Annotated in this window: 45 protein-coding genes and 1 riboswitch (2 of these 46 running past the window's edge); of the genes, 28 read left to right on the forward strand and 17 right to left on the reverse strand. The window is 36.8% G+C overall.

Annotated features, from left to right (window positions below; translation table 11 throughout):
• From ACTJJF_RS11775 to ACTJJF_RS11785, 3 genes are all read left to right on the forward strand, one after another.
• Positions 1-105 carry the 3' portion of a hypothetical protein gene (locus ACTJJF_RS11775; protein ID WP_312300236.1) on the forward strand. 369 nt of this gene lie to the left of the window's left edge, so only the last 105 of its 474 coding nucleotides appear in the window; its start codon lies beyond the left edge, outside the window; its stop codon occupies positions 103-105.
• Between the two features lie 122 nt (positions 106-227).
• A complete protein-coding gene (locus ACTJJF_RS11780; RefSeq protein WP_440699777.1) occupies positions 228-7106 on the forward strand; it encodes an RHS repeat-associated core domain-containing protein in 6879 nt (2292 codons plus the stop codon).
• Between the two features lie 2 nt (positions 7107-7108).
• Entirely contained in the window at positions 7109-7531 is a 423-nt protein-coding gene (locus ACTJJF_RS11785; RefSeq protein WP_440699778.1) for a hypothetical protein, read from the forward strand.
• A 264-nt stretch (positions 7532-7795) separates the two neighbouring features.
• Here ACTJJF_RS11785 and ACTJJF_RS11790 read toward each other — a convergent pair whose 3' ends face one another.
• Both ACTJJF_RS11790 and ACTJJF_RS11795 read right to left on the reverse strand, forming a co-directional pair.
• Positions 7796-9289 carry a RagB/SusD family nutrient uptake outer membrane protein gene (locus tag ACTJJF_RS11790; RefSeq protein WP_440699779.1) on the reverse strand — a complete coding sequence of 498 codons (1494 nt, stop codon included), beginning with the start codon at positions 9287-9289 and terminating at the stop codon, positions 7796-7798.
• 18 nt (positions 9290-9307) lie between these two features.
• Positions 9308-12241 carry a SusC/RagA family TonB-linked outer membrane protein gene (locus tag ACTJJF_RS11795; RefSeq protein WP_440699780.1) on the reverse strand — a complete coding sequence of 978 codons (2934 nt, stop codon included), beginning with the start codon at positions 12239-12241 and terminating at the stop codon, positions 9308-9310.
• An 83-nt stretch (positions 12242-12324) separates the two neighbouring features.
• Positions 12325-12421, reverse strand: a riboswitch (SAM riboswitch).
• Between the two features lie 247 nt (positions 12422-12668).
• Between ACTJJF_RS11795 and ACTJJF_RS11800 the strand changes: the two genes are divergently transcribed.
• Positions 12669-13076, forward strand: coding sequence for a type II 3-dehydroquinate dehydratase (locus ACTJJF_RS11800; protein WP_312300246.1), 408 nt, complete (start codon positions 12669-12671; stop codon positions 13074-13076).
• Positions 13077-13236: 160 nt separating this feature from the next.
• Here the strand turns inward: ACTJJF_RS11800 and pckA are convergent, their stop codons facing one another.
• The 8 genes from pckA to ACTJJF_RS11840 form a co-directional block, all read right to left on the reverse strand.
• Positions 13237-14853 (reverse strand): phosphoenolpyruvate carboxykinase (ATP), encoded by a 1617-nt coding sequence (gene pckA, locus ACTJJF_RS11805; RefSeq protein ID WP_440699781.1) that lies wholly within the window; start codon positions 14851-14853, stop codon positions 13237-13239.
• Between the two features lie 127 nt (positions 14854-14980).
• Positions 14981-15886, reverse strand: a complete 906-nt coding sequence (locus tag ACTJJF_RS11810) for a GYDIA family GHMP kinase (RefSeq protein WP_440699782.1) — start codon at positions 15884-15886, stop codon at positions 14981-14983.
• A 12-nt stretch (positions 15887-15898) separates the two neighbouring features.
• On the reverse strand, positions 15899-16774 hold the full coding sequence (fabD, locus tag ACTJJF_RS11815; RefSeq protein WP_312300251.1) for an ACP S-malonyltransferase: 876 nt from the start codon (positions 16772-16774) through the stop codon (positions 15899-15901).
• Between the two features lie 70 nt (positions 16775-16844).
• A complete protein-coding gene (locus ACTJJF_RS11820) occupies positions 16845-18788 on the reverse strand; it encodes a LysM peptidoglycan-binding domain-containing protein (protein ID WP_440699783.1) in 1944 nt (647 codons plus the stop codon).
• 38 nt (positions 18789-18826) lie between these two features.
• On the reverse strand, positions 18827-20413 hold the full coding sequence (bshC, locus tag ACTJJF_RS11825) for a bacillithiol biosynthesis cysteine-adding enzyme BshC (RefSeq protein ID WP_312300255.1): 1587 nt from the start codon (positions 20411-20413) through the stop codon (positions 18827-18829).
• Between the two features lie 12 nt (positions 20414-20425).
• The gene (locus ACTJJF_RS11830) at positions 20426-22366 is read right to left on the reverse strand and encodes a putative porin (protein WP_440699784.1); all 1941 of its coding nucleotides are present in this window, start codon (positions 22364-22366) and stop codon (positions 20426-20428) included.
• A 90-nt stretch (positions 22367-22456) separates the two neighbouring features.
• Positions 22457-24136, reverse strand: coding sequence for a RagB/SusD family nutrient uptake outer membrane protein (locus ACTJJF_RS11835; protein WP_440699785.1), 1680 nt, complete (start codon positions 24134-24136; stop codon positions 22457-22459).
• A gap of 12 nt (positions 24137-24148) precedes the next feature.
• Entirely contained in the window at positions 24149-27013 is a 2865-nt protein-coding gene (locus tag ACTJJF_RS11840) for a SusC/RagA family TonB-linked outer membrane protein (protein ID WP_440699786.1), read from the reverse strand.
• Between the two features lie 433 nt (positions 27014-27446).
• Here ACTJJF_RS11840 and ACTJJF_RS11845 point away from each other — a divergent pair, with 433 nt between their 5' ends.
• Positions 27447-28127, forward strand: coding sequence for a hypothetical protein (locus ACTJJF_RS11845; RefSeq protein WP_312300263.1), 681 nt, complete (start codon positions 27447-27449; stop codon positions 28125-28127).
• Between the two features lie 86 nt (positions 28128-28213).
• On the opposite strand, the gene infB is transcribed toward ACTJJF_RS11845, so the two are convergent.
• The 3 genes from infB to rimP all read right to left on the reverse strand — a co-directional run bounded on the left by infB (position 28214) and on the right by rimP (position 32986).
• The gene (infB, locus tag ACTJJF_RS11850; protein ID WP_440699787.1) at positions 28214-31186 is read right to left on the reverse strand and encodes a translation initiation factor IF-2; all 2973 of its coding nucleotides are present in this window, start codon (positions 31184-31186) and stop codon (positions 28214-28216) included.
• A gap of 79 nt (positions 31187-31265) precedes the next feature.
• Positions 31266-32501, reverse strand: a complete 1236-nt coding sequence (gene nusA / locus ACTJJF_RS11855; protein WP_002982960.1) for a transcription termination factor NusA — start codon at positions 32499-32501, stop codon at positions 31266-31268.
• Between the two features lie 17 nt (positions 32502-32518).
• Positions 32519-32986 carry a ribosome assembly cofactor RimP gene (gene rimP, locus ACTJJF_RS11860; RefSeq protein WP_312300267.1) on the reverse strand — a complete coding sequence of 156 codons (468 nt, stop codon included), beginning with the start codon at positions 32984-32986 and terminating at the stop codon, positions 32519-32521.
• 213 nt (positions 32987-33199) lie between these two features.
• On the opposite strand from rimP, the gene ACTJJF_RS11865 reads away from it, so the two are divergent.
• From ACTJJF_RS11865 to ACTJJF_RS11955, 19 genes are all read left to right on the forward strand, one after another.
• On the forward strand, positions 33200-34513 hold the full coding sequence (locus tag ACTJJF_RS11865) for a UDP-glucose dehydrogenase family protein (RefSeq protein ID WP_440699788.1): 1314 nt from the start codon (positions 33200-33202) through the stop codon (positions 34511-34513).
• Positions 34514-34517: 4 nt separating this feature from the next.
• Positions 34518-35597 carry a dTDP-glucose 4,6-dehydratase gene (gene rfbB, locus ACTJJF_RS11870; RefSeq protein WP_440699789.1) on the forward strand — a complete coding sequence of 360 codons (1080 nt, stop codon included), beginning with the start codon at positions 34518-34520 and terminating at the stop codon, positions 35595-35597.
• Positions 35598-35719: 122 nt separating this feature from the next.
• Positions 35720-36586: a glucose-1-phosphate thymidylyltransferase RfbA gene (gene rfbA, locus ACTJJF_RS11875; protein WP_276160262.1), complete on the forward strand. Its 867-nt coding sequence runs from the start codon at positions 35720-35722 to the stop codon at positions 36584-36586.
• A gap of 170 nt (positions 36587-36756) precedes the next feature.
• The gene (locus tag ACTJJF_RS11880) at positions 36757-37605 is read left to right on the forward strand and encodes an ABC transporter permease (protein WP_276160261.1); all 849 of its coding nucleotides are present in this window, start codon (positions 36757-36759) and stop codon (positions 37603-37605) included.
• A gap of 33 nt (positions 37606-37638) precedes the next feature.
• Positions 37639-38898: an ABC transporter ATP-binding protein gene (locus ACTJJF_RS11885; RefSeq protein WP_276160259.1), complete on the forward strand. Its 1260-nt coding sequence runs from the start codon at positions 37639-37641 to the stop codon at positions 38896-38898.
• Positions 38895-39296 (forward strand): sugar 3,4-ketoisomerase, encoded by a 402-nt coding sequence (locus ACTJJF_RS11890; protein WP_276160258.1) that lies wholly within the window; start codon positions 38895-38897, stop codon positions 39294-39296. Before ACTJJF_RS11885 ends, ACTJJF_RS11890 begins: the two co-directional genes overlap by 4 nt.
• Positions 39286-39708 carry a sugar 3,4-ketoisomerase gene (locus tag ACTJJF_RS11895; protein WP_276160257.1) on the forward strand — a complete coding sequence of 141 codons (423 nt, stop codon included), beginning with the start codon at positions 39286-39288 and terminating at the stop codon, positions 39706-39708. The genes ACTJJF_RS11890 and ACTJJF_RS11895 overlap by 11 nt, the downstream gene beginning before the upstream one ends.
• On the forward strand, positions 39698-40249 hold the full coding sequence (locus ACTJJF_RS11900; protein WP_440699790.1) for an acyltransferase: 552 nt from the start codon (positions 39698-39700) through the stop codon (positions 40247-40249). Before ACTJJF_RS11895 ends, ACTJJF_RS11900 begins: the two co-directional genes overlap by 11 nt.
• Positions 40250-40271: 22 nt before the next feature.
• Positions 40272-41225 (forward strand): glycosyltransferase, encoded by a 954-nt coding sequence (locus ACTJJF_RS11905; protein ID WP_440699791.1) that lies wholly within the window; start codon positions 40272-40274, stop codon positions 41223-41225.
• 348 nt (positions 41226-41573) lie between these two features.
• The gene (locus tag ACTJJF_RS11910; protein ID WP_440699792.1) at positions 41574-42731 is read left to right on the forward strand and encodes a hypothetical protein; all 1158 of its coding nucleotides are present in this window, start codon (positions 41574-41576) and stop codon (positions 42729-42731) included.
• A 29-nt stretch (positions 42732-42760) separates the two neighbouring features.
• Complete coding sequence (locus ACTJJF_RS11915) at positions 42761-43867, forward strand: DegT/DnrJ/EryC1/StrS family aminotransferase (protein WP_440699793.1); 1107 nt, start codon at positions 42761-42763, stop codon at positions 43865-43867.
• A gap of 35 nt (positions 43868-43902) precedes the next feature.
• Positions 43903-44823, forward strand: coding sequence for a glycosyltransferase (locus ACTJJF_RS11920; protein WP_440699794.1), 921 nt, complete (start codon positions 43903-43905; stop codon positions 44821-44823).
• A 99-nt stretch (positions 44824-44922) separates the two neighbouring features.
• Positions 44923-46035: a glycosyltransferase WbsX family protein gene (locus ACTJJF_RS11925; protein WP_440699795.1), complete on the forward strand. Its 1113-nt coding sequence runs from the start codon at positions 44923-44925 to the stop codon at positions 46033-46035.
• A complete protein-coding gene (locus ACTJJF_RS11930) occupies positions 46032-47153 on the forward strand; it encodes a glycosyltransferase WbsX family protein (RefSeq protein ID WP_440699796.1) in 1122 nt (373 codons plus the stop codon). Before ACTJJF_RS11925 ends, ACTJJF_RS11930 begins: the two co-directional genes overlap by 4 nt.
• Positions 47146-47991 (forward strand): glycosyltransferase family 2 protein, encoded by an 846-nt coding sequence (locus ACTJJF_RS11935; RefSeq protein ID WP_440699797.1) that lies wholly within the window; start codon positions 47146-47148, stop codon positions 47989-47991. The genes ACTJJF_RS11930 and ACTJJF_RS11935 overlap by 8 nt, the downstream gene beginning before the upstream one ends.
• Positions 47992-48020: 29 nt before the next feature.
• A complete protein-coding gene (locus tag ACTJJF_RS11940; protein ID WP_440699798.1) occupies positions 48021-48689 on the forward strand; it encodes an NAD-dependent epimerase/dehydratase family protein in 669 nt (222 codons plus the stop codon).
• A 17-nt stretch (positions 48690-48706) separates the two neighbouring features.
• Complete coding sequence (locus ACTJJF_RS11945) at positions 48707-49528, forward strand: glycosyltransferase family 2 protein (RefSeq protein ID WP_440699799.1); 822 nt, start codon at positions 48707-48709, stop codon at positions 49526-49528.
• Positions 49525-50355: a glycosyltransferase gene (locus ACTJJF_RS11950; RefSeq protein WP_440699800.1), complete on the forward strand. Its 831-nt coding sequence runs from the start codon at positions 49525-49527 to the stop codon at positions 50353-50355. The genes ACTJJF_RS11945 and ACTJJF_RS11950 overlap by 4 nt, the downstream gene beginning before the upstream one ends.
• Before the next feature lie 39 nt (positions 50356-50394).
• Positions 50395-51333 carry a glycosyltransferase family 2 protein gene (locus ACTJJF_RS11955; RefSeq protein WP_440699801.1) on the forward strand — a complete coding sequence of 313 codons (939 nt, stop codon included), beginning with the start codon at positions 50395-50397 and terminating at the stop codon, positions 51331-51333.
• Between the two features lie 47 nt (positions 51334-51380).
• Here ACTJJF_RS11955 and ACTJJF_RS11960 read toward each other — a convergent pair whose 3' ends face one another.
• Positions 51381-52415 (reverse strand): acyltransferase family protein, encoded by a 1035-nt coding sequence (locus ACTJJF_RS11960; protein ID WP_440699802.1) that lies wholly within the window; start codon positions 52413-52415, stop codon positions 51381-51383.
• A 165-nt stretch (positions 52416-52580) separates the two neighbouring features.
• Here ACTJJF_RS11960 and ACTJJF_RS11965 point away from each other — a divergent pair, with 165 nt between their 5' ends.
• From ACTJJF_RS11965 to ACTJJF_RS11975, 3 genes are read left to right on the forward strand one after another with little or no spacing between them, the layout of a single operon-like run.
• Positions 52581-53126: an acyltransferase gene (locus ACTJJF_RS11965; RefSeq protein ID WP_312300305.1), complete on the forward strand. Its 546-nt coding sequence runs from the start codon at positions 52581-52583 to the stop codon at positions 53124-53126.
• Positions 53123-53962, forward strand: coding sequence for a glycosyltransferase family 2 protein (locus tag ACTJJF_RS11970; RefSeq protein WP_440699803.1), 840 nt, complete (start codon positions 53123-53125; stop codon positions 53960-53962). The genes ACTJJF_RS11965 and ACTJJF_RS11970 overlap by 4 nt, the downstream gene beginning before the upstream one ends.
• A complete protein-coding gene (locus ACTJJF_RS11975) occupies positions 53962-55116 on the forward strand; it encodes a glycosyltransferase (protein ID WP_440699804.1) in 1155 nt (384 codons plus the stop codon). The genes ACTJJF_RS11970 and ACTJJF_RS11975 overlap by 1 nt, the downstream gene beginning before the upstream one ends.
• Before the next feature lies 1 nt (position 55117).
• On the opposite strand, the gene ACTJJF_RS11980 is transcribed toward ACTJJF_RS11975, so the two are convergent.
• The 3 genes from ACTJJF_RS11980 to ACTJJF_RS11990 are packed head-to-tail and all read right to left on the reverse strand — an operon-like array spanning position 55118 to position 57111.
• Complete coding sequence (locus tag ACTJJF_RS11980; protein WP_440699805.1) at positions 55118-55876, reverse strand: SDR family NAD(P)-dependent oxidoreductase; 759 nt, start codon at positions 55874-55876, stop codon at positions 55118-55120.
• The gene (locus tag ACTJJF_RS11985; protein WP_312300313.1) at positions 55876-56109 is read right to left on the reverse strand and encodes a phosphopantetheine-binding protein; all 234 of its coding nucleotides are present in this window, start codon (positions 56107-56109) and stop codon (positions 55876-55878) included. Before ACTJJF_RS11985 ends, ACTJJF_RS11980 begins: the two co-directional genes overlap by 1 nt.
• Positions 56110-56136: 27 nt before the next feature.
• The gene (locus ACTJJF_RS11990; protein WP_440699806.1) at positions 56137-57111 is read right to left on the reverse strand and encodes a 3-oxoacyl-ACP synthase III family protein; all 975 of its coding nucleotides are present in this window, start codon (positions 57109-57111) and stop codon (positions 56137-56139) included.
• Between the two features lie 52 nt (positions 57112-57163).
• Here ACTJJF_RS11990 and ACTJJF_RS11995 point away from each other — a divergent pair, with 52 nt between their 5' ends.
• Positions 57164-57671, forward strand: the 5' portion of a protein-coding gene (locus ACTJJF_RS11995; protein WP_276160236.1) for an acyltransferase. 62 nt of this gene lie beyond the right edge of the window; the window shows 508 of its 570 coding nt (coding positions 1-508); it begins with the start codon at positions 57164-57166; the stop codon falls past the right edge of the window.

Below are 57671 nucleotides of genomic sequence, written 5' to 3' on the forward strand. Positions count from 1 at the left end.
CGTCAGGTCAAAATTAATATGACAGGATATGACTGGGGTGTTTACATTCTACGCTTTACGCTGAAAGACGGAAGAGTCTTTGGTCGAAACGTAACTAAAAGATAAAGTATAGAACAAAAATTGAAGTATTGAAAGATTTAGAATGAGTCTTTCCCTTTATTCAATATCATTTCTATCTAACGATTATCATTTATTAATTATCATTTATTAAAACAATTAATACAACAATGAAATTATTTTCATCATTGATATTATCCCTGTGTTCAGTATGGGCTTTCTCACAGACTATACTCTACCAGACAGAATCTACTTCCAGGACCGTTCAGGATCCTCAGGCGGTAATTCTGGCTCAGGGATTTCATGCTAAATCGGATGTTTCCAATCCGTTTTTAGCCAAAGTTGGACCTGCTACAGAAGGTAACCCTGGCGGAGGACCTGCAGATTCCAATGCGGGGGCCAATAATCCCAGCGGAACAACGACTCCTAGCTACCATAATACTCAAGGAAACATAGAAGTAAACGGGGCTGGGCAATTACAGTTCACTCTCCCGATAGCAACACTTCCCGGTGTTAAAAATGTGGCTCCACAAATAAGTTTAGCTTATACGAGTGGCTCCGGAAATGGAATAGCAGGATACGGCTGGAATGTTGCCGGTATTTCCTCCATTTCAAGAATCGGAAAGAACATTGAAAAAGACGGTGACAGTAAGGGTATTCAGATTGATTACTCGGATTATTACAGTTTCAACGGGCAAAGATTAATATTAAAATCCGGAGAATATGGAGCTGACGGTGCCGAATATACTACAGAAAAATATTCAAACATTAAAATTAAATCTGTTGGCACATACAGTAACGGTGGACTCAACGCCGGACCTGCTCATTTTGAAGTTACTTTCGAAGACGGCTCACAAGCCTGGTATGGTGCTTATAAACCTGGCTTCAGGGGTAATCAGACAGTAACGACCCCTCTAGAATACAATATTGTAAAGTGGAAAGATGCACAAGGGAACTTTATTACTTACAATTATGCTCCTAATGGCACTCCCGGCGGATTCAGAACCCAGGAACGTGTTATGAAAATTTCCTCAATAGGCTGGGGAGGAAATGAAACATTGAATAAGCCTCATATGAATTCGATTGATTTTCTTTATATTGACCGGGATGCACAGGAGCAGTCATATGTACAGGGAGTTGAATTCAACCAGGATAAAATTCTGTCAGAAATTGCTGTAAGGAATAATTTCAAGCCTATTAAGACTTACAAGATCACCTATCAAAAAGACACTAATGGGTCCGATTATCAATTCCTCAATACAATCACTGAATATAATTCAGCTGGAGAAAGCGCCAATTCTATTACTTTTGATTATGAAAAATCCAACTTAGGTGGCTGGAAGTCTACCAACTATGATTATACAGAGGATCATAAGGTTTTAGGTGATTTTGATGGAGACGGAAAAGTTGATATGCTGAAATATTCCAATTCGGTTAATTATTGTAAAGCATATAATACGGAAGCACCTCTGGATCCCAGAGCAGATGAAAATCAAATTTCATATACGGATTACAGTGATTCAAAATGTATAGAGTGGGTGAATGAACCGGGGGGTTTTTACCTTTTCAAAAATATTTTTGACGATAATAAACCTGAAAAAATATCTGTAGCTGCTGATATTTCTAAAGAATCTCTTGATAATGCTTCTGCAATTGTAGTTAAAGACAATAACAATATTGTCAATTCAAAGCAAAGTTTGGTTCTTTTCAAGAAAAATAATATTGCAGGTACTCAAAAATCTGATTTAGAATTTAAAGTATATATTTTCTCAGACAGTAATACTCTGGATTATCAGTTTAGCAAAACCATTCCCTATGGTCAATATGCTACGGATCAGAATACAATAGCTGAAAATCAGATAAAAGAAGTAGACCTTAACGGAGATGGGTTATCGGAATTAATTGTCACCGTAAAAGATGCCAATGGGCTGTATAAGTATTTACGTGTCAATTTAGATAAAGATATTCAAAATAGTGCTTCTTTTGCTTCCTTTGAACTTCTGCCTAAGAATTCACCGGCAATGAGTAATTACATGACTGGGGATTTCGACGGGGATAGCAAAACTGATTTCCTTACATTGAGGAATAATGTGGCTACTTTTGTTAAACTAAAGGATGATGGTCAAAGTATTACAGTTATTGAATCACCTGCAGTAAGCAATACCACCAATGGTACAATGTCTATTTCAGGGATTTGGGGAAGTGCTGTACCAGGAGATTATAACGGTGACGGGAAAACAGACTTTTTAATTCCTACAGCTTTCGATTCATCGGATTGGAGAATGTACACCTCCACCGGGAAAGGTTTTGCCGAAAAATATTACTCCAACTTCTGTTACTTCCAGGAATCACAGAATGATCCGGACAACCACATCCCATGGTATTCCCACAGAAGAACCTATGTAGCCCAGGATCTTAACAGGGATGGAAAATCTGATTTTATCGAATTTTATTCATTAGTACAGATCAGCCAGGCCGGAGGGGCACAATCCAGATTCCTTGTTAATCTGTATGAAAATAAAGGATATAAAGCTGCTTCTGCAGGCATTGAATTCCAAAAGAAAAAGCTGGTTAATTATAAGAGCATCGTTAACAATTCCAACAGACCACTTATTGAGAACCGCAGAGGGTATCCTTATCTGTATAATACAAACAGAACATGGTATATTCCGAGCATGGAACAGTTCACCTGGTCTAATGTAGCAGAGCACTACACACCGATATTCGGAAACTTCAGAGTGAATATGTCTGATGAGAACATTCTTGTTTTCCAAAAAAGTAAATTATTTAAGTTTAACTATTATGATGTTTCAAAAGAGTCCAGAATTGTAGGTATCACTCAGGGAAATATAAAAACAGAGGTTGAGTATAAAGAGCTTAATCCTGATGTTGATTCAAATGTATATCAACCTGTAAAAAAAGAACAGTATCCTTATTTAGAACTTAATAAAGTATATCAGACTACTGCCGTATCTCAGCTGAGATCATGGGGAAGAAAGCAGGATTTCCGTTATAGAGGTTTTGTTTCTCATTTACTGGGGAAAGGTATTATAGGCTTCCGTCAGTCTGCCCGTTCATCATGGTATGCGGATGGTTTCGAAAACACAAAAATCTGGAGCGGTGTTGAGATTGATCCTCTGAATGATGCTGCCGTTGTAAAAGAATGGACAACAAGAACCAATGATGAGAGCAAGATATTCCCTGCAGATCTTTCTGAGAACAACACTCAATTATTAAGTTTTAAGTCTACTATTTATCAGACAGATAAATTACTAAACGGACAGGTACTCACTTCTCTGAACAATGTAGATAAATCCAAAATTGTTACCGCTGTTGTTCCGAAATCAACAAGATCAAAAGATTTTCTGACCAATACAGTTGCCACAAGTAGTATAACTTATGGAGAATACTATCTTCCATCACAAAGTATCTCTAAGATAAATGATAATTTTGCTGTCACAACTTCTAACTTTGAATACATCCATAATCCTTCAGCTTCAGGTCCGGATTATTATATCGGCCGTCCAAAGGTAAAAACCAGTACAATACAGGTTTATGGTGATACTAAATCTTCTAAAGAGGAATACGTATATGAAAGCAATCTCTTAAAGACCTTAAAAAAATGGAACAGAGATAATACTGCCTATCTACAGGAAACTTATAATTACGATGGATTTGGGAACACTATTCAGAAGACAGTGATCAATAGTTCAGATTCACAAACCCAAACGAATAAAGCCCAATATGATGACACGGGAAGATTTATTGTAAAGCAGACTGATAATCTCGGTCTGGAAACCAATACCATCTATGACAGTCTGGGACAGGTGCTTACCCAAACTGATCCTACAGGTAATACGGTAACCAATACTTATGATGAGTGGGGAAAGGTTTTAACTTCCAAATCTAATCTTCAGGGGATGACAACTTACCAGTATGAAACTCTGTTCCGTGTGACAACACCTGGTTTTATCAAGCGTGTTATAGGAACAAAGGTAACAAAATACGCTCCTGATGGAGATATTACCATTGCCTACACCAATTTATTAGGACAAAATTATAAAACAACAACCAAAGCATTTAAGGAAGGGCAATTTATTTCAAAAGACACCGAATTTGATATTCTGGGAAGGAAAACAGCTGAAAGCCAGCCTTATTTTGAAAGCGATTCTAATCTAAGACAATGGAATAAGGTTATATATAACGATTCTGTTTTTCCTCCGAAAGTGACCACACTATCATTCAGCGGCGCAGAAACAATAAGCACTACTTCCGGCTTAATCACTACGATTGAAGAGACCAAAGGGAATAAAAGAATCACTACGAAAACGCTGGATCCACTTGGAAATGTAATTTCTACAACAGACAAAGGAGGAACTATTAAGTTTTCTTATAATGCTGCCGGAGACCAAATCAAGGCTCAGTATGCGGAAAACATTGTCACAACTCAGTATGATTCATGGGGAAGAAAAATAGAATTTAATGATCCTTCGAACGGAAAATATAAATACGAGTACGATGGCTTTGCCCAAATAAAGAAAATAATCAGTCCTAAAGGAACAAAAGAATATATCTACAATAATCTGGGCCAACTTATTTCCCAAAAGGAAATTTCTGCAACAGACGGTGGACAGGCTACGAACAAAATACTTTCCTTTACCTATGACAACAAAGGCAGAATAACGACAAAAACAGGAACTTCAAAAGGGAAAGAATATAGTTCTACCATAGCATATGATGCTCAGGGAAGAGTGATTTCTGTTTCAGAGAGCAGCAACGGTAAGTACTTTATTAAGAAAGGGATCATCTATGATGATAAGGCAAGAGAGATCTCTTATGAAAGACAGCTGTACTCATCCGGAATCCTGACCAAAATAATGATTGAGAATGTATACAGCAGTTGGAACGGAGAACTCTATCAGGTAAAAGATAAGAACTCAGGAAAAGTTCTATCAGAGCTGAAAGACATCAATGAGAAAGGGCAAATTGTTAAAGCCAAACTGGGCGCAGCAGACATCCTTAACATGTATAATAACGATACTGGTTTTCTGACCAGCATCAACCACTCATCAGCGGTTAAACAAAATATCTTACAGATTACCTACTCATTCGACGCTATCAAAAATGAGTTGAGAAGCAGGGCTACGGGAGGTGATTTTAACATCAATGAATCGTTTGAGTATGATGATAACAACAGATTGGTTAAATGGAGTAATCCTGTAACAGGTCAATATAGTTTCAACGTTTACGACGCTAAAGGAAGAATTTTTGAAAATGATCAGGTTGGAAAAATTAAGTTTGAAAACTCAGCAAAGGTTTACCAGCCAACAGGAATGACCCTTAATGCGGTCGGCACCCAGAACTACAATAATGATCTGATCCAAAGCATTGCTTATAACGAAAACAATGACCCGATATTCATTGATGGAGAAAAAGGAGATGTTGCTTTCCAATACGGATTAACAGCCATGAGGCAGAGAGTTACTTATGGAGGTAATTTTGCCCCTGATCAGGAAGGAAAATTCACAAAATTCTACAGCGAAGATGGTAGCTTTGAGGTGATTAAAGACAATCTGACAGGAAAGGAAAAACACATCCTTTATATTGGCGGGACACCATATGAAAGTAATATTGTATATTTAAAAAATTATAATGAAACGAACGGGTCTTATAAATTTTTACATAAAGATTATTTAGGAAGTATTCTTGCGATCAGTGATGAAGCAGGAAATAAACTGGAACAGAGGCATTTTGATGCCTGGGGGAATTTCACCCATCTTCAGATTGGAAACGGCCCTATTCTTACAGATAAGAACAGTATTGATAATGCTTCATTATTAGTAGACAGAGGCTACACCAGCCATGAGCATTTTGCGGAGGTAGGAATTATCCACATGAACGGAAGATTGTATGATCCGTTACTCAGAAGATTTTTAAATGCAGATGAAAACATTCAGGATCCATACAACACTCAAAACTATAATAAGTATGGATATGTACTGAATAACCCATTAATGTTTAGTGATCCTAATGGAGAGGTATTCCAATTTGCTTTTCTCGCTGCGATGGGAGCTTTTTGGGCTACAGTGATGACTGGAGCGATAATCTCCTCAGCTATTGCCACGTTTTTATATCTGGCAAAAGCTTATCTGACAAGAAACTTCAGTGTAGGAGGCTTTTTCAAAGCCGTCACCATTGGGTCAATTACCGGAGCTGTATCAGCAGGCCTCGGACAGGTATTCAGTGCAGGAACTTTTCTCGCTACAGTTGGAAACGGAGCATTATCCGGAGCAGGAAGTGCAATGGTACAGTCATTGGCAAACGGAACTAAATTCCTTGAGGGAATTGCAAAAGGAGCAGTAGTAGGTGCTGCTATGAGCGCAATATCGTATGGGGTATATCGCATATTTTTCACAAAAAAAGTGACCGTTTATATGGAAGATAGCGAAGCCAATACACTTAGTCCAGGAACTCCTGTTGGCGATCGTTCTTACGCCAGAGAGCTTTATGAAAAACAGCTTGGAGTAGAAGAGGGATTAAGTAAAAATAACATCTACAATGATGCCAGCAGACTTGGTGGTAAGATGAATGCCAATGGAGCTCTTGAATATACAAAAGTAGTGGATGGAAAAACGGTAACCGTTAAAGCTTTAGGAGCTACAGACGTAAGAGTAGACAAGGCTGGTTTTAGAGTTGGAAAAGTGAAGATGTATTTATCCGACAAAGCCTTCTCAAGCAGAGAGCAGCTGGCCTTTGTGATGCGACATGAATTAGATCACGTAAAAATCGCCAATGCAGGTTTATGGAATGAAGCATCCGTTGCTCTTTCTCCTGATTGGGGCAGCTTACGTGACGATGTAGGACACTGGCACATACAAAAAGCAGGTACCAACTTCCTGATTAAAAATGGATGGTACGAAAAAATTAAAATAGACAGCTATATACCAGCCGGAGATTTTAATTCCAGTACTTTCCAGAAGTTTAATCAACAAATTGAAAACCTTTTAAACAGTGGTACGAAAAAAATTAATATCAATTTTATAAAATAGTTATGAAAGTTCATTATTTATACCTTTTATTATTTTTGTTTTCCTGTCATCAGAAAGAAAACTTCATTAGTGACTTTTCTAAAAAAAATAATGTTCAGCTGATTAATCTTTCAGAAGAAGTTATTCCCGTGAAATCTGTTGTTGATGAATTTGATGACGGATTCTTAGAAAAATATAACTTTTCTAAAGAGACCGGAACATATGACAATCAACTGGATCTACAAAAAATAGATTTTATTAAGAAAGACAATAATGAACATACCAGAATATCAGTGCCTTTTTTTTCCATTGATAAGAAGTATTGTCTGATTCAGGTAAATACCTATTTACAAGATATTAGAAATTCAAATGTAATTTATCTTCTCAAAAATGATAAAGGCATTTGGAAGACCGAAGAAAGAATGGAAAGTTCTTTGGTAGATTAGCAAAAGCAATAATAAGTTAATCAAAATAGTCTGTAAGTCCGTTTCACCAAAAGGTGAAACGGACTTTTAATTACCGGAGTATCTGATTTCGTTTAAGCTATTCAATATCACAAACTGTACTTCAACAGCACCAAATCCTTAAAAATACAAAAAATCAACCTGTTTCAAGATAATGAAACAGGCATTTTTCATCAGATAAACATTCACAAAAAAGCCACCGCAAAAGCAGTGGCTAAAAAAATCAAATCTAATATGAACTGTATATTATAAATTCGGGTTATTCTCTGCTTCCCGCTGAGGAATACTGAATAAATAGTAATTGCTGTTCGGAGCAAAAGCAGACTGGTCAGGGAATGCAAAAACAGAATGTCCCTTCCCATCAACGGTTTTCACGGCTCCTTCCGGTGTGATCACCTGAACTTTAATTGGTTTCCCCTGATCATCTACATAAGGTTTTCTCTCCACACTTCCCTGGGTTCTGATAATATCTGAAAGAGAAAATCCTTCACCGAATAATTCCTTTCTTCTTTCAATCAAAACTGCTTTCACAACCTCATTCTGAGCTAACGGACCTGTATAAGCATTTGCCTTCCTTGCCGTTTTCAATTGATTTAAAGCAGTAACTGCCTGGGAAATATTTCCATTTCTTGCCTCAGCTTCAGCCTCGATCAGGTACATTTCAGCAGCTCTCATATACACGATATCAGCAATAAGATTGGGCTTAAATTTAAACTTTGCATACCTCAGCAATCCTTCTCTTCCTTTCTGTCCATCCCATGAAAATAACTGAGTTCTGATATCATTCGCATCAAACAAATCTTTAAAGTATGGATCAGCCATAAAGCTATAATAGAAACTTCCTGATGAAGACACATCCAGGTAATGGAATGCATAACTTGCGTCTGATTGCTCCTGAGTCTGTCTATGCCCCCAGATCCATTCTGCATTCTCAATATCATTGAATCCCTCTTTATATTTTTCCGGAGCCATAAAAGAAAACCCCTGTCTTGCTGTTCTTGCAGCATCGGCAGCTTTGCTCCATTCACCGGTATTCAGATAGGTTCTTGCCAAAAGCCCATTAACTACATTTATGTTGATTTTATCTTTATTATTTCTTGAATAGTTTTTCAACAGATTGTCTGCATCTGTAAGATCACTTTTAATCAATGTATAAATTTCTTCCAGGCTTGCTTTCTTTCTTCCCGGTGTATTTATTGTGGATGGTTCCGTATAGATGGGAGCCGTCAAAGCTGTTTTATCCTTAAGGTAGCTGAACTGGTAAAAGCTCGCAATATTCAGATAACAGAAAGCACGTAAAGCTTTTGCCTGTCCTTTTACCTGATCCTTTTTTTCCTGGCTTCCTTCCGTACCGTCAATTCTTGCAATAACATTGTTCATATTATTGATGGTTGAATACAACATCGTCCAGATAAATAACGGTCTTCCGGCTGTAGTATTAACCATTTCGGTAAAATCATAGGCAGCTGAAAATCCGTATTTATTTCTAAGGATGGCCACATCACTTCCCATAGCATCGCTCGCTCTCAGAACTGTGGAGTAACCGATATTAGCATAGGTTGTTCCATCATTATTGAATTTTGCCCACGTACCGTTGATTACCGTTTCTGCACTTTCAGCCGTTTTGAAGACTTCTTCACTGTTTGCCTGATCTGTTGGAGCGGTAGTCAGGTCACTTTCACAGCTTGTCAGCGACCACAATCCAATAACTGCAAAGGATAAATATTTTAATTTTTTCATTGTTTTAATTTTAAAAGGTTAAAGAGTTGCCTGAAGACCAAAAGTGATCGTTCTCATTGCCGGATATCTGAAATACGTTGTACCGTCCAGTGCCTGTTCAGGATCCATTCCCTTGTGTTTATAGAAAGTCAGAAGATTTTCTGCCTGAATGTAAATTCTGAATTTTTTCAATCCTATCTTTTCAAAATAATCAGAAGGCAATGTATACCCTAAACTTACATTTTTAAGTCTCGCATATGTTCCCGAATACAGGAATCTTGAAGACGTTGAAGTCCAGTTGTTGGTTGTAGTGCTTAGTCCCGGAACATCCGTATTAGGATTTTCAGGAGTCCATCTGTTCAGCATTTCCACGCCCCATGCACGTCCTCCGGCGCTTCCGTTATGTAAAAGCGAAGTATAATCTCCATCCAGAATCTTTCCTCCGATTTTGAAAGTCAGTAATCCTGAGAAATCAAAGTTTTTATAATTAATGCTGGTACTGATTGCTCCTGTCAGTTTAGGCAATGCAGATCCCTGTATTATTTTCGTTGCTTTTGAATACTCTGAAGTTGTTCCTTCCACCTCGTTTCCGTTTGCATCTTTAGAAATGGTTTTCCACAATGGCTTTCCGTTGCTTGGATCTACGCCTACCCATTCCTGGATAAAGAAATCATATACGGAACCTCCTTCTCTCAGCTGTTTGGTTCCTACCACAAGTGGTCCTCCGGGTAATTTGGTCACTTTATTTTTTAAAGTACTCAGGTTAACATCCACATTCCATTGGAAATCCTCATTCCTGATCGGAGTGGTGAAAAGTGAAAATTCAAAACCTGTATTCTGGATTGTTCCTACATTCGCCGGATAATCACTGATCCCCAAAGATGGAGCAACCGGTACGTTGAACAGAAGGTCCTGGCTTTTTCTTTTAAAATATTCGATATTCCCTTTAATTCTGTTATTCAGGATCGCAAATTCCAGCCCTACGTTCATATTAAGATTGGTTTCCCACTTAAGGTTTTTTGTTGCTGCTTTTTCCAGGGTTGTCCCCGCTTCCCCGCCAAGGGTCAGTATTCTGTACAGCTCCTGATATCCATAATACAGAGACTGCCCGTTTGGACGCAGCAATTTATCATTCCCCTGTCCTCCGTAGCTTGCACGTAGTGTCAACTGGTTGAAAACATTCAGGTTCTTAATAAAATCTTCATTGGATATCTTCCATGATCCTCCCACAGACCAGAATCTCCCCCATCTGTTGTCAGAGGCAAATCTTGAAGAACCGTCTGCTCTTCCTGAAGCGGAAAGGAAATAGGTATTATTATAATCATACTCTACTTTTCCAAGGTAACTCAACAAACTCAGCTTATTGCTGTATCCCCCGAAGTTGACCAATAATGAAGCCGCATCCGGCTCATAGTAGTAAGGCAGGGAGAAACCGCTTCTTGATCCGGAGATGGTCTGATAGTCGTATTTATAAAATTCCTGTCCGGCTAAAACATTGATATGGTGTTTTCCGAACTTCTTATCATAGGTCAGGATATTACTCGTTGTATAAGAAAGTGTTCTGGTATTGGATTTGGTCACAGACCCACCAATTTCTGTACCTTGCCCCAAAAGCGGATTGGAGTAAAAATGGCCGTTATAATTAACAAGATCAACGGAAAAACTCGTTTTGAATTTTAACTCCGGTAAGAAAGTAAATTCCATGAATCCTTTTCCTGAAAAATTATCTTCTTTGTTTTCATTTTTATCCAACGGTAAAGATGCAGCCAGGTTTTGATTCTGAAGCGCACTGCTGGGTCTGTATTTTCCGAAATCATAAATCTTGTTTCCGGCAGCATCCAACACAAAAGATCCGTCCGGATTTCTTTCATAGTAAGGATAAAATGAAGGAACAACTCTCGCAGCCTGAATCACATTGCTTGCCTTGGAATCTGATGAGGTAGGAGCCTGCTGAACACTGTTGGTATAGTTCAGGTTTATCCCAATGTTTAACCATTTTTTTACTTCCGAATTGATCTTTAACCTCGTATTGTATCTTTTAAATCCTGATTCAATAGCCATTCCTTTATCATCCAGATACCCAAGGGAAAAGAAATAATTGCTTTTTTCACTTCCGCCGCTGATATCAAGATCTACCTGGTTCCTTGAAGCCGTTCTCTGTAAAACATCTCTCCAGTCATCATTCCATAGCGGAGTTGCTCCCGGCAATAATTTACCATCCGTTCCTACCGGTTTTGAATACCCGGGACCATAAGGGTTTATTCCAAGCATTGAAACAAGGTTATCTGTAGCCATTTGGGAAGCCTGCTGAGAAGATATTTTATCAGATCTATATCCGTTTCTCAGAGCTTCCCAATACAATTGAAAATATTGATCTGTGCTTACCTGCTCATAATCTTTTACCGCTCTTCCCGAGAACCCCTGGCTGATGTTAAGGTTTACTTTTGCTTCTCCTTTTTTCCCGGATTTTGTTGTAATGATAATAATTCCGTTGGCACCTCTTGAACCATATAAAGCACTTGCAGTAGCATCTTTCAAAACACTGATGGATTCAATATCACTAGGGCTTATAGCATTCAGATTTCCGTCAAAAGGAATTCCGTCCACTACATATAACGGATCGCTGGAGGCACTTACCGAACCAATACCCCTGATTCTGATCGTAGCAACGGCACCCGGTTGCCCTGAAGATGTCGTTGTCTGGATTCCCGGCACCTGTCCTTCCAGGGCTTTGGTAATATTGGTTACAGGTCTATTGTTAATTTTATCACTGGAAATGGTTGCTACTGAACCGGTATAGCTGTTTCTCTTAGCTTTTCCATAAGCAACAACGACAACTTCGTCAATCTCTTTTTCACGGAGTGTATCTTTTTTCGGTTTGGAGACCTGTCCGTTTACACTTACAACACCTAAGAAAAATGCCGCAACCGGTGGGATCCAAATTTTAGAATTAAATAGATTTTTATTAATCATAATCAATTTTGTTTATCAAATATTAAAACTTTGCCCTTTGCAGAAAAGTCAGCAAAGGGCATCGATAAATACGATAAACCAAATGCTTATTTTCCCTTTTACAGGCTGAATGTAACACCTTACCGTAGCAGGTTGTTAAGATTTCGCAGGGTCAGTTCCCTCCATCTTTCTTTATAAGCCGATCGAAATTATGTTTGCAAAGCTATAAATATTTAGTCCACAAAACAAGTAGACTTATTTATTTTTTAATAGAAATTTTACAAAAATTAACATAAGATTTTATTAAAACCTTTTGAAACCAAGCGTTTAAAGATTTAACGTTTCCATAAGTATGATAAATATCATTAAAAATAATTCAAAGACAGAAAATAAAAAACCTGGCTGATTTTTTTGACTTCTTATTAAAAAAACTTTTTAATTTTATAGTATGAAAGTTTTGATTATAAACGGACCTAACCTGAATCTTTTAGGCACCAGGGAACCTGAGATCTATGGAACTGTTTCCATGGAAAATTATTTGGAAACACTGAAGTCTGAGTTTCATACTCATGAACTATCCTATTATCAGTCTAATATTGAAGGTGAGCTGATCAACAGGCTTCAGGAAGATGATTTTGATGCAGTGGTGATCAATCCGGGAGCTTTCACTCATTATTCTTATGCAATAGCCGATTGTTTGAAGAACATCAGAAAACCTAAGATTGAAGTTCACATCAGCAATATTTACAAAAGAGAAGAATTCAGACAGAAGTCTGTAACGGCAGCCTGTACAGATGCTGTCCTATCCGGGTTTGGAATGGATGGCTACAGATTGGCTATCTTCAGTTTAAAGTAAGCCTAATGCTGAATCATTCTAATGATTCATGCAAAGTATAATATTTTTCTCGCAGATTTGACAGATTACGCAGATTTCTATTCTGGGAATGATTGCTGCGACAGGTAAATAAAAAAGCCTCATCTTTTGATGAGGCTTTCCTGTATCTGTAAAAATCTTATTAGATAGTTTGTTCCTGAAGTTGAGGACCTGAAGCGATTAATCTCTTCCCTTCTTCAGTATCGCAGTACTGCTCAAAGTTTTTGATATATCTTGAAGCAAGATCTTTTGCTTTTTCTTCCCATTCTGAAGCGTCTGCATAGGTATCTCTAGGATCTAAAATACCTGTAGAAACATTTGGAAGTTCAGTAGGAATTTCAAGGTTCATGATCGGAACCTGGGTTTTAGGAGCATTATCGATAGAACCGTCAATGATCGCATCGATGATCGCTCTTGTATCTTTCAGAGAGATTCTCTTACCTGTACCATTCCATCCTGTGTTTACCAAATAAGCTTTAGCGCCGTGTTCTTTCATTTTACAGATCAATGTTTTAGAATACATCGTTGGGTGTAATGTCAGGAACGCTTCACCAAATGCCGGAGAGAAAGAAGGCTGAGGCTCTGTAATTCCTCTTTCAGTACCTGCTAATTTAGAGGTATAACCGCAAAGGAAGTGGTATTGAGCCTGGTCTTCATTCAGGATAGAAACCGGAGGAAGTACTCCGAATGCATCCGCAGAAAGGTAAACAATTTTTTTAGCATGTCCTGCCTTAGAAGGCAATACAATTTTGTTGATATGATAGATTGGGTAAGAAACTCTGGTATTTTCAGTGATAGATCCGTCTGTGTAATCTGCTACTCCATTGTTCACAACAACGTTTTCAAGAAGTGCATCTCTCTTAATTGCAGCGAAGATATCCGGTTCTTTTTCTTCTGACAGGTCAATTACTTTAGCGTAACATCCTCCTTCGTAGTTGAATACTCCATTATTATCCCAACCGTGCTCATCATCTCCGATAAGGTATCTTTTCGGATCTGCAGATAAAGTAGTTTTTCCTGTTCCTGAAAGACCGAAGAATAGAGCTACATCACCTTTTTCCCCTACGTTGGCAGAGCAGTGCATTGAGGCCATACCTTTTAATGGAAGGTAATAGTTCATCATAGCAAACATTCCTTTCTTCATCTCACCTCCGTACCATGTACCTCCGATGATCTGTAGTTTTTCAGTAAGGTTGAACATGATAAAGTTTTCAGAATTCAATCCCTGAGCTTCCCAGTTCGGGTTTGTTGTTTTAGAACCGTTGATTACTGTGAAATCAGGCTCTCCAAAGTTTTCAAGCTCATAATGAGAAGGACGGATAAACATGTTGGTAACAAAATGCGCCTGCCATGCTACTTCAACGATAAATCTTACTTTAAGTCTTGTATCTGCATTGGTTCCGCAGAATGTATCTACTACATAAATTTTCTTAGATTCAGCAAGCTGGTTCAGCACTAGTTCTTTACAAGACCCGAAAATTTCCGCTGTTGTAGGTAAGTTTACTTTACCATCCCAGAAAATTGTATCTCTTGTAACATCATCCTGAACAATATATCTGTCTTTAGGTGAACGACCTGTGAAAATTCCTGTTTTTACTGATACCGCGCCCGATTCCGTAAGTTCCGCTTTCTCAAACCCCTGATTTTCAGGAGAAACTTCAGCCTGGTATAATTCTTCATACGAAGGATTATACACTACATCATAGTTTCCTTTAATCCCTAATTTCTCTAAATCCTGGATGATTTTAGTGTTTTTCATTTTACTTATATTTTCTATTTCTTTATTGTCTTCAACAAAAATAATATTAATTATTTGTTAAAGGTGGTTTAAATATACTGATATAAGTCAGAATGACAAATAAAAAAACGGGATTGTAATTTACTGATTATAAATTAATTATATCTGACCATTCAAAAACGGTTGTAAAACCTTTCTCCCAAAAATAGTCTTTATAGCCCCCAAATTTGGCACTCATCACAAAATCTCCGCCCCATGCGCCCAAACTTTTGACAAATACAGGGCAGTCTGAGAATATTTTTTCTTTAACTGTAGGAATTTCAAGAAAATCAGCAATTTTCCGCTCATGAATCATCAGTAATTCGGAAAAATTTTCCAATTCACTGCATAATAAAATTTTCTTTGTGATATCTGAAAATTCGTTCACCAGTTCCGGCGACTTCTTTTTCGACTTATAAAAACTGATTCCTTCCCGGCTGTCCTGCTTTTGATTTAAATGAATAAAAATTAATTCATTTTTAAAAGAAGGATTAAAATCTACCTTCTCATATTGAATCTCAGGCTTACTCTGGAAAAGGACCGCAGATTTTTCTTTAGCCACGGCAATGTCATATCCACTCCCCCCAAGACTGATTGTATTTAAATGAAAAGGATCAATTTCTGCCCATTCAGCAAGGTTATTCATTAAAGTAGAACTGCTTCCCAGGCCATAATCTGCCGGAAATTGAAGGTTTGTTTTTAGATGATAGGTAAAATCGTTTTTGAATTTGACAGAAGAAAGCTGCTGAACATTTTTTAAAGTTTTCAGAATAAATTCAGCACCTGATGGAATATTGGTTTCAAGGATCTGCCAGTTTTTATAATCAATGACAGCTTTTAACCATGGTTTATTTTGATGGAGCGCTTCCCAGAAAATTAAAGACTGGTGATCATTTTTTTCTTCAAAAAAAAACTCTTGTCCCAGCCTGGTAGGTACCGCTAAGACAAGAGCTCCATCGATAGCGAAATATTCTGAAGTAAGCATAAGCTTGCCCGGTGAAAAAATCGCTTTCATATTTTTTCTTAATTAGATTGCAGAAGCAGCTTCTACCGATCCGTCAATTTTTTTGATCAATCCCTGAAGGGTTTTTCCCGGTCCTACTTCTACGAAGTTTGATGCACCGTCTTTAATCATATTTTGTACAGACTGCGTCCATTTTACAGGACCAGTAAGCTGATCGATCAGGTTTTGTTTGATCTCATCAGGGTTCGTTACTGCTGTAGTCGTGATATTCTGGTATACAGGAATGGTTGCTTTTCTGAATTTTGTTTTCTCAATAGCTGCCGCCAGTCTTTCCTGTGCCGGCTGCATCAAAGGTGAGTGGAAAGCTCCGTTTACAGGTAATAATAATGCTCTTTTTGCTCCTGCTTCTTTCAGTTTTACACATGCTTCTTCCACTGAAGCTGTTTCTCCTGAAATTACCAATTGCCCCGGGCAGTTATAATTAGCCGGAACTACTATTCCACTGATCTGTGCACAGATTTCTTCAACCTTAGCATCCTCTAAACCTAAAATAGCTGCCATAGAACTTGGATTAGCATCACAAGCTGCCTGCATTGCCTTAGCTCTTTCTGACACCAGCTTCAGGCCATCATCAAATGATAAAACGCCATTGGCTACCAATGCAGAAAATTCTCCTAAAGAGTGTCCTGCTACCATTTCAGCTCCAAGACCATTTACTGCTTTTAATGCTGCTACTGAATGTATAAATATTGAAGGCTGGGTAACCTCGGTTTTCTTAAGATCCGCATCCGTTCCGTTGAACATAATGGAAAGAATATCGAAACCTAAAATTTCATTGGCAGATTCCATCAGATCTTTAATATCTTTTCTAGAATCATACAATTCTTTTCCCATTCCTACGAACTGAGAACCCTGCCCTGGAAATACAAGTGCTTTCATGTATTGAATTAAATATTATGCAAATATAACTATAATGTTAAGAAATATTCTTCTGGGAACTGTAAATCATTTAAGGTACCAGTCTGATGACTCTGTATCCTGTATTGACATACGCTCCGTTAGCTTTTGATTTTACAAACTCAAATTTTGTTGCAAGCTGAGTCTGTACTTTATTCATCTGCTTAAAGATTTCTCCTTTTTTATTTTCTCTCGTCAGCATATCGTTTACCACATCAAATCCTACGATTGCATATTTTGGTGGTGTTTTGCAATATTTGGTTTTATAAGCTGCAAGGATTTCTTTTTCAAAATTACCTTCGGTATTGATCTTTCTGTCCATCAGATATACCAGACTTGCCTGGCTCAGATCATCCACTTTCTTTTCGAAAACGGGAGAATAGAACATACTAAAAGCTTTTACTCCCTGTACTTCTTTAGACAAAGCAATTACTTTATTGGCAAAAGCATCACCTGTACTATTATCATCATTAGCCAGGATAGCAATAACCGGGGCAGACTGCCCTGTCATCATATTCTGGTCAAGCTGAATATCTGCCGGAGAATTCACGATGATTACTTCAGGATTTTTAACAGCTTTTTCAAGACCTGCTTTGATATAGTTGGCATTTTCTTTTTTAGAATCTGCCACTACATATATTTTCTGGTTAGAATATACTCCTTTTACTTCTTCTACGATTTTATCTGCGTAGGTCTGGTTGTTGGTTTCAACAATAATCAGATTGCTGTAGTTATATAATTCCGGAGTGTTGGCAAAAGGTGCCACAATCGGTATTTTTTGATTTTTAGTAAAATCCAGAACATCAATTACATTCGACTTGAAGAACGGACCTATAATCAAATCCGTATTCTCAGGGTTAATCTGAGTCAGAGAGTTTTTGAATGAAGCTTCATTTCCTGAATCTACAATTTTAATATCGAGTTTCTGGCCTCCTCTTGCATTTCTTTCAATAGCAAGCTTAGCTCCCGTCAGAAAGTCAAGAGCCATTCCTCTGTACTGGGTTTCGTTGGTGCTGTACCCAAAAGGAAGCATTAAGATCACACTCAATGCATCACCGTTTTTCTTACTATAGGCTGCATCCTGCTTTTTGATCTTTAAAACCATGCCGGTTTTCAATCCTTTTGAAAGTTCGGGGTTCAATGCAATAAGCTCATCGATGCTTACCCCAAATTTATTGACAATAGAGAATACAGTATCTCCCTGCTGAACGGTATAAGTTACATAATCGTCCCCAGCTGCAACATTGGATGCAGCTGATGATTTTTCGTTCCCTGAATCCATCTTTTCTTTTGGATTTGCAGGTTCAGTAACAGAATCTGTATTCGTATTTGTATTTGATCTTTTGATTTTAATGGATTCGCCAGGCTTCAATCCTTTTTCTTCCAATCCCGGATTTAAAGCAAAAAGGTCCTGTTGACTGATTCCAAACTGTTTTGTAATTCTGTAATAATTATCTTTGGCCTGGATCACATATGTTTCTCCTTCTGCTGCCGGTGTAGCTGTTACTGGTTTTTCAACTGGTGTTTCCACGGGTTTAGCAGTTGCCACTACAGTCTGCTGATCACCATATTTTTTAATGCTTGCAAGAGGTAATGTAATCTCATCTCCGATTTTCATATGGGAATCCAGTTCAGGATTCAGTTTTCTTAAATCGGTTTCAGAAATACGGTACTGTTTTGTAATTCCATAGATCGTTTGCTTAGGCTGCAATACAATTTTACCTACTGCGGTTCCTGCTGTAGTATGTACCTTTTCAGCTACCGGAGTTTTGGTAACCGGAGCTGCCGCTTTATCTGATTTTATGGTTAAAACATCTCCGATAGCCAGCTTGCCATCTTTATGTTTTGGGTTTAGCTTCAGCAATTCATCTACAGTCATTCCATACTTTCTGGCAATGTTGTAAGGGTTATCACCTTGTACAACCGTATGTGATTTCTGGGCTGAAACTCCCAAAACCATACATAAACTGGATAGAATAAAAAACCTCTTTATCATATTCGATAATTATAATTTACAAAAATACTTCTTTAAAATTAAATGGCAACAATTATTAATTTGGAATCTTGAACCACCATCTCTTCCAAACAATTTTCAAGCCACGAATACCCATAATCTGAAAAGAATACGCTAAAGTTATACACTCTTTCCTGCCAGGTTTTTGCGGGATGAACATCTAAAAACAGATTTTCAAGTCTTTCCAGCAATTCATTCTGCTTTATTTTTTCCGCATGAAGTAATCTTTTCTTCATTCTTTTAAATGACTTCAACTGTCTTACTTCTTCTGCTTTCACCATATTTCCAAAAGACTTTTCGGTAGTTTCCGCAAGTGTTCTGAGTTCGGAAAAATTGCTGATCAATAAATTTTCTTTGTTATCCAATACTTTTAAAATGGCATTATCTTCTAAAATCTTCTGATTGGTCAGGACCGTAAAGTTCTGGAAAAAATCCTCTATTTTAAGATCCAGTTTTTTAATCTTCCCTAACGTTTTTTCTTTCAGGAATAACATTGAATTCCTTGGAATAAGAATTGGAAATGGAACGTTTATTTTTGAAAAATAATCTTTGAGTTCCAACCAATACATGATTTCGGCATTTCCTCCTATATAAGCCAGATTCGGAAGTATATTTTCCTGATATACCGGACGCATTAAGGCATTCGGGCTGAATTTTTCAGGGTGATATTCCAGTTCTGTAAGCAGTTCTTCTTTTGTAAACTGAATATTTCTATCTACAATATTATATTTCTGACCATTCCAATCAATTCTGTCTCTGGTTTCGGAAAGGTAGAATAAATTGATTTCACGGGGATTTACCTGTACTTTCCCATATTTATCCGTCAGAAAATCTACTTTCTCTTTGGATGCTTTTTGCAGGCTGAAATCAAGAAGTTCATCTTTAAAGATAGACTTCATCTGGTTTTTAAGTTCTTTGGAATCTCCATCCAGAATCAAAAGTCCGAATTCAGAGAATAGACGGTTCACGAGAATTCTGATCGCCTGTGTCAAAGTATTTCCTGTCTTATAAGCTTCCTTCATCATTAAGATCAGCTCAGTCCCGAAAACAGAATCTTTGAATTCTTTTTCAAATTCCGAAATAAAATAAGTATTACTGATCTCGATTCGTCCTACCGGTCCACCGGATTTTTCATTAGACTCATAGTAATTATTTTCTGTTTTAAAGTGGTTGATCTCCGCAAAATCATGATCTTCTGATGCCATCCAATAAACAGGAACGAAATTAAAGTCCGGGAAATATTCTTTCAGATAGGTACAGGTCTTGATAGTCTGTAAAATTTTATAGACAAAGAAAACAGGTCCCGAAAACAGGTTCAACTGATGCCCTGTTGTAATGGTGAATGTATTGGGAAGTTTAAGATATTCCAGGTTTTCCTTCTGTTTCGAGGTAAGATGAAGATCCGCAAGCTGACTGCTCAACACATCAAACAATATTTCTCTCTTTTCTGAAGTAAAGGAATCTTTCTTCACCTGAATCTGCTGACGGAAATGTTCAACAGAGAATGTTGTATTTTCAAAACCCTCAATTTTCTGCTCCAGAAAATCTTTTACCAACTGAGGGATGCTTTCTATATCGTTGAATGATATTTTATTAATTGTTTTCAACCTGTAAAGTTTTTAGTTGAACAAATACCACACAATTCCAATATTCAATCTGAAATCATATACCGGATAATGTGGAAATGCATATGCTTTATTATTGGAAATAAAGGTGCCTACCTGTTGTCCTTCTATGAAAAAGAACATTTTTTTCACCTTCATATTGATGTAAAGATCTGCAATAGGCTGTCCTCCGATAGAGAATGAATCTGTACGGGGAAGAATATATTCATTAAGGACAGGGAAGTAATCTCTTGAAGCAAATTTGGAGAAATAATACACTTTAAGTCCGGCCTGAATTTCAGCTGCTTTTTTAAAGGCCTGAGTCTGATAGAAGAAGTTCGCTCTTCCGATAAATCCAGGCAGAGGAAGCAGATTTTTATTTGTCAGGGTATTCTGGAAATGCAGCCTGGTATTCAGATGGAATTTACCAAAGCTGAATGTGGCATCACCTCCGATCTGGGAAATATTCACAGAATTTTCACTTTGCTTCGGATTTCCGTTACTATCAAGATAAGTATAGTTATCAATTCTGAAATAATTGGCGAAAATCTCTGTTTTGAACCATTTCAGATTAATACTTCCCCCTATTTCCATTACCGACTGATTCTTTGCATTTTCAAAGTAATAGTTGAAATTGTTGTAAACGGAAGTATTCAACAAATAATTGAAGGAAGGATAAGCACTTTGAAAGTTTACTTTAGCATTAACAAAATAATCTTTTATCGGCTCAAACTTCAAATTATTAGCTGTTCTGAGATAGCTTTTAAACTGGCTGCCGTTTGAGAATTCCAGGAATGAATTCAACTGAATTTTATCCCAAAGTTTTACCTGCAAGTTTCCTACCGCTCCGATTCTGTTTTCTTTAAGTTCACCTGGAAAAGGAACACCATTAAGGGCAACAACATCTCTAATCCCCAATTTGATCATCTGATAACGTACTCCAGCATCCAGTTTAAATTTTTCATTATTAAAAATTAAGCTTAGCGTATTGCTGAAATTGTCAGAGTATTTCTTTGTGGTCAAAGGAAATCCATTGACCAGATCTTCAGGCACTCTATACCAATAGTTTTCCAATGCGCCCTGGTTATAATAATATTTATTTCCCTGATGTGAAATAGTGTGTCTGATGCTGAAAGGAAACTTCTCTGCATTGAACGGGGTAAACTGATGACTCAGATAATATCTTCTATATGATAACTGAGAGCTTGACGATGTCAGTTGTACCTGGGCATTCTGTCTGTTTTTATAGTTACTGTCACCATTCTGGAACAGATTATCTTCAGTGATCCCGCCACTTTCCTGATTGTTTACGTTTTGATGGAGATAATGGGCAAATAATTCATAGTTTCCGCTTTTAGAAACATAATGACCGGAAAATATAGTATTGTTATTTGCCGCCAATGAGTTCCTGTAAAGTCCCTGAGAGCGAAGCCCCATATATTCAAGCGCAAAGTTGAATCTTTTCCCGATATTCTGGGTGTAGGTAGATCTCAAAGCTGCACCGTTTCGCATTGCATTATGATAAATAAATGAAGCGGTAGGTGTTTTTACGTCATAGTATTTTACCTCATTGGCTCCAAGAATCATATAAGATTTGTTGGAAGGTAATAAAGACAGGTTCTGCTCCGGATTAACTTCAAATACCAAAGGATTGAATCCTGCACCAATATTGGCAGGCTGCACTCTTCCAAAGTTATCACTGTTGTTATATTGAGAAAAAATATGGGTTTTATCAAAAGTCATTACAGTATCAAACACTTTCTTTTCAGAAAACTGGGTCTGAAACTGGTAATCTTCAATAGTAGGTTTAAAAATTTTCAGGGAATCTTTTTTTCCGGAATCGATTACCAATGTATCTTCTTTTTTGACCTGAGGATTTTTCACCTCTGCTTTGTCAACAATCTGAGCCTGCGCTGCAAAGCTAAAGAAGGAAAATATGAAAAGGATGTACTTCATTATTCATTATTGTTCAGCAAAAATAAGAAATAATAGCAAATAAAAACCCCTGCTTGGAGCAGGGGTTCTATATAATATGATTATTGTTGATTAATAACCAGGGTTTTGCTGAATATTTGGATTAGCTGAAGTTTCTTTAACCGGGATAGGTAAAGTATACTTGTGGCTATTATTCGGAAGGTTAAGTTCTGGAAGAGTGATAAAATCATCTTTAATGTTTCTGTCCATCGTTACCCCTGCGATTGTTGCAAGTCTTTTTAAGTCAATATAACGGTGACCTTCTAATCCTAATTCTATTCTACGTTCTTTCAAAATATCCGCATAAGCAAACTGAGCATTAGTGTAAGTAGGAGTAGTAGCAGTACCTAAATAATTTCTGGCTTCTCTTACTTTCTGGATCAAATCATGAGCTGTAGCTAAATTTCCTGCTGCTACTTCAGCCTCAGCTAAAATAAAGTACATTTCCGATAATCTAAATACTTTAACATCATTTCTTGTAGGAGCACTTGTTTTACCAGGGTATTTATCAATTACCAATCTATCGTCTTTAGAAGGAATATCCATATAGTCAGCTCTTATCACAGAAGTTGGATCAATATAAGTATATCTTCTAATATCTCCTTTATCAGGATCTCCTGGAGCACTATATATTAGATTAAATAAATTCCTACCTAAAAACCACATTGGAACTCCTGAAGCAGCTGAACTATTCGTATTCCATCTTACCCCCGTTGATGCACCAGCCCCTAATGCTAGTCTGTTAAGAGAGAAAATAATTTCTCCTCTGGATCTATCATTCCACATATTTCTATATGGATTAAATGAACCTAACAAACCATTTCCATTTGCAGTTGTATTACCTCCATAAAATGCATTATTCCAAGCTGCTGAAGCTGGATTAGTAAGAGCGCCCGAACTTCCACCCGCACCAGCGTTTATAAGTGGATTGTCCCCTGTTATTGGTGTTGCAATTGTTAATTTTAAACCAGAGTTATCTATTACTTCTTTAGCATATTGTTTAGCTAAAACCGTATTTCCTCTATATAAATTAAAACGAGCAGTAAGTGCATTAACAAATGCTTTACTCACAGTATATCTTGAGGGCTCGGTAGTAGAATATGCTAAAATACTCCTTGCATAATCTAAATCTGCATTAATAAAGTCATAAACTTCCTGATTCTTTGCTCTTGGCAATTTAGCATCAGTTGCAGGGATATCTTTTATAAGAACAACTCCTAAAGCATTAGGATCTTTCATATCCGGTGAAAAATAAGTTTCCAGCTGAATATAACAAAATGCTCTGATTGCTCTCGCCTGTGCAAGAATACTATTATATTGAGTTGTTTCAGCAGCAGTATTAGGAGTAATATTTTTTGCTCCTTCCAGTAATCTATTAACTCTATTAATTACTCTGTAATTATTAAGCCAGATTCCGTTAGTTGAAACAGTACTGATAGAACCTCCTCCAACAGCTTGAGTAGATGGATCAAGGAAGAATCTGTGCAATTCATAGTCCTGACCTCCACTACCACTACCAGGCTTAACTTCATCAGTAAACACTGCAGTAAAATATATTTCATCTATTGGATCCAATTGTGCATAAACAGATCCGTTTAAAGCTTCATTTAAATTGGATACATTGGTGAAGACCTCCTCAGGCTGCAATTCTCCCGCCTGTTTGATATCTAAAGCATCCTGGCAACTGTTTAAAGCAAATCCTGTCGCTGATAAAGTTGCTAAAACTAAAACTGTATTTATAATTCTTTTCATAATTCTTTTTTATTAAAAATCAACATTTAACCCCACTGATACGGTTCTAGGGTTAGGATATACATTTAACGAGTATGTAGCAATCGGTTCAGGGTCAAAACCTTTCCAGCTCGTCCAAGTATATAAGTTCTCTGCCTGAACAAATACTTTAATTCCTTTAACCGGTAATTTTCCTAACTGATCTTTAGTAAATGAATATCCTAAAGAAACATTTTTAAGTCTTATGAAATCTGTTTTATATAAGAATCTGTCTGAAGAACCATCTGCACCAGCATTACTAGCAAATAAACTTGGAATATTAGATCCTGTATTCTCAGGAGTCCATGCATTCAACAAATCTGCTGATACATTAATATTAGCTGCTGCATAATCAGGATTCATTACCCACTGATGTAAGTTATCATAGATCCAACCTCCTTGTTGGAAAGAGAATAAAGTATCTAAGAACCATCCTTTATGCTGGAAGTTAAATCCAAAACCTCCTGTAAATTTAGCATATGGAGATTTACCTGTCAATCGTCTATCTGATGGCTGTGGGTTTTCTGTAATATTTCCATTGATATCAAGGAATTGCAGATTTCCATTTGCAGCATTTACTCCAACATATGGATATAGCTGATACTGAGTAGCAGGTCCTCCGATAGCATTAACTACGTCATCAGAAAGATCTTCATTACTCATTGAAACGATCTTGTTTGAGTTATATGCACCGTTTACAAAAACAGATAGTTTTGTATTCTCTGTTCTTATCGCATTGAACCTGATCAAACCTTCAACCCCTTTATTATCAAGAACTCCATCATTCCCTCTGATACCATAGAATCCTGTAACTGCAGATCTTTGCAGCGTATTGAACATTCTTGTAGTTCTCTTTTGATAATAATCAAAGCTACCTTCTACAAGACCTTTATAGTTAAAATCAACCCCAACATTCGTCTGCTTTACCTGCTCCCATTTCAAATATGGGTTGGATAGGTTAACAAAATCATATCCTAATAAATTTTGGTATCCAGAAAATCCATTATACAAATCAAGGAAATTATTAGGAAGCTGAATTAGTGGGTTAACGTTGTTAACTGCAACTCCCAAGTTTTGGTTACCTGTTGTACCGATAGATGCTCTAAGCTTTAACAATCTGAATCCTGAGTTAGCCATGAATTCTTCTTTATCGATATTCCATCTACCGGCTACTGACCAGAAAGTTTCCCATCTGTTAGCAGGAAGGAAACGGTAAGATCCATCTCTTCTTACAACCCCACTTACTCCGTACTTATCTTTATAATCGTAATCTAATGTTCCGAAATAAGCCAATGTACCCGCAGTTACTTTCGTAGCAAATACAGTTGGTCTATAAATATTCGGTGTATCCGGGTTGAAAGGGATATATCCTGTTCCAGCACCGAACTGCCATTGTAGAGGATTCAGACCATTCTGTGTCTGAGAATTACGATTAACATGCACTTTAATATAATCCATATAAGCCGCTGCGGAAATAGTGTGATCTCCAAAAGACTTATTGAAAGTAATATTTGTAATACTGTTAAATGTTAAATCTTTAGTTGTATCAAAAATTTCAGATCCTCCATATTTAGCACCTGCACCTGCAGCTACAGCTGTAGATAAATAACCTCTGGCACCTCTTGCGAAGATTCTTTCATACTCTTTATATTCAACACCTGTTCTGTTACCAACACTTAAATAGTCAGTAAGTTTATAATTTACATTCGCATTAGTAGCAATACTCAATTCAGTAAATCTGTTTCTTACCCCACCATTAATGTTATCCTGAAGAATCCAAGTTCTGTTTCCTGCACTGTTTTGTCCAATAGCATTAAATAACTGTACACCATCAGAATAAGGGTTAGGAGCTACATATGCTGGTGAAAGTACAGTTCCAAACAATGGGTTTTGAATTACGTTTGCATTAATTCCTGCATTTTCTTCATCATCCAACTGATTTCTTTTAGAATATCCTAAACCGATGATTGCCCCAAAAGTTAATTTACCGTCTTTTGATTTACCTGTCAAGTTATTTCTTAATGTAAACCTTTTGAAATCAGTAGACTTCACAGTACCTTCACTATCTAAATATCCTAAGGATAGGAAATTATTGATATTTTCACCTCCTCCTGTTATGGATAAGTTGTGCTGCTGAGAAACCCCCACCTGAGTAAATTGTTTTCTCCAGTTGGTATCTATTCCCCAATTATCAATTTGCTCTTGTGATAATCCTTGTTCATACGCATACCCTCCTTCATATATTTTCTGGATTTGTAACATCTGTCTAGCATTAGACAGATTATAATCAGGCTTAGGTATCATAGAGAAAGATGTCAATGCATCATAAGAAATCTTTAAACCGGCATTGTACTTACCTGTCTTTGTTGTAATTACAACAACTCCATTTGCTGCTCTGTTACCGTAAATTGCGGTAGCCTGAGCATCTTTCAGTATACTGAAAGTTTCAATATCGTAAGAGTTAAGGTTTCTAAACTGCGAACCAGAGGTAATTACACCATCTACTACATATAATGGATCTCTTGAACCATTTAATGAGCTCATCCCTCTAATCAAAATATTGAACTTCCCTGAACCTGGTGATCCAGATCCTGAGTTGATAACAATACCAGGAGCTGTACCCTGGATTGAATTCAAAACAGAAATATTAGGTCTGTTTTCTAAAGTTTCAGCACCAACTGTTACCGATGAAGTTGTAGATTTTGCTTTTGTAGCTGTTTTACTATACCCTAAAACAACTACTTCCTCAATTTTCGTCTCCTTGTCCTTTTTGTCCTTAGAGTCATTTTCCTGAGCAAATACAGCTTGTCCTGTAAAAAACAGTACACCAGCCGTTAATACACGTAGTTTAACATTCATATTAACAAATTTTAATATATTTTAGGAGCAAATATGTTAATAAATATTAATACTGGCAAATTTTTCACATTCACAACTTATGGACATATTCACAATATAACAACACTAGCGCTACATATATAAATAAATTCACAATTTTAAACTTAATTTAATTGTTAAAATTTAAAACAAACTTCATAAAACGCCAGTTTTAACACTTTTTAATCAATTAAAAAAAAATTATTTATAATAAATCTAAATTACAATCACTCTAATTTTCAGACATATAGCTGATTTAAAGACAAAACAAAAAAAAATCATATCGTTTTCTATTGTTTTATCCACTATTTAAAAAAAACTCAGTGATAAAACAAAAAATGACGCTCATAAACTCTTAGAAAATAATATTTTTTATACTTTTGAAACTAAAATCAAAAATTCATAAATTTAAAGTATGAAAAAAACAATTTTAACCACATTCGCTCTAGCCAGTTTTGGTTTAAGCTTCGCACAGAATACACTTTCAATAAACGGAGCTACAGGAGCACAGTCAGTATTTGACGGAATTAAGTCTACTACAGGTAAGACATTTAAATACGAAGAAATTGCAGGAGATTCTCCCTATATTGGAAAAGAATTCTCCAATGCCAAAATTGCCGCTAATTACGAGCAGGTTCCTGTACGTTATAACAGCTACACTGATGAAGTTGAATTTAAGAAAAACGGAGAAGTTCAGGTACTTCCAAAAACTTCAGATTTCTTCAGAATTGAGATCGCTTCTCCTAAACAAACCATCGTAATGCTTGAGACTTCGGATGAGTTAAACGGGTATTTTTTTGAATTAGTGAATGGCAAGAACAGTTTATATAAAAAGATCAAAACCAAATTCACAGATGTTGTACCGGCTGCTAATTCCTACGCAAGTGAACGACCTGCCAACTTCAGAACTCTGCCAGCCGTATATTACATTAAAACGGAAAAAGGATTGATCAAGAAACCCCGAAATCAAAAAGACATCATTGAACTATTCCCGGATAAAAAAGACAGCTTAAATGACTTCTGTAAATCCAACAAAATAAAATTTGACAGGGATGAAGATTTAATCAAGCTTGTCAACTTCATGAATCAGAATTAAGAAGAAAAAAAAACATTAAAAGTTATTGTCAAAAAATAAACCCGGCGCCTCAATGAGGCGCCGGGTTTCATTATATTTTAAAAGTATTATTTCAACTTTTTCTTGACTGCTACTTCTTCGTAAACTTCAAGAATATCTCCGACTTCGATATCGTTATACCCTTTCAGGTTCAATCCACATTCGTAACCTTTTGTTACTTCCTTCACATCATCTTTGAAACGCTTCAAGCTTTCAAGCTCTCCATCGAATTTCACAATTCCGTCTCTCAACAAACGTACTTTCGACTGTCTTGTAACTTTTCCTGTAAGAACCATACATCCGGCAATTGAACCCACTTTAGAAATCTTGAATACTTCACGGATTTCAACGTTACCAATTACCTGCTCCTGAATTTCCGGAGAAAGCATTCCCTCCATCGCTTCTTTTACTTCATCGATAGCTTTATAGATTACAGAATATGTTCTGATCTCAATCTCCTCACGGTCTGCAAGCTCTTTTGCATTAGCACCGGCTCTTACGTTAAATCCGATGATGATAGCATCCGATGCTGCCGCTAAGTTGATATCAGATTCAGTGATCTGTCCTACTCCTGAGTGAAGGATTTTCACGCTGATTTCTTCTGTTGACAATCTTTGTAGCTGATCAGATAATGCTTCTACTGAACCATCCACGTCACCCTTAAGGATAATATTCAATTCTTTGAATTCTCCTAAAGCAATACGTCTACCCAATTCTTCAAGGGTTGTATGTTTTTTCGTTCTGATAGAAAGTTCTCTCTGTAGCTGTTCTCTCTTATTGGCAATAGCCTTACCTTCACTTTCGTCGGTATAAACACGGAATTTATCCCCTGCTGTAGGCGCTCCATCCAGACCTAAGATTGTTGCAGGAATTGAAGGACCTGCTTCCGCAAGGTTTTTACCTCTTTCATCAAGCAAAGCTTTTACTTTACCATGGTTTTTACCTGCTACCACATAATCTCCAACTCTTAAGGTCCCGGTTTGTACCAACATTGTTGCTACATATCCTCTTCCTTTATCTAATGACGCTTCGATAACAACTCCATTTGCTGAACGGTCAGGATTAGCTTTCAGCTCAAGCATTTCTGCCTGTAATAAAACTTTCTCCAATAATACATCTACGTTATTACCGAATTTAGCTGAAATTTCCTGTGCCTGAACATTTCCTCCCCATTCTTCTACAAGAACCGGTGGATTTAAACCTGATAGCTGTTGACGAATGTTGTCAGGGTTTGCATTCGGCTTATCTACTTTGTTGATCGCAATAATCATTGGTACACCTGCAGCCTGTGCGTGAGCAATTGCCTCTTTTGTTTGTGGCATTACATCATCATCAGCAGCAATTACGATAATCGCAATATCCGTGATCTGAGCACCTCTTGCTCTCATCGCTGTAAAGGCTTCGTGACCTGGCGTATCTAAGAATGTAATTCTCTGACCGTTTTCCAGTTTCACATTATAAGCACCGATATGCTGGGTAATCCCTCCGGACTCACCTGCAATTACGTTCGTTTTTCTGATATAATCCAGTAATGAAGTTTTACCGTGGTCAACGTGTCCCATTACAGTAACTACAGGGGCTCTTGAAACCAGGCTTTCTTCAGTATCCACTTCGTCTTCTGCATCTGTATCTTCAAGATCTGCATCAGAGAATTCAATTTTATAACCGAATTCATCTGCTACCAATAATAAGGTATCGGCTTCCAATCTTTGGTTCATGGTTACCATTACACCAAGAGAGAAACAAGCAGAGATCACTTCAGTTGGAGAAACATTCATCAAACTTGCCAATTCACCTACTGTGATGAATTCCGTTACTTTAAGAGTTCTGTCTTGTGCTTCAAGCTCCTGTTGACGTTCGTCCTGTTCTCTACGGAAAGTTCTCTTATCTTTTCTGTGTTTTGCAGATTTAGATTTTCCTCCTTTATTGGTAAGTTTTTCTAAGGTTTCTTTGATCTGGTTTTTAACTTGTTCGTCAGTTAATTCAACCGGCATAACTCTTTGTCCAGGTCTGTTGTTTTGACCTCCTTTTTTGAAGCCACCACCTTGGCCGCCCTGACGGTTTCCGCCTTGACCTCCCTGGTTATTCCCGAAACGGTTTCCACCTTGACCTCCCTGACCTTGTGGACGGTTTCCTTGTCCGCCCTGGCCCTGACGGTTTCCACCTTGTCCTCCACCATTATTGTGTTGACGGTTTCCACCTTGTCCACCTTGATTATTTCCAGAGTTTTGATTGTTTCCACCCTGGCCCTGGTTATTCTGACCTCCGCCTGGCTTTTCAATTCTCTTTCTTTTCTTTTTTGCACCAGCACCTGGTTTTGGAGCAAACTGAGTAAGGTCAATTTTTTCACCTACGATCTTCGGACCGTCAAGTTTCTGATAGACCGTCTCAATTTTCTGTGGTTCCTGAGATTCAGGCTCAGCCTCAACTTTTGGAGTTTCCACTTTTTTCTCTTCAGCAACAGCTGGCTTTGGAGTTTCTTTCACTGGTTCCACTGGTTTTACTTCTTCTTTTTTCTCCTCCATTTTTGGTTTGTCTTTTTTCACAGGTCTGTTTCTAGATTCTATTTGAGACAAATCAATTTTATCCAAAACTTTAAATTCCTGTTTTTCAGGAGCTACTTTTACTTCCGGTTGCTCTTCTTTCACAATTTCTTCTTTCTTCTCTTCAACCGGTGTAGCCACAGGTGCCACAGGAGCTGCAGGAGTTTCTTCAACTTCAGGTTTCTTAGGCTCTAAGTCTATTTTACCTAAAATTCTAGTTTCTGGTTTATTTGCTTTAGCTCTTATCACTTCAGGGGTTTTCTTCTCTTCAATTTCCAGTTTTTCTTCCGGAACTTTAGTGATCACCACCTCATGGGAAGCCTTTCGTTGTTCGCCATCTTTAGCAAACTCAGCCTCCAATGCAGAATATGCCGATTCTTCCAATTGAGCGTTAGGATTGCTTTCAACCTCGAAACCCTTTGACTGTAAAAACTCTACTAATCTGGACATCGAAATGTTGAATTCCTTAACCGCTTTATTTAATCTAATTTTTGGCATCTATATTATTTACTGTTTTTTAATTTTTAAAATTAAAGTATTTCTTTTTTACTGTTTATTAAAATTTATTTCTAAAATCTTAATCTTCAAATTCTTCTCTCAGAATACGTTTAACCTCTTCAATTGTCTCTTCCTCAAGGTCAACCATATTTAAAAGACTCTCAGTTTCTTTATCCAATACTGATTTTGCAGTCGTAAGTCCTACTTTCTTAAACTCATCCAAAATCCACTGCTCGATATCATCATTGAATTCTTTCAATTCAACATCATCATCCTCACTGGACTCTCTGTATACATCAATCTCATATCCTGTCAACCAAGAAGCCAGTCTGATATTCTGACCTTGTTTTCCGATTACTTTAGAAATTTCTTCAACTGGAGTATATACTAATGCATAATTGGTCTCCTCATTGATTTCAATTTTGTTAATTGTAACGTTTCCTAATGCTCTCTTCACCAAGATCTCAGGGTTTTTAGACCACTGAATAACATCGATGTTTTCATTTCTCAACTCTCTTACAACGCCGTGAATTCTGGATCCTTTCACCCCAACACAAGCTCCTACCGGATCAATTCTGTCATCATAAGCATCTACTGCAATCTTCGCCTTTTCACCAGGAATTCTTACTACCTTCTTCAGGATAATTGTTCCGTCCTGGATTTCAGGAATTTCCAGCTCTAATAATTTCTCAAGGAATTTAGGTGCAGTTCTGGAAATAATAATCTGTGGTTTAGAACCTTTAAAATCTACTGTTTCAACAATAGCTCTGATATTCTCACCCTTTTTAAAGAAATCGGATGGGATCTGGTTTTCTTTTGGTAAAATAAACTCGTTTCCTTCATCATCCAGCAAGATCACATGCTTGTGACGGATGTGGTGGATTTCTCCAACAACGATTTCACCAATTTTATCTCTAAACTGCTCGTACAGCATTGCATTATTGTGCTCCTGAAGCTTTGTAGCAAGGATCTGCTTAAGGGTAAGAATATTTCTTCTTCCCAATTGTGCAACAGGAATTTCCATTGTAAAGTCCTCACCTACTTCGAAGGTAGGGTCAATCTTCTTTGCTTCAGAAATTTCAATTTCCAAATCATCATCTTCAGACATTTCATCCTCTACAATTGTTTTATTCAAAAATATCTGAAAATCTCCTTTATCCGGGTTTACAATCACATCAAAGTGGTCATCTGAATCAAATCTCTTTCTTAAAAGAGTCTTCAGTGAATCTTCAATAATTGCCATAAGATCAATCTTACTGATCCCTTTTTCGTCTTTAAAATCACCAAAGGATTCAATCAACGCTATATTATCCATCTATTTTTTTTTCTTTTTTAAAATTTAATTACTACTAATGCTTTTTTGATCTCAGAGTAAGAAATCTCTTTCTCCTCTTCCACATCCACTTTTCCCTTCCCGATATCTTTTGGTTTTCGGTAGCGCAAAACAAGTGTGATCTTTTCCTCATCTACTTTTGACAATTCCCCTTCAATTTTAGAAGAATCTTCCAGCATCACCTCAATCTCTCTTCCTATATTTTTATTGAACTGTCTTGGGGTCACCAATGGTTCGCTCAGTCCTGCAGACATTACCTGAAGGCTGAAGTCATGCTCTTCACGGTCCATATTGAATTCAATAGCACGGCTTGCATCAAGGCAATCCTGCAATGAAACGCCATTGTCACCATCTAAAATCACTGTAATATCATCCCCTGCAGAAATTTTAAGATCAATCAGAAACAGATCTTTTCTGGTCTCAAGGAATTCATTTAATAATTCTTCAATTCTTTTTCTAAACTCCATATATTTTTATCTTGATTTACAGTACGAAAAAAGGCTTTCTTGCGAAGCCTTCCCATTTTTTCCGTAAATCCATTGCAAATATACGCCTTTTTTCTAAAAACACAAAATAATCTTATTATCAAGTAAATAGGGAAGGATTCATTTACAACAAATTAAAGGAGTAAGTGAAAGTATTTTTATTATTTTTGTCTTTAGAATTTTAAAACAAACATTTTGAATATAACGATTGTAGGAACAGGTTATGTAGGACTAGTTACAGGAACTACGCTTGCAGAGCTTGGCAATTCAGTATACTGTGTTGATATTGATGAAAAGAAAGTAGAAGGTATGAAAAACGGCATTGTTCCCATCTATGAGCCGAACCTTGAAGAAATGTTTCTGAGAAACATCCAGTCTGAAAGATTATTTTTCACCACCAACCTGAAAGAAGCATTAGATAAAAGTGAGGTCATCTATCTCGCATTGCCTACTCCTCCGGGAGAAGACGGGTCAGCAGACCTTTCCTATGTGCTTCAGGTAGCCAATAATATTGGAGAAATGATGACCGAATACAAGGTTATTGTTAATAAAAGTACGGTACCGGTAGGAACTGCAGACAGAGTGAGAGAGACAATCTCTTCAAAAACAGATATCCCTTTTGATGTTGTTTCCAATCCTGAATTCCTGAGAGAAGGCTTTGCGGTTGAAGATTCTATGAACCCATCAAGAGTGGTTGTAGGAGCAAGCTCAGAAAGAGCAAAGGATATTATGTCTAAGATCTACCAGCCTTTTACCAATACCGGTATTCCGATCATTTTTATGGATGAAAAGTCTTCAGAACTTACTAAATATGCAGCAAATTCATTTTTAGCGGTAAAAATAACCTTTATGAATGAAATTGCCAATTACTGTGAAAAAGTGGGAGCAGATGTGGATAAGGTAAGATTGGGAATGGGTAGTGACGACAGAATCGGGCACAGATTTTTATTCCCTGGAATCGGATATGGAGGAAGCTGTTTCCCTAAAGATGTAAAAGCACTTATAAAATCCGGAAAACAGGAAGATTTCAATTTTCAGATCCTTGAGGCTACTGAAAATGTAAATACCACCCAGAAAGTAATTTTAGTTTCTGAAATAGAAAAGTACTTTGGCGGAAATATCGAAGGAAAGAAAATTGCCATGTGGGGACTAGCTTTTAAGGCTAATACAGATGACATCAGAGAAGCTTCATCTTTAGACAACATTGCTCTTTTACTGGAAAAAGGTGCAGAAATTATAGCATATGACGCTGTTGCGGAAAGCAATGTCCAAAAACTTTTAGGTAATAAAATACAATACGCTAAAGGAATGTATGATGCACTGGAAGATGTGGACGCATTATTTATTGCTACAGAATGGCCGGAATTCAAAAACCCTAATTTTGAACTTATGGCTAAAAAAATGAAAAACAAAGTCATTTTTGACGGCAGGAATATGTATCCGTTAGAAATCCCTGAACAAAACGGATTTCATTATAAAAGTATAGGAAGAAAGACCATCACAAAATAAATCAATGAAAAATATTATCATCACAGGAGGAGCTGGATTTATTGGCTCTCATGTTGTAAGAGAATTTGTAAAAAACAATCCGGACACAACCATCATCAACATTGATGCTCTTACCTATGCCGGAAATCTTGAAAACCTTAAGGACATTGAAAATGAGTCCAATTATGTTTTCGAAAAAGCAGACATCACAAAACCGGAAGAACTTAGAAAAATTTTCGAAAAATACAACCCGGATGCTGTAGTGCATTTGGCCGCAGAAAGCCATGTAGACAGAAGTATTACAGATCCGATGGCATTCATCAACACCAACGTGAACGGGACAGCCAACCTTCTTAATCTTTGTAAAGAATTCTGGACATTAAATCCTGATCATACCCATGGCAGATTCCCGGATAAAAAAAGAAACAATCTCTTCTATCATATTTCAACTGATGAAGTTTATGGAAGTTTAGGGGCAACAGGTTTCTTTCTGGAAACAACACCATACGATCCCCAATCTCCGTATTCAGCTTCAAAAGCAGCTTCCGACCATTTGGTAAGAGCTTACGGAAACACTTACGGAATGCCGTTCATCGTATCCAACTGTTCCAACAACTACGGGCCAAACCATTTCCCGGAAAAACTGATTCCTCTTTGTATTTCAAATATCATCAATGAGAAACCACTCCCTATTTACGGTGATGGAAAATACACCAGAGACTGGCTTTTCGTCATAGACCACGCCAAAGCAATTCATCAGATTTTTAAAGAAGCAAAAACCGGTGAAACCTATAATATCGGAGGCTTCAATGAGTGGCAGAATATTGATCTGGTAAAAGAACTGATCAGACAAATGGATGCTAAACTTGGAAAACCGGAAGGCTATTCCGAGAAGCTGATCACTTTTGTTAAAGACAGACCGGGCCATGACAAGCGCTACGCCATTGATGCTACAAAATTAAATAAGGATTTAGGGTGGAAACCGTCCGTAACATTTGAAGAAGGTTTAGGAAAAACCATAGACTGGTACCTGGAAAATAAGGAATGGCTGGAAAATGTAACTTCAGGAAACTACCAGGAGTATTACAACAAACAGTACAGCTAGATTTCCATTATTGAGAAAAGCGAAGAATAAATACAATTTGATTTTATCTAATTTTTGCAACACACTCTAATCACAAAATAACGATCAATATAACACGCAAACAAAATTGGCGTAACACACACATGAAAGGAATAATATTAGCCGGAGGATCCGGAACAAGACTTTACCCTCTAACGATCGCAGTAAGTAAGCAATTAATGCCTGTTTACGACAAACCTATGATCTACTATCCTCTTTCCACACTGCTTTTAGCGGGCATCAAGGATATTTTAATTATCACCACTCCCCATGACCAGGCAGGATTCATCAAACTTTTAGGGGATGGTTCTCAAATAGGATGCAATATCGAGTATGTTGTACAACCAAGCCCGGACGGGCTGGCTCAGGCGTTTATACTGGGAGACCAGTTCATTGGCAGTGATTCTGCAGCACTGGTTTTAGGAGATAATATTTTCTATGGCTCTGAAATGGGAACTTTACTGAAAAACAAAACCAATCCGGACGGAGGTGTGGTTTTTGCCTACCATGTGGCAGACCCTGAAAGATATGGAGTGGTAGAATTCGATAAAGAACTGAAAGCAGTTTCTATTGAAGAAAAGCCCTTAAAGCCAAAATCCAATTACGCTGTTCCCGGTTTATATTTCTATGATAATTCTGTAGTGGAGATTGCCAAAAACATCAAACCTTCTGCAAGGGGAGAGCTGGAAATTACCGATATCAATAATGTTTACTTAAATAACGGAAAACTTGAGGTAGCTGTTCTGGACAGAGGTACGGCATGGCTGGATACCGGAACATTTGATTCCCTTCATGACGCTTCAGAATTCGTAAGTGTGATTGAAAAGAGACAGGGATTCAAAATCGGATGCATTGAGGAAATTGCTTTCAGAAATAAATTCATCAATGAAGAAAAACTTCTGGAAACTGCTACCAAATATGGAAAAAGCGGTTATGGTGAGTACCTGAAGCAGCTTATAGAAAAACAATAAATATAATTTATAAAATCCGCACACTATTGGCTTTATAGCCAATAGTTTTGTTTATAACAGCAAATATCAATATATTAGTTGTTGCTTTTGGGGTTTTATTTGAAATAAAATTCATAGCCTGAAAAATACAGTAAGATTAATTATTATAAATTTGCAAAAAACTTACACAGATGAATGAACCACAACAGAAGTGGACAGAAACGATTGATGCTGATCATTCGTTGTTTGACTTGAAGTTAAAAGAAGTCTGGAAATACAAAGATCTTGTTTATATGTTTGTAAAAAGAGATTTTGTATCCAGTTTTAAACAGACGATTTTAGGACCTATCTGGTTTTTTATCAATCCGATTTTAACGACTATTGTGTACCTGGTTATTTTTGGCAGAATTGCCAAACTACCTACAGATGGTGCCCCTCCTATTCTATTTTATCTATCCGGTGTCACTCTTTGGAATTATTTTTCATCTTCATTGCTGGCAACATCTTCTACGTTTACAGGAAATGCAGGAATATTTGGAAAAGTTTATTTCCCAAGACTTGTTACTCCATTATCTATTGTAATATCCAATCTTATGCGTTTCGGAGTACAGTTTCTTCTGTTTATTATGGCATGGGCATATTACTTGAGTCAGGGACAGGTTCATCCCAACATATGGATTTTTGCAACCCCTTTCCTTATAATACTTATGGCATTGTTCGCATTGGGAGTTGGAATGATCTTTTCTTCTCTTACAACAAAATATAAAGATCTTGCCATGCTTTTGGGATTCGGTATAAGTTTGTATATGTATGCTACACCGGTAATTTATCCGGTTTCTTCACTGCCAGGTTTTTTTAAAAAACTGGCTTACTACAATCCTCTGACCGGTATTTTTGAATGTTTTAAATACGCATGGATCGGTGTGGGAGATTTCTCCCCTGTAATGCTTGGAATAAGCACTGTTATCATTCTTATCCTTTTAATGATAGGCATTGTTGTTTTCAATAAGGTTGAAAAAACTTTTATGGATACTGTGTAATTACTTTTCTTTTAAAAATTTAAATTAAAAAACATGCTGGCTTTAAAAGCAGAAAATATATCTAAACAATACCGTCTGGGACAAGTCGGTACAGGAACGCTGTCTCATGACCTCAACAGATTCTGGTATAAGATAAGAGGGAAAGAAGACCCATATCTCAAAATAGGAGAAGCCAATGACAGAACTCAAAAAGGAACGTCTGAATATGTGTGGTCTTTACGGGATATCAACTTTGAGATAGAGCAGGGAGATGCCGTTGGAATTATTGGAAGAAACGGCGCCGGAAAATCAACTTTATTAAAAGTCTTAAGTAAAGTAACCAAGCCTACTACCGGAAATATACATACCAATGGCAGAATTGCTTCTTTATTGGAAGTAGGTACAGGGTTTCATCCTGAAATGACGGGACGTGAAAATGTTTTTCTTAATGGAGCGATCCTGGGAATGACAAGAAAAGAAATTAAAAGAAAATTTGATGAGATTGTAGATTTTTCAGGAGTTGAAAGGTATATTGACACGCCCGTTAAAAGGTATTCATCAGGAATGTATGTACGTCTTGCATTTGCCGTGGCCGCTCACCTTGAGTCTGAAATTCTTATTGTGGATGAAGTGCTAGCAGTAGGAGATGCTGAATTTCAAAAAAAATGTCTTGGTAAAATGAATGATGTAACCAGAGGAGAAGGGCGTACCATTCTTTTTGTAAGTCATAACATGACTGCCGTTAAAGAATTATGTTCAAAAGGAATTCTTTTGAATCAGGGACAAATTGACTATCAGGGAAACATTCTCAACACCATCATAGAATATCAGAAAAGCAGTGCCAGAGACAGCTCTTACACTTACAATGGTAACTTGGATGAGGCGATAGGCAATGAAAATATCCGGATAAAAGAATTTTCAGCATCCCCTGTTAAAGGAGATCTGATAGATATTGATTCCGGAGTCCGGGTAAAATTGGTTTTTCAGAATTACTGCCCGGATATTACACTGGATACAACATTCGAATTGAAAAACTATGAAGAATTAGTCATTTTCCATGTTGGAAAACTCATTACCCAGAATAATGATTCTAAAGTTGGAGAATATACGGTGGAATTTGATATTCCAGCAGGTCTTCTGAATGCCGGAAATTACTACTTCAAGCTGTATTTTGGAAAAGATCAGAGAATTCTTCTCTTTGGTATTGACGAATTTATAGGGTTTGAAGTAGAAAATGTAAAGGTTGGAACAGTTATGTATGTATACCCGGGAGTAACCCGACCAATTTTTGAATATAAAGTACAGACACCATGATTCCGAAAATAATAGAACTTCCCAAGATATATGACAAAAGAGGAAATTTATCCTTTTTTGAAAATCCCAATCAATTACCTTTTGAAATAGAAAGAACCTACTGGATATATGATGTACCCGGAGGTGAAGTGAGAGGCAGTCATGCTTTCAGGCAACAGCAAGAATTTATTATTGCCCTTTCCGGCAGTTTTGATGTGGTAATACACAATGGAAAAGAAGAACAGAGGTTTTCTTTAAACAGGTCTTATTATGGATTATACATTCCTAAAATGTTTTGGCGCAGATTGGAAAACTTTTCAACCAATTCATTAGCATTGATAGTTTCTGACAAACCATACAACGAAGACGATTATATAAGAAGCTTTGAAGAATTTAAAACATTGACTGATGAAGAATAATATTTCTGTATTTGATTGTAATCTTATTGATTTAGGTAAAATCAGTTTCGATGAAGGAAATCTCACTGTAGTTGAAAACAACTCTTCATTCCCTTTTAATGTAAAAAGAGTTTTCTATTTATATGACATTGCAGGGGGAGAAAGCAGAGGCGCCCATTCTCATAAAGAATGTCATCAGTTTCTGATAGCAGCAAGCGGCAGCTTTGAAGTTTCATTAGATGACGGGAAGTTCAAAAGACAGGTTTTTTTGAACCGTCCCAATATAGGTCTGCATATTCCTCCGGGAATCTGGGCTTCGGAGATTAATTTTTCTTCCGGAGCAATCTGTCTTGTACTGGCATCTCATACTTATAATGAAAATGACTACATAAGAAACTATGATACCTATTTAAAACTACAAAATGAAAAATAACATTCATCCTTTGTCTGATGTTCAAACCGAGCACATAGGTGAAAATACTATGGTTTGGCAATACTGTGTCATTTTAAAGAATGCAGAAATCGGGAATAACTGTAACATTAACTGTAATGTATTTATTGAAAATGATGTAAAAATAGGTGATAATGTGACCATTAAACCGGGAGTACAGATATGGGACGGAGTAACCCTTGAGGACAATGTATTTATTGGCCCAAATGTTACATTTACAAATGATCTTATTCCCCGCTCAAAGCAATACCCATTGGAATTCAGTAAAACTTTAATAAAAAAAGGAGCTTCTATTGGTGCAAATTCTACCATTATCGCAGGCAATATTATTGGTGAAAATGCCTTAATCGGAGCCGGAAGCGTCATTACAAAAGATGTCCCTCCCAATACAGTGTGGTATGGTAATCCTGCCAAACATAGGGGGTATATTACGGCTGCAGGTTTAATCATAGACCTTGAAATGAAAGATGAATCAGGCAATGAGTATTTTTTTGAAAATGCCCAGTTAATAAAACGATCTTAATCTTTTACGCAAACACCTTATGATGACTAAAAAACTATCTCTGATTCTTCTTTCTTATTACAGCGAAAAACGCATTGTAAACGTGTATGAAAACGTTAAGGAATTATTAGAGCAAAATAATATCCCCTTTGAATTTATTGTCATGGATGATGGCTCTCTGGACAACTCTTATAAAATAGCATTAGAACTGGAAAAAAAAGAGTCAAACGTAAGAGCTTATCAACTCAGCAGAAACTATACTAGTCATTATTCAATTTTTGCAGGACTTTCACTAGCAGAAGGAGCCTGTGCACTCCCTATTGTAGATGATGAGCAACAACCCTACGAGACGATTGTAGAGATGTATAACATATGGCTGAAGGGAGAAAAAATCATTATTCCTCATAGGATTACACGTGATGACAACTGGAAAAGCAAGATTTTTTCAGAAACCTATTATAAAATTATGAATAACCTTACGGAGGTGAAATTCCCGAAAGGTGGTGCTGATCTTTTCCTGATAGACCGTGAGATAATTGATATCCTTAACAAAAGAATACATCCTAGAAATACATCAACTGTTGCAGAAATTTTAAGATTGGGGTTTAATCCCTATCACTTTGGATATAAAAGACCGTTGGGAATTAATCAAAAATCCAGATGGACTTTAAAAAAGAAACTGACACTGGCAAAAGACACTTTCTTTTCATCCTCTTCGTTTCCTATAAAATTTATATTTAATCTTGGTCTATGGGTCTCTTTAATTTCGTTCCTACTTATCCTGTTTTATATTTATATTAAAATTTTCGGGAGCCCGTTTTTAAATGATATACAGCCTAAAGGATGGACGAGTATCATATTGTTCATCTCTTTTTTTGGAGGACTCATTCTCTTTTCTCTTGGTATCATAGCAGAGTATATCTGGCGGATTTTTGAAGAAGTAAAAGATCGCCCGGGTTATATTATTAAAGAAAAAGATGATGTTGAGAAACAGTAACGATCCATTATGCTGACTACATTAAAAAAAATACCTTCTGCATATTACATAATAGGCGTATTTCTATTGTGTCTAGCCTATGCTTTTCTCTCAAATGACAGATTACCATTCAAATATGTAGATATTTTTGATGAAAAAAGTTATATTGAGATTGTTAGAAATTTTTCAAAAAATTTTTTTGAACGAAGCTTTAATCCCTATTATATTTCCAGATTATTAATGCCGGGAATAGCTCATTTTATCCATAGTTTATTGGGGATAGCTTTTACGCTGCAAACTATTCAGGGTCTTTTTATCATACTGAATGGGCTTGCAATTTTCATTTCGCTGTATTTCTATTACAAAATTGTGAAGATAAAAGGCTACAGTAAAAATATTACGATTCTTGGTTTTTGCTTCCTGTTTGTCAATTTCTTTGTGCTTAAATTATCAAACTACTATCCTATTCTTATGGATTTGTTTGGCTTTACTTCAGGAATTATTTTATACTATTATTATACGATCAAAAACAGGACTGCATTTTTACTGATACTGATGATATCCATGTTTGTTTTCCCAACAACTTTTTTAATCGCAGTATCCCTTATTGCTTCCAGCTTTATTTCCTTTAATGAGAAAGGGCTTGCTATTGAAAAAAATTTCAATAAATATGTATATCTTGTTTTTGCGCTATGTATTGTATTTGAGCTCTTATATCTATATTCAAATTACAACCTGTTTATAGCAGCTGCTAAAAAAGATTATACGGTGCAGTCTGCCTTATTCTTGATTCCGGTAACATTTATATTGCTTAACTCTTTTATCTTTTTCACCATCCGGTATATTCTGAATTTATTGAATGGGTTGAATATAAACCGAAAAGGTTTTTTTTCTCCGTATCTTATTTTCCCGTCAGTTATTTTAGTCCTGTTTTTTGTTGTGAGTAAATTTATTACGGTTAATTTTAAAGATCCCCATACCCTGTCATCAGGTGAATTTTTATTTAATTTAATGTTTCAGGCATTTTCATTTCCTTTGAAATTCATTATTACCCATTTTATATATTATGGGTTATTTGTAGTTTTTATCATATACTATCGTAAGTTATTCTTCTCTTACGCAGCAAAAAACTCAGACTCATTCCTCAAAACAATAACCATACTTTTTTCCGTCTTCTTTATTTTAGGAACAGAAACAAGACAATTTTTACAATTTTTCCCTTTTATTGTATTTATATTTTTAGACAGTCTTAAGAAAGTAGATTTCAGCAGATATCAATTAGCCGGTATTTTCGTTTTTCAGTTGATCTGGTCAAGATTCTGGTACAAGATTAATGTACCGGAAGGCTTCCTGGACAAAGCATTATCGGAAAGAAACTTTTTCGGATTTCCCGCTCAAAAATATTTTCAGTTTCAGGGGCCATGGCTCTCAACAAACAACTCAATGATATATGGTGTTATATTTATCCTTACTTTTATAACAGTTTCACTTATTCTGAAAAAGAATTCTTTTAACAATAAAGTATAACATCTGACATATTTAATAACAATTAACAAATGATAAAATTCTTAGATCTTCAAAAAATAAACCTATTGCATCAGGAAGAAATTGAAGCAAAACTTTCCCAGGTTTTTCGTTCCGGATGGTATCTGATGGGACAAGAACTTTCAAATTTTGAAGGTAACCTTTCAGGATATACCGGAGCCCGATATGCCCTTGGGGTAGCCAATGGTCTGGATGCATTACGCCTGATATTACGGGCTTATATAGAATTAGGAATCATGAATCCAGGTGACGAAATCATCGTACCTTCCAATACCTATATTGCTTCCATCCTTGCTATTTCAGATAACGGACTGGTTCCCGTACTTGTAGAGCCGGATATTAACAATTACAACATTGATATCTCAAAAATCAAAGAAAAAATATCTTCAAAAACAAAAGGAATTCTAATTGTTCACCTGTATGGAAGAATCGTCTTTTCAGAAGAACTTCAGCAATTAGCCCAAACCCACAGCCTTAAGATCATTGAAGATAATGCCCAAACCATCGGAGCAGAATGGAATGGCAAAAAATCAGGTAATCTGGGTGATGCTGCCGGATTCAGTTTTTATCCCGGAAAAAACCTTGGAGCGCTTGGAGATGCAGGAGCAGTTACCACTAATGACGAAAAGCTTGCCGCTACCATAAAAGCTTTAGCCAATTACGGATCCAATCAAAAGTATGTAAATATATACCAGGGGCTTAATTCCAGGCTGGATGAAATTCAGGCAGCTGTTTTAGATATAAAACTGAAATATATAGATTCTGAAAATGATACCCGAAGAAAAATAGCAAAACGCTATATTTCCGGGATTATCAACCCTGCAATAACACTTCCTGAATATCCTGAAAATGAAAAAGAGCATGTTTGGCACGTTTTTGTGATCAGAACAGCCCATAGAGATGCTTTACAGAAATATCTTGCAGAAAATGAAATTCAGACCCTGATACACTATCCGATTCCTCCTCATAGGCAGCAGGCATATAAAGAATGGAATGATCTATCCTTCCCGATCAGTGAAAAAATTCATGAAGAAATATTAAGTTTGCCAATCTCCCCGGTAATGACGGAAGAAGAAGTTGAAAAAGTTATAGATACTGTAAACAGATTTAAAATTTAACCCTCAAAAACTTGATTTCAATAAAGTAAAATATCATGACAGAATTTCCTTTGGTTTCGATTTTATGCCTCAGCTATAACCAACAGCGGTTTCTAGTAGAGTCTTTAGAAAGTTTAAAATCTCAGACCTATCATAATATTGAGATCCTGATCTGTGATGATTGCTCAAAAGATAATTCTGTAGAAATTATCAATAACTGGATCAAAGATAACCCTCAACTGAACATCCGGTTTATTCCTCATACCCGGAATCAGGGAATCTGTAAGTCTTTGAATGAGCTATTGGCTGTTTCCAAAGGCAAATATCTTATTACCATAGCTCTTGATGACCTTATGGAGCCTGATAAAATAGAAAGACATGTTGCCATACTTGAAAACTCTTCCCCTAAGGAAGCGTTGGTATTCTCAAATGCTTATATTATTGATGACAATTCAGTGCGTTTTCAAAATACTTTTATCCCCTATTTTCATCAATATCTGAATATTGAATCAGGAAACTTTTATAAAAAATTACTTGATTATAATTTTCTTCCTGCCATGTCATGTGTCACCAAATCTGCTTTGGTAAAAGAGATCGGAGGATGGGATGAAAATTTAACGTTTGAAGATTATGATATGTGGCTCAGACTAAGCCAGAAGTATGACTTCATCTATGACGACACCAAGTCATGCAGCTATAGAATGCACAGTACCAATACTCATAAAAAAAATAACTTTTTAGCAGACTCATTCTTTGATATCTTCATCAAACACAAAGAGCAGCCTGAAATGAAAAAGAAAATCCTGAAACTCATTCATGACGCTTACAGAGAAAATAAGCTGACCGAAAATCATAAAAAATTCCTTAGAGAGCTTGATCATAAAACACTTTCTGAAAAACTGATTCTGAAGAATGTGGGTAAATTCACCTATAATACATTACATTATCTTCAAAAGGTTTATTATAAAAGCTGGTAAGTGAATATACAGATGTAGTATGATACTGCTTATCGGTAAAAATATTGCCTTAGAAACAAATGATCAAATTTATTTAACAGATAATTTAAGCACAGAAATATGAAAATAAGACCAATCGCCATACATTTACCACAATATCATCCATTCCCGGAAAACGATGAATGGTGGGGAAAAGGGTTTACGGAATGGACGAACGTCACAAAAGCAAAACCTCTGTTTGAGAACCATTACCAGCCACATCTTCCATCAGATCTTGGATTTTATGACTTAAGGCTGGAAGAAGCAAGAATGGCACAGGAACTTCTGGCCAAGCAGTATGGAATCTATGGTTTTTGTTATTATCACTATTGGTTTAACGGGAAACGCTTAATGCATGAGCCTATCGACAGAAAATTAAAAAACCCAAAAGAAGATCTGCCTTTCATGTTGTGCTGGGCCAATGAAAACTGGACCAGACGCTGGGATGGTAATGATCAGGAAGTTTTAATAGAACAGAAATACTCTGTGCAGGACAATGAAGATCATATTGATTTTTTGCTTCCTATCTTAATGGATGACAGATATATCAAGGTAAACAACAAGCCCGTGATTGTTATTTACAAACCTAATATTTTACCTAATGTACAGGAAACAATCAAATGCTGGCGGGAAAAAGCAAAAGCAGTTGGCTTAGAATTGTATATTTGCCATATGGTCTTTTCATATCAGAAAGACTGGGATCAATTGGTAGAAGGTTTTGATGCCGCAGTTGATTTTGAACCTTTCGGTATACGCAGAAAAAGTGTTTTCAAAGAAATTCAGGAAAGAAAAAGAAGACCTCAGCAAGGTATTATAGGCCGTGTAAAGAATGCTTTCACAGAGAAAAAGAAAGAGAATAACCACAATACAGTTCCCTACAAATGGATGGGAGAGCATTTAAAACATCTTAAGGATTTTGATTTCAAACTTTACCCTTCCCTTGTACCCGGATGGGACAATACATCCCGAAGAGGTACAAACCCTACTCTGATACTTGAAAACTCTACACCTGAGTATTTCGGAGATTGGCTTTCAAAAATTAAAGCAGATTTCAAACCTTATTCTGAAGATGAAAATTTCATTTTTATTAATGCATGGAATGAATGGGCCGAAGGCAATCACTTAGAACCTGATCAGAAATTTGGAACACAATATCTGGAATCCGTTAAAAAACTATTTTTGAATCCGTTATGAAAAAAATAAAACCTCTTGCATTTTATCTTCCTCAATATCATCCTGTTCCGGAAAATGACGAATGGTGGGGAAAAGGATTTACAGAATGGACTAACGTAAGTAAAGCGCAACCTTTATTTGAAGGTCACGAACAGCCCATATTCCCTGCAGATCTGGGATATTATGATCTTCGCCTTCCTGAGGTAAGAGAACAGCAGGCACACATGGCAAAAGAATATGGCGTGCACGGATTTATCTATTATCACTATTGGTTTGGAAGCGGAAAGCAGTTACTGGAACGTGTAGCCAATGATGTCTTAAAATCAGGAAAACCGGATTTTCCTTTCTGCTTTTGCTGGGCAAATGAAACATGGTCAGGAATATGGCATGGATTATCAGAAAAAATACTGGCCAAACAAACTTATCCGGATGAGCAGGATCTAATTGCTCATTTCGAATATCTGCTTCCTTTCTTCAAAGACGAAAGATATATAAAAGTAGACAATAAACCTCTTTTTATTATCTATGACCCTAATCATTTAAATGACGGCGATCCATATTATATCTCAAAATTCAGGGAGCTTGCCAGAAAAAACGGATTTGATGATTTGTATGTGATGGCTTCCAATAAGCTTCCGGACGATCTTGATTTTCAATCGATGGGGTATGACAGTAAGATTTCCAATGCTTTTCAGAAAGCATGGGCACCTCATGTTAATAAAAAAGAATACATCTCCCATTCTCAATATTATAAAAACAGAATAAAAGGGCTTATAGGAATAAAGAAAGAACAGCCAAAAGTCAGAATTCAGGATGCCCGGGAAGTAGTAAATGATTTAAAGTTTGAAGAAAGCAACGTTCCTACCTATCCGTGTATTCTGCCCAACTGGGATAATACGCCAAGGAGTGGTTACAGAGGAATTATACTGGCCAATAACTCTCCGGCACTCTTTGAGCAGCAGGTAGAAAAAGCAGCACAATATCTCGAAAACAAAAAAGATTACCCGGAACAGTTTTTAATTGTTAAATCCTGGAACGAATGGGCAGAAGGAAATATTCTGGAACCGGACAGAAAAAATGGTTTCGGATATTTGAATGCATTAAAAAAAATATTGAATAAACACAGTAGAAATGAGTAAATTCAGTGTACTTATTGCCAATTATAATAATGGTCATTTTTTTGAAAAATGTTACCAAAGTTTAATTGCTCAGACTGAAAAAGACTGGGAAGCAGTGATTTTGGACGACGGATCTACTGATGATTCTCTTGAAGTCATAAGAAAGATTATTGGTGATGATACCCGGTTTAAAATTAATATGAATGATCAAAACAGGGGAATAGGATATACAAAAAAGAGACTAATACAGCTTGCGGAATCTGAAATATGTGGTTTCCTGGATCCTGATGACGCATTGACAGAACAGGCACTGGAATTCGTTTTAAAAACCCATTTGGAATATCCTGAAGCAGGTATGGTTTATTCTAATCTGGTATTTTGTGATGAGCACCTTAATCCTAAATCAGTGCATAAAGCTAAACAGATTACCGGGCTTGATCAGTCTTATTTTAATTTTAACGGCGAAATTTCACATTTTGCCACTTTTAAAAAAAAGATCTACGAGAAAACTTCCGGTATTGATCCGTTTTTAAAAATCGCTGAAGATAAAGACTGGTACATGAAAATGTGCGAAGTAGCTCCCGTACAATATATTGATGAAGACTTGTACCTGTACAGAATTCATCAAAATGGAATATCTACCACAAAAAATACAGAAAAAGCCCTGTTCTGGCATTGGGTGGCTCTTATTAAAATGGCTGAAAGAAGGAATATCAATATTGAAGACCTTTTTCTTGAAAACTATATTCCGAAAAACAAATACAACTATGCACTCGATAAGCTGGAACGTGTAAAAAATTCACGATGGGCAAAACTGGGAAATAAACTTGGACTTTTTAAAATCTTCAAATACCTATAAGGTTTTTGAAATGTTTAGATAAAAAATATATGATTATTGGTAATGGAATTCTGGCGGCGGCCGTAAGATCTTATGATAGAAAAGATGTAATATTTTTTGCATCCGGGGTTTCCAATTCCCTGGAAAAAAATCCGGCAGAATTTGAAAGAGAAATTTCTCTGCTGGCAAAAATAACAGAAGAATTTCCGAATAAAAAACTGATTTATTTTTCGACCTGCAGTATTTATGATCCTTCCAAAAAAGAGAGCCCATACGTAAACCATAAACTTAATGCTGAAAAGTTTATTAAAGAACACTGCAAAAGCTTTATCATTTTCAGGGTAGGAAATGCGGTAGGCCGTGGTGGCAACCCCAATACTTTAATTAATTTCCTTAAAAATTCAGTACTATCAGGAAACCGTTTTACCGTTCACAACAATGCAAGAAGAATCCTGATCGGTACAGATGATATTGCATTATTTACGAAACAGTATATTGATGAATTCAACAATGAGATTATCAATCTTACTTATCCTTATCAGTACTCACTTCAGGAGATTCTGAGCCAGCTGGAAGATCATTTAGGCAAGAAAGCAGTATATGAAAATACTGATGAAGGCTCTTATTATAATATTGAATTTAATCCTCATACAGAATCCTTTTTCGCTGGAATTTCTTCCGAAGATTATTTAAAAAAATTATTTTCAGCATATTTATAAAGTAAAAAACCAATTGAATGACAAATAAAGTTTCCATCATTGTTCCCTGTTATAATCACGCAAAATACCTGGAAGAATGTATAGAGTCTATTAAAAACCAATCGTATTCCAATTGGGAATGTATTATCGTAGATGATGGCTCTACAGATGACACTCAAAGTGTGTCCCGTAAACTTGAGAATGAAAAAATACGATACGTATATCAGGAAAACAGAGGGCTTTCCGGAGCAAGAAATACAGGAATAAGGAACGCAACAGGAGATTATATCCTTCCTTTGGATGCTGATGATACCCTGAACCCACTTGCCCTGGAAAAAATGATCGCCGTTTTTACTCAAAAACCGGAGACATTGATTGTATTTTCAGATACGGTAACTTTCGGGCATACCCATAAAAAATCTAATTTACAGGAAAAATTTACCCTCAAAGAATTGCTTTTAGGAAACAAAATGTATTGTACCTCTATGTTTGCTAAAAAGTATTTTGATGAAGGAATCATATATGATGAAAAATTAAGACATGGCTTTGAAGACTGGGAATTCTGGATTCAACTGATCTCTACCCACAGAGATCAGCCTATCATTAAAATTGATTACCCGGTTTTCAATTACAGATCACACCCGGATACTTCAATGATCAAAGAAATCACAGGAAATCAGGATAAAATAGAGTTCATTTACCATACCGTGTATGAAAAACACAAAACACTGTTTCATGAATTCTTTCCCAGCTATATTACCCTCCTGAACAGAAAGACCTTCTATGAGCAAAAACTGGAGAAAATATACGGCAGCAAGCCATACAGAATATACAACTTTTTAATAAATTTATTCAGATGAGTCAGTTTGTACACATTATAATGACAAGATTCAATGTTCCTACAAAAGGCTGGAACGAGACACGTTCAGGATTTAAACCTCTTACAGAAGAATGGCTGGATGACCGCTTCAGGTTATTCAGAACTTATGTGCTTCCTTCCTATAAAAATCAGACCAACCAAAATTTCGTATGGCTAACGTTCTTTGATGTGAACACTTCTGATAAGTTCAGGAAAATCATTAAAGAGATCGAAACTGAATATCCTACTTTCAAAGCTGTATTTGTAGAAGATTTTGATGTCATGAAAACCAAAGCAGTAGAAATCATTCCACAGTATTTTGCTCCGGATACAAAATTTGTTATTACCGGCGAACTGGATAATGATGATATGCTTCACAAGGATTATATAAAAACAGTACAGGAACACTTCAAACCGGTTCATGACCTTGTCATAGATCTGAGAAGAGGATTTCAGCTTACCATGCTGCCGGACCGCAAAGCAATTGTAAAGCTTTATAATGCCATTGCCAATCCGTTTGTAAATCTGGCCGAAAGTACAGACAGCTTCCAGACTGTTCTTAAGGAAAGAGCCCATAACTGCTTCCGTGATTATAAAAACTTTTCTACTGAAGACAGTAAAGAAATGTACATTCAGATTGTTCACCAGTATAATTTAATGAATGCAACGTTCAAGCATAAAGCAGTTTCCGGAGTTGATTTTTCAGACTATGGAATGACGGAGGATACAACCTTTACTATTGATCATTTTAAAACACTTAAACACAATATTTCCCGTATTCCTTTTGTAATGGGACATATTTTGAAAAGAGTATTCAATAAGAAATAGGTTTTATTCAATATTAAATTAAAAAACAGACTGATTGAAATGAAAATTTCCGTAATCATTCCCGTATACAACGCTGAAAAATATGTTACTCAGGCTGTTGAATCTGCCCTTCAGTTCGATGAAGTATATGAGGTTGTTCTGGTAGAAGATAAATCTCCGGACAATGCACTGCAGGTATGCAGGGAACTTGCCGGGAAACACAGCAGAGTAAAACTTTATCAGCACCCGGACCAAGGCAATCATGGCGCCGGAGCCAGCAGAAATCTGGGGATAGAAAAATCAGAAGGTGATTTCATTTCATTTCTGGATGCAGATGATTATTACCTTCCCAATCGTTTTGATGCAGAAAAAGAACTCTTTAAAAACAATGATGTAGATGGCGTTTATGGAGCAATAGGTGTACATTATTATTCTGAAAAAGCGAAAGAACAGTATTATAAAGTCTTTGGAGACCACTTAACCACTGTTTACAAAAAGCATCCTCCGAAAGATGTATTTCCCGGGCAACTTAATATGATAGGAACCTTCGGCCTTTTCAGCATAGATGCCCTGACCATCAGGAAAAGCTCTCTGAAAAACCTGCAATATTTCTTCAAAACCCATTTAAAACTACATCAGGACACAGAATTCCTGTTCAGACTCTCCTACTATCTGAATTTATATCCGGGAATTCTTGACAGCGCCGTAGCCGTAAGAGGAGTTCATGAGAATAACAGGATTACCAAGGTAGACAACAGGGAGATAAAACCAGCCTCAACAAGAGTTTTACTCTGGGAAGAGGTGAACAAATGGGCGGAAAGCGAAAATACGATTCCTGCAGAAATTAAACTCCACATCAGGAGAGTATACAGAAGCTTTCAGATCGCCAATGCCCCTTTTATTACAAAATGGGGAATGATTCTAAAATATATGTTTACTGATTACCGAAGCATAAGATCGGGGCTTTACAATATTAATTTCAGGAAAGATCTGTTCTAACCAAAACATAAAACTAAATATTTAGTTTTAAAAGGAAGTTTTAATTTTTATTGTTTTGAAAAGTGTATTTTTCTTAAAAGATCACGCATCGGCTTTTCGATAAACTGATAAAAAAAGGCAGAGCTAAGCAGCATTACAATAATATATATCACAAATACAATATCGATGCTGAATGTATATTGCTGCCATTCTAAAAATGCTCTCACAAGGTAGAGGACAGGAATATGAGTAATGTATATTCCATAACTGATCTCTCCAAGGTATTCCAGCGGTTTCAATGAAAAGAATCTGGTTACCCATCCGTTATTGGCTGAGATTACAAAGATCGCAGGCACAAAAAGCAGTGCCATCAAACCATTATGATAGAAAAGCGGAACAAACATTAAAGTTACAAGGATCAATAAAAAGAGTACAATAACCTGCCGATCGTAGTTTTTTTGTCTATAATTTCTCACGAAAAAGATTCCCGCCAGATTCCCGATCAGAAATTCATTAAGATGCCATAAAGGGAAATAATACAGAAACTCGTGGCTTTTGGTATGAGGCCCTTCGTAAGCTCCATATACCGGATACAGGTTAGAAAACACCTGAGTAATCAACCATAATCCAATAGCAGCAACCCAGATCATCTTATTTTTCCTGGAATAAAAATAATTGTATAAGAGAGGAAAAAGCAGATAGAAGAAAAATTCTACCGATATAGACCACCCCGGAAAATTGAGGATCATGGCCTCCCCCGGTATCCAGCTCTGAATTCCCAAACTGTACAGCATCAGCTTATACCAGTCAAACATCTGGGATCTTGTCATAAAATACAGCAAAAGCCCCAGAATATACAGCGGATAGATCCTGGCAAACCTGTTCTTATAGAACTCCAGATAGTCAATCTTATCTTTTTTATGATAAGCAATAATCATGATAAACCCCGAAAGGATAAAAAAATAGCTTACCCCTACATTGGCTCTCAGAAAAAGATTGGAAATATAATCGATCTTGTATAAAAACAGATCTTTATTGAAATGGGAAATGACAATTGCCATAGCAGCAACAAATCTGGTAAATGTAATCTGACTTATCTTCACAGAAACACGGAATGCTTTACTTTATCAAAAACTATCTGCCCCCAATCTGCTGACAGTTCCATTTCATTTAAAGTGTTAATTTTAAGGCACAAAAATAAGATTAATTATTATATTTCTATAAAACAAATTATATTTGTAACTACAAGTGTGAAAATAAATCCCAATATGCTTCATGAAATTCTAGCCAAACTTCAACGAAAAAGTCAGATTTCACTTCTCAGAAAACATCCTAATGTTTCCGTTAAGGGAATAAAACTGGGAACCAGTAATCATTTTATCCTTCATGAAGGCTTAAAAAAGGTAACTATCGGAGAAGGGGTCAGCTTCAGAAATTATGTTCATGTTCTTGTACAGCAGAATGCCAGTCTGGAACTTGGAAACAACTTTTTTATGAATAATTTCTGCTCTATCAATTGCCTGGACAGCATCTCCATTGGCGAGAATACGCTGTTCGGTGAGAATGTAAAGCTATATGATCACAACCATGCTTATGAGACCCAACCCGAGTTTAAGCTGCATCACTCCCGTTTTACCACAGCCCCCATCAAAATTGGGAAAAACTGTTGGCTGGGAAGCAATGTCACAGTACTGAAGGGAGTTACCATAGGAGATAATTGTATCATAGGAGCCGGATGTACCATTTATAAAGATGTACCATCCAACACAACAGTAATCAACCATCAGGAATTAATATTCAAGGAACAACAATGAAGTTCTCCATTCTAATTGCCCATTACAATAACGCCCACTTCTTCAAAGATTGTTTTGAAAGCATATTGCAGCAAACCTATACTGATTGGGAAGCCGTCATTTTAGATGATGCATCGTCTGAGGAAGAAAAGAAATTGGTACAGGAAATCATTTCAAAGGATAAAAGGTTTAAATTTTTTGAAAATGAAAAAAATTCCGGGGTCGGTGTGACGAAAAGTAAACTGATCGAACTGGTAGAAGGAGACATCTGTGGTTTTCTGGATCCTGATGATGCCATTCATCCTACTGCGATTCAAAAGTGTATGGATATTTTTCAGGCGAAAAAAAATACCGTTCTCACCTATTCAAGGTTTATTACCTGTGATCAGAACCTGAAACCTATTGCCCCTTTCAGATCGGCGATGCAGGTTCCGAACGGTGATCCTTATTTTTTCAATTTCCCTATTCAGATTGCTCATTTTGTGGCTTTCAGAAGAGCTGTCTATATGCAGACGGAGAAAATGAATCCTGATTTAAAAATCGGGGAAGATCAGGATCTGTATCTTAAAATGTATGAAAAAGGAAAGGTGCAGTTCATTGATGACACCAACTACCTTTACAGAACCCATCAGGGTGGAATTTCACAAAATGATAATAAAAAGAAATCCCATGAGTATTTTGCCCAGGTGATCTTCAATACCATGAAGCGAAGAAAACTTACAAGCATTAACGGAAGACCAATTCCGGATCAATACCCTGGAACGGAAGCACTATTTGATTTACTCCAGTATCAGCATTCATTGCCTTTCCGTATTAAGAAAAAAATAAAAATTACGTTACAATCAATCTTCGGATAATGATAGAAAAAAAAATAAAAATTTTGTTCAGGCACCGTTCCATGGAAATGGGAGGCGTAGAAAAAGTTCTGTTGGGGCTGCTCAACAATCTTGACAGGAACAAATTTGAAATGACAGTATGCCTTACGCTCAACCAGGGAAAATTACGTAATGAGCTTCCCAAACATGTCAGAAAGGTCTACCTTACCGACGGAAAAGAAGATTTTTCCAGCAATTCACTGGTACAAAAACTTCAGCTTGTTGCAAGAAGAATCAAACTCAGAAAGCTGAAAAACAATCCGGCTATTGCCGATAAAATCATCAATGATACTTTTGATATAGAGATTGGTATGGATTACAGAGATTATGACGCTATTCTCAACTCTACCCATAAAAACTCAAAAAAAATAGGCTGGTTCCATTCTGAGATTAATGTGCCGCAATTTCAGCCTTTGGTTCCGGGTATCCTAAAAAGTTTCCCACAATTTGACCATATGGTATACTGTTCCCATAAGATCAAAGATATGATGCATCAGTATTATCCCGAATTACAGTACCCTCCTGAAACGGTGATCATCAACCCTATTCCTATTGAAGAAATCAAACGGAAAGCAGAAGAAAAACTGGATGATTTTCCCGAAGGGCCGGTTTTTGTTTCTATTGGAAGGCTCCACTCAAGAAAAGGGTATCATAAACTTATTGAAGCTCATAAAAGGCTTATTGATGAGGGTTTCCATCACAGTATTGTGGTGATAGGCGACGGTGGTGAAATGGCCAACCTGAAAGCCCAGGCAGCCCATAGCAATGTAGAGAAAACATTTATTTTAGCGGGGAATCAAATGAATCCTTATCCATACATCAAAAAGGCAGATTATTTCGTCCTTCCTTCCGAATCTGAAGCATGGCCTCTGGTAATTGCCGAAGCATTAATTCTCCAGAAACCTATTGTGGCTACCAATGTGGGGGATGTGGGACTGATGATCAAGGACAGAGAAACAGGATACCTCATCAACTATGAGGTTGATGAGATGTATGAAGGGATGAAAGCTTTTCTTACCAATCCTGAACTGGTTCTCCACATCAGGGAGAATCTTAGAAATATTGAAAGTCAGTTTGACAATCAAAAGATATTTGACAGTGTAGTGGAGATTATAGAAACCCTCCACAGGCAATAAATTATTGGGCAGAATATCCTCCGTCTATCACAAGATTGGTACCGGTAACCCATCTTGCGGCATCGGATAAAAGAAAAATACAGGCATTCGCTACGTCTTTAGGTTCTCCTATTCCCAGCGGGTGCTTTTTTATGATCTCTGATGAAGCTTCTTCTCCGATATCGTTAAACATTTTTTCTAAGATCGGAGTATTGACCATTGCCGGACTTATACTATTGACACGAATATTGCCTCTGGAAAGCTCCATAGCCAATGAACGGGCTCCAGCTATCACCGCTCCTTTGCTGGCTGAATAAGCTGCCTTTCCGGCTTCTCCTACCATTCCTGCAACGGATGAAATAAATACAAAACTCGCTGTTTCATCTTTATACTTCTTTAAAGACAGGATTTTGGCAATTTCAAATCCTGCAATCACATTCACCTCAAATATATCATGATATAGCTGCGGACTATGTTTTTTCAAGGGCAACGTTTTTTCAATTCCCGCACAATGGATGAATCCTGATATCTTTCCCAGAACAGCTACCTTTTCTGCAATGATCCCTTCAAGCTGATCAGATTGGGTAATATCTTCAGAAATTATTTCAAATTTTGTTTCGGGATTCAGCATAGCGGCTGTCTTTTCCAGCTCTTCATGGTTTCTTCCTACCAGGATAAGATCAGCTCCGTTTCTGCTGCATTCTACAGAACAGCTTCTCCCGATCCCGGAAGAAGCCCCTGTAATAAGAATTGTTTTATTTTTTAACGAGAAAGCATCCATTAATCTTCAAAGTTTTCTTTCCCTATCACATCCATAAGGTCTGAGACCGTTTCTACATCTTTAAACTGTTTGGTATCGATTTTTTTATTAAAATTTTCGTCCACGAATGCAATGACAGAAAGTAAGCTGATAGAATCATAGCTTTCTAAAGCCTTTAAATTGGTTTCAACAGTAAGTGTTTCATCTTCTTCCAGTTCTTCCTGTAATTTTTCTAAAAAAACGGATGTCTTCATATTTATAATTTTAAATGTTTGTTATTATTAAATTTCTATAATAGTGGCTCCCCAGGAGTATCCTACCCCGAATCCTGCCATCAGTACTTTATCTCCTTCTTTCAGCATTCCTTTATCCATCATATTTTTAAGAGCAATAGGAATGGTTGCGGAAACGGTATTCCCGGTTTTCTCCATATCAATATAGAACTTTTCTGCCGGAATTTTGGTCTTCTTTCTTAAATAATTCAGCATAAAAGAATTCGCCTGGTGAAAAACAAAATGATCAATATCATCCATCGTCATCTGATTCACCTCAAGAGTTTCTTTTACCAGTCCCGGGATATTTTCAATGGTAAAATTGAAGATCTCAGGACCATTCATGTATATATTTTCCGGGCTGAATTCATGATCAGGATTCAGTTCATAATCTTTTCTGAAAGCGCCTTTTTTTACAATAAGGTTTTCAGCACCGCTTCCGTCTGTCCCAAGACAGAATTGGTAGTTTCCGACTTCCTGTGCTTTTTCAACAATTGCAGAAGCTGAAGCATCTCCGAATATACTTCGGTTTCCTTTATCATCAGGATGAATATGCTTCGTATAGGTTTCTGAAGTCACCAGAAGAATACTTTGTGCAATTCCTGCTGAAATCAGGCCTTTCGCAAAAGCCAGTCCGTACACAAACCCTGAACATCCCAGATTAAAATCAATGGCTCCTATATTTTTTCTAAGCCCTAATCTGTCCTGCAAAATACAGGCCGTTGTGGGAAGAAAGTATTCCGGGCTTTGAGTGCAGAACAGAATGAAATCTACTTTGTTCCGGTCATAGGTTTCAAAAATTTTTTCCGAAGATTGTACGGCCATGTCCAGTACCGTTTCATTGTCTGAGGAGATATGACGCTGGGAAATTCCTACTTTTTCCTGAATTCTTTCTGAGCTCCACTCCGGGAACTGTTTTTCAAGATCCTCGTTAGTGAGCACCTGCTGAGGCAGATAATATTCTATTTTTGAAATTTTCATCATATTAATAAATTGTCTTTCTTTGCAAAAGTAAAGAAAAACAAATTTACACTTGATGATTTTTATATTCAGAATCCTGTTAAAAATAGATTCCCTCTATCATTCTTTTTTGAATAGGGCCAGCCTTGAAGTGGCAAAATATAAAGGCATGAAAGTAGGCCGCAACTTCAATATGCCGGATACCATTTATTTCGGGACCGAACCTTACCTGATCGAAATTGGCGATAATGTGAACATTGCCGGCGGTGTAAGATTCGTGAATCACGGAGGAACTACTACTCTTCTCAGAAAACTTCCCGGCTACGAGGACGCAAGAATTCTCGGAAGAATAAAAATAGGCAATAACTGTACAATTGGATTAAACTGTGTCATCATGCAGGATGTACAGATAGGTAACAATTGTATTCTTGGAGCCAATTCCGTACTGTCACAGTCTATGCCGGACAATACGGTTTTTATCGGAAACCCGGCTCAGTTTCTGTGTACCATTGAGGATTATGGAGATATTGTTCTGAAAAACAGCCCGAAATATCCCCGCGAACTGGAGAAAGACAGAAAAAAAC

The sequence above is a fragment of the Chryseobacterium sp. 22458 genome, assembly GCF_052044975.1.
Taxonomy (GTDB): Bacteria; Bacteroidota; Bacteroidia; order Flavobacteriales; family Weeksellaceae; genus Chryseobacterium.

Excerpts from the sequence above, each read along its gene's own strand:
- ACTJJF_RS11840 (WP_440699786.1), bottom strand. The coding sequence starts at position 27,013 with ATGAATGTTAAACTACGTGTATTAACGGCTGGTGTACTGTTTTTTACA.
- ACTJJF_RS11925 (WP_440699795.1), top strand. The coding sequence starts at position 44,923 with ATGAAAATAAGACCAATCGCCATACATTTACCACAATATCATCCATTC.
- ACTJJF_RS11945 (WP_440699799.1), top strand. The coding sequence starts at position 48,707 with ATGACAAATAAAGTTTCCATCATTGTTCCCTGTTATAATCACGCAAAA.
- ACTJJF_RS11790 (WP_440699779.1), bottom strand. The coding sequence starts at position 9,289 with ATGAAAAAATTAAAATATTTATCCTTTGCAGTTATTGGATTGTGGTCG.
- ACTJJF_RS11880 (WP_276160261.1), top strand. The coding sequence starts at position 36,757 with ATGAATGAACCACAACAGAAGTGGACAGAAACGATTGATGCTGATCAT.
- ACTJJF_RS11920 (WP_440699794.1), top strand. The coding sequence starts at position 43,903 with ATGACAGAATTTCCTTTGGTTTCGATTTTATGCCTCAGCTATAACCAA.
- ACTJJF_RS11980 (WP_440699805.1), bottom strand. The coding sequence starts at position 55,876 with ATGGATGCTTTCTCGTTAAAAAATAAAACAATTCTTATTACAGGGGCT.
- ACTJJF_RS11955 (WP_440699801.1), top strand. The coding sequence starts at position 50,395 with ATGAAAATTTCCGTAATCATTCCCGTATACAACGCTGAAAAATATGTT.
- ACTJJF_RS11915 (WP_440699793.1), top strand. The coding sequence starts at position 42,761 with ATGATAAAATTCTTAGATCTTCAAAAAATAAACCTATTGCATCAGGAA.
- ACTJJF_RS11830 (WP_440699784.1), bottom strand. The coding sequence starts at position 22,366 with ATGAAGTACATCCTTTTCATATTTTCCTTCTTTAGCTTTGCAGCGCAG.
- ACTJJF_RS11970 (WP_440699803.1), top strand. The coding sequence starts at position 53,123 with ATGAAGTTCTCCATTCTAATTGCCCATTACAATAACGCCCACTTCTTC.
- ACTJJF_RS11975 (WP_440699804.1), top strand. The coding sequence starts at position 53,962 with ATGATAGAAAAAAAAATAAAAATTTTGTTCAGGCACCGTTCCATGGAA.
- infB (WP_440699787.1), bottom strand. The coding sequence starts at position 31,186 with ATGCCAAAAATTAGATTAAATAAAGCGGTTAAGGAATTCAACATTTCG.
- ACTJJF_RS11845 (WP_312300263.1), top strand. The coding sequence starts at position 27,447 with ATGAAAAAAACAATTTTAACCACATTCGCTCTAGCCAGTTTTGGTTTA.
- rimP (WP_312300267.1), bottom strand. The coding sequence starts at position 32,986 with ATGGAGTTTAGAAAAAGAATTGAAGAATTATTAAATGAATTCCTTGAG.
- ACTJJF_RS11780 (WP_440699777.1), top strand. The coding sequence starts at position 228 with ATGAAATTATTTTCATCATTGATATTATCCCTGTGTTCAGTATGGGCT.
- ACTJJF_RS11885 (WP_276160259.1), top strand. The coding sequence starts at position 37,639 with ATGCTGGCTTTAAAAGCAGAAAATATATCTAAACAATACCGTCTGGGA.
- ACTJJF_RS11940 (WP_440699798.1), top strand. The coding sequence starts at position 48,021 with ATGATTATTGGTAATGGAATTCTGGCGGCGGCCGTAAGATCTTATGAT.
- ACTJJF_RS11895 (WP_276160257.1), top strand. The coding sequence starts at position 39,286 with ATGAAGAATAATATTTCTGTATTTGATTGTAATCTTATTGATTTAGGT.
- ACTJJF_RS11985 (WP_312300313.1), bottom strand. The coding sequence starts at position 56,109 with ATGAAGACATCCGTTTTTTTAGAAAAATTACAGGAAGAACTGGAAGAA.
- ACTJJF_RS11965 (WP_312300305.1), top strand. The coding sequence starts at position 52,581 with ATGCTTCATGAAATTCTAGCCAAACTTCAACGAAAAAGTCAGATTTCA.
- pckA (WP_440699781.1), bottom strand. The coding sequence starts at position 14,853 with ATGAAAAACACTAAAATCATCCAGGATTTAGAGAAATTAGGGATTAAA.
- ACTJJF_RS11930 (WP_440699796.1), top strand. The coding sequence starts at position 46,032 with ATGAAAAAAATAAAACCTCTTGCATTTTATCTTCCTCAATATCATCCT.
- ACTJJF_RS11800 (WP_312300246.1), top strand. The coding sequence starts at position 12,669 with ATGAAAGTTTTGATTATAAACGGACCTAACCTGAATCTTTTAGGCACC.
- nusA (WP_002982960.1), bottom strand. The coding sequence starts at position 32,501 with ATGGATAATATAGCGTTGATTGAATCCTTTGGTGATTTTAAAGACGAA.
- ACTJJF_RS11795 (WP_440699780.1), bottom strand. The coding sequence starts at position 12,241 with ATGATTAATAAAAATCTATTTAATTCTAAAATTTGGATCCCACCGGTT.
- ACTJJF_RS11900 (WP_440699790.1), top strand. The coding sequence starts at position 39,698 with ATGAAAAATAACATTCATCCTTTGTCTGATGTTCAAACCGAGCACATA.
- ACTJJF_RS11785 (WP_440699778.1), top strand. The coding sequence starts at position 7,109 with ATGAAAGTTCATTATTTATACCTTTTATTATTTTTGTTTTCCTGTCAT.
- ACTJJF_RS11935 (WP_440699797.1), top strand. The coding sequence starts at position 47,146 with ATGAGTAAATTCAGTGTACTTATTGCCAATTATAATAATGGTCATTTT.
- rfbA (WP_276160262.1), top strand. The coding sequence starts at position 35,720 with ATGAAAGGAATAATATTAGCCGGAGGATCCGGAACAAGACTTTACCCT.
- ACTJJF_RS11810 (WP_440699782.1), bottom strand. The coding sequence starts at position 15,886 with ATGAAAGCGATTTTTTCACCGGGCAAGCTTATGCTTACTTCAGAATAT.
- ACTJJF_RS11950 (WP_440699800.1), top strand. The coding sequence starts at position 49,525 with ATGAGTCAGTTTGTACACATTATAATGACAAGATTCAATGTTCCTACA.
- fabD (WP_312300251.1), bottom strand. The coding sequence starts at position 16,774 with ATGAAAGCACTTGTATTTCCAGGGCAGGGTTCTCAGTTCGTAGGAATG.
- ACTJJF_RS11905 (WP_440699791.1), top strand. The coding sequence starts at position 40,272 with ATGACTAAAAAACTATCTCTGATTCTTCTTTCTTATTACAGCGAAAAA.
- rfbB (WP_440699789.1), top strand. The coding sequence starts at position 34,518 with ATGAAAAATATTATCATCACAGGAGGAGCTGGATTTATTGGCTCTCAT.
- ACTJJF_RS11990 (WP_440699806.1), bottom strand. The coding sequence starts at position 57,111 with ATGATGAAAATTTCAAAAATAGAATATTATCTGCCTCAGCAGGTGCTC.
- ACTJJF_RS11890 (WP_276160258.1), top strand. The coding sequence starts at position 38,895 with ATGATTCCGAAAATAATAGAACTTCCCAAGATATATGACAAAAGAGGA.
- ACTJJF_RS11820 (WP_440699783.1), bottom strand. The coding sequence starts at position 18,788 with ATGATAAAGAGGTTTTTTATTCTATCCAGTTTATGTATGGTTTTGGGA.
- ACTJJF_RS11835 (WP_440699785.1), bottom strand. The coding sequence starts at position 24,136 with ATGAAAAGAATTATAAATACAGTTTTAGTTTTAGCAACTTTATCAGCG.